Source organism: Silvanigrella paludirubra (assembly GCF_009208775.1).
GTDB classification, from domain to species: domain Bacteria; phylum Bdellovibrionota_B; class Oligoflexia; order Silvanigrellales; family Silvanigrellaceae; genus Silvanigrella; species Silvanigrella paludirubra.
Window position 1 is genome coordinate 1 of sequence record NZ_WFLM01000008.1, and the last position, 57,671, is coordinate 57,671.

The 57,671-nt window shown below is 28.9% G+C and carries 51 protein-coding genes (1 of these 51 running past the window's edge); 27 read left to right on the top strand and 24 right to left on the bottom strand.

Going from position 1 to position 57,671, the window contains the following annotated elements; genetic code table 11:
- Positions 1–240 precede the first annotated feature (240 nt).
- Positions 241–450, top strand: a complete 210-nt coding sequence (locus GCL60_RS16355; protein WP_153421752.1) for a hypothetical protein — start codon at positions 241–243, stop codon at positions 448–450.
- A 76-nt stretch (positions 451–526) separates the two neighbouring features.
- Here the strand turns inward: GCL60_RS16355 and GCL60_RS16360 are convergent, their stop codons facing one another.
- On the bottom strand, positions 527–1,078 hold the full coding sequence (locus GCL60_RS16360; protein ID WP_153421753.1) for a hypothetical protein: 552 nt from the start codon (positions 1,076–1,078) through the stop codon (positions 527–529).
- Positions 1,079–1,239: 161 nt separating this feature from the next.
- Here GCL60_RS16360 and GCL60_RS16365 point away from each other — a divergent pair, with 161 nt between their 5' ends.
- Positions 1,240–2,226 (top strand): 2-hydroxyacid dehydrogenase, encoded by a 987-nt coding sequence (locus tag GCL60_RS16365; RefSeq protein WP_153421754.1) that lies wholly within the window; start codon positions 1,240–1,242, stop codon positions 2,224–2,226.
- A 360-nt stretch (positions 2,227–2,586) separates the two neighbouring features.
- Here GCL60_RS16365 and GCL60_RS16370 read toward each other — a convergent pair whose 3' ends face one another.
- Positions 2,587–3,849, bottom strand: coding sequence for a Ppx/GppA phosphatase family protein (locus GCL60_RS16370; protein ID WP_161998261.1), 1,263 nt, complete (start codon positions 3,847–3,849; stop codon positions 2,587–2,589).
- Between the two features lie 608 nt (positions 3,850–4,457).
- Between GCL60_RS16370 and GCL60_RS16375 the strand changes: the two genes are divergently transcribed.
- The 8 genes from GCL60_RS16375 (at position 4,458) to GCL60_RS16410 (ending at position 14,392) form a co-directional block, all read left to right on the top strand.
- Positions 4,458–5,888 carry a glucose-6-phosphate isomerase gene (locus tag GCL60_RS16375; RefSeq protein WP_153421756.1) on the top strand — a complete coding sequence of 477 codons (1,431 nt, stop codon included), beginning with the start codon at positions 4,458–4,460 and terminating at the stop codon, positions 5,886–5,888.
- A 30-nt stretch (positions 5,889–5,918) separates the two neighbouring features.
- Positions 5,919–6,830, top strand: a complete 912-nt coding sequence (locus GCL60_RS16380; protein WP_153421757.1) for an AAA family ATPase — start codon at positions 5,919–5,921, stop codon at positions 6,828–6,830.
- A gap of 17 nt (positions 6,831–6,847) precedes the next feature.
- The gene (locus tag GCL60_RS16385) at positions 6,848–9,007 is read left to right on the top strand and encodes a hypothetical protein (protein WP_153421758.1); all 2,160 of its coding nucleotides are present in this window, start codon (positions 6,848–6,850) and stop codon (positions 9,005–9,007) included.
- Positions 9,008–9,011: 4 nt separating this feature from the next.
- Positions 9,012–10,493, top strand: a complete 1,482-nt coding sequence (locus tag GCL60_RS16390; protein ID WP_161998262.1) for a M16 family metallopeptidase — start codon at positions 9,012–9,014, stop codon at positions 10,491–10,493.
- Positions 10,477–12,066 carry a M16 family metallopeptidase gene (locus GCL60_RS16395; protein WP_161998263.1) on the top strand — a complete coding sequence of 530 codons (1,590 nt, stop codon included), beginning with the start codon at positions 10,477–10,479 and terminating at the stop codon, positions 12,064–12,066. The genes GCL60_RS16390 and GCL60_RS16395 overlap by 17 nt, the downstream gene beginning before the upstream one ends.
- Before the next feature lie 19 nt (positions 12,067–12,085).
- Positions 12,086–12,391 (top strand): hypothetical protein, encoded by a 306-nt coding sequence (locus GCL60_RS16400; RefSeq protein ID WP_153421761.1) that lies wholly within the window; start codon positions 12,086–12,088, stop codon positions 12,389–12,391.
- Between the two features lie 201 nt (positions 12,392–12,592).
- The gene (locus GCL60_RS16405; RefSeq protein ID WP_153421762.1) at positions 12,593–13,408 is read left to right on the top strand and encodes a hypothetical protein; all 816 of its coding nucleotides are present in this window, start codon (positions 12,593–12,595) and stop codon (positions 13,406–13,408) included.
- An 87-nt stretch (positions 13,409–13,495) separates the two neighbouring features.
- Complete coding sequence (locus GCL60_RS16410) at positions 13,496–14,392, top strand: hypothetical protein (protein WP_153421763.1); 897 nt, start codon at positions 13,496–13,498, stop codon at positions 14,390–14,392.
- A gap of 17 nt (positions 14,393–14,409) precedes the next feature.
- On the opposite strand, the gene GCL60_RS16415 is transcribed toward GCL60_RS16410, so the two are convergent.
- Positions 14,410–16,008, bottom strand: a complete 1,599-nt coding sequence (locus GCL60_RS16415; protein ID WP_153421764.1) for a peptide ABC transporter substrate-binding protein — start codon at positions 16,006–16,008, stop codon at positions 14,410–14,412.
- A gap of 155 nt (positions 16,009–16,163) precedes the next feature.
- On the opposite strand from GCL60_RS16415, the gene GCL60_RS16420 reads away from it, so the two are divergent.
- The 3 genes from GCL60_RS16420 (at position 16,164) to GCL60_RS16430 (ending at position 18,784) form a co-directional block, all read left to right on the top strand.
- Complete coding sequence (locus GCL60_RS16420) at positions 16,164–16,415, top strand: hypothetical protein (protein ID WP_153421765.1); 252 nt, start codon at positions 16,164–16,166, stop codon at positions 16,413–16,415.
- A 74-nt stretch (positions 16,416–16,489) separates the two neighbouring features.
- Positions 16,490–17,470, top strand: coding sequence for an oxygen-dependent tRNA uridine(34) hydroxylase TrhO (trhO, locus tag GCL60_RS16425; protein ID WP_153421766.1), 981 nt, complete (start codon positions 16,490–16,492; stop codon positions 17,468–17,470).
- A 159-nt stretch (positions 17,471–17,629) separates the two neighbouring features.
- Entirely contained in the window at positions 17,630–18,784 is a 1,155-nt protein-coding gene (locus GCL60_RS16430) for an RNA-guided endonuclease InsQ/TnpB family protein (protein ID WP_153421767.1), read from the top strand.
- Positions 18,785–18,892: 108 nt separating this feature from the next.
- On the opposite strand, the gene GCL60_RS16435 is transcribed toward GCL60_RS16430, so the two are convergent.
- A complete protein-coding gene (locus GCL60_RS16435) occupies positions 18,893–20,503 on the bottom strand; it encodes a peptide ABC transporter substrate-binding protein (RefSeq protein WP_153421768.1) in 1,611 nt (536 codons plus the stop codon).
- Positions 20,504–20,852: 349 nt separating this feature from the next.
- Here GCL60_RS16435 and GCL60_RS16440 point away from each other — a divergent pair, with 349 nt between their 5' ends.
- From GCL60_RS16440 to GCL60_RS16450, 3 genes are read left to right on the top strand one after another with little or no spacing between them, the layout of a single operon-like run.
- The gene (locus tag GCL60_RS16440; RefSeq protein WP_153421769.1) at positions 20,853–21,623 is read left to right on the top strand and encodes an ABC transporter ATP-binding protein; all 771 of its coding nucleotides are present in this window, start codon (positions 20,853–20,855) and stop codon (positions 21,621–21,623) included.
- The gene (locus tag GCL60_RS16445; RefSeq protein WP_153421770.1) at positions 21,617–22,393 is read left to right on the top strand and encodes an ABC-2 family transporter protein; all 777 of its coding nucleotides are present in this window, start codon (positions 21,617–21,619) and stop codon (positions 22,391–22,393) included. The genes GCL60_RS16440 and GCL60_RS16445 overlap by 7 nt, the downstream gene beginning before the upstream one ends.
- A 4-nt stretch (positions 22,394–22,397) precedes the next feature.
- Complete coding sequence (locus GCL60_RS16450; protein ID WP_161998264.1) at positions 22,398–23,177, top strand: ABC-2 family transporter protein; 780 nt, start codon at positions 22,398–22,400, stop codon at positions 23,175–23,177.
- Positions 23,178–23,212: 35 nt separating this feature from the next.
- On the opposite strand, the gene GCL60_RS16455 is transcribed toward GCL60_RS16450, so the two are convergent.
- A complete protein-coding gene (locus GCL60_RS16455; protein ID WP_153421772.1) occupies positions 23,213–24,700 on the bottom strand; it encodes an NAD(P)-binding protein in 1,488 nt (495 codons plus the stop codon).
- Between the two features lie 14 nt (positions 24,701–24,714).
- A complete protein-coding gene (gene rsgA, locus GCL60_RS16460; RefSeq protein ID WP_153421773.1) occupies positions 24,715–26,019 on the bottom strand; it encodes a ribosome small subunit-dependent GTPase A in 1,305 nt (434 codons plus the stop codon).
- Positions 26,020–26,109: 90 nt separating this feature from the next.
- On the opposite strand from rsgA, the gene GCL60_RS16465 reads away from it, so the two are divergent.
- Together GCL60_RS16465 and infA are read left to right on the top strand one after the other, a co-directional pair.
- A complete protein-coding gene (locus GCL60_RS16465) occupies positions 26,110–28,962 on the top strand; it encodes an endonuclease MutS2 (RefSeq protein WP_153421774.1) in 2,853 nt (950 codons plus the stop codon).
- A gap of 98 nt (positions 28,963–29,060) precedes the next feature.
- Positions 29,061–29,297, top strand: a complete 237-nt coding sequence (infA, locus tag GCL60_RS16470; protein WP_153421775.1) for a translation initiation factor IF-1 — start codon at positions 29,061–29,063, stop codon at positions 29,295–29,297.
- A gap of 1 nt (position 29,298) precedes the next feature.
- Here infA and GCL60_RS16475 read toward each other — a convergent pair whose 3' ends face one another.
- Positions 29,299–29,799 carry a hypothetical protein gene (locus GCL60_RS16475; RefSeq protein WP_153421776.1) on the bottom strand — a complete coding sequence of 167 codons (501 nt, stop codon included), beginning with the start codon at positions 29,797–29,799 and terminating at the stop codon, positions 29,299–29,301.
- Between the two features lie 176 nt (positions 29,800–29,975).
- On the opposite strand from GCL60_RS16475, the gene GCL60_RS16480 reads away from it, so the two are divergent.
- On the top strand, positions 29,976–30,734 hold the full coding sequence (locus tag GCL60_RS16480; RefSeq protein ID WP_153421777.1) for a DUF1028 domain-containing protein: 759 nt from the start codon (positions 29,976–29,978) through the stop codon (positions 30,732–30,734).
- A 4-nt stretch (positions 30,735–30,738) separates the two neighbouring features.
- Here GCL60_RS16480 and GCL60_RS16485 read toward each other — a convergent pair whose 3' ends face one another.
- A complete protein-coding gene (locus tag GCL60_RS16485; protein ID WP_153421778.1) occupies positions 30,739–31,356 on the bottom strand; it encodes a phosphatase PAP2 family protein in 618 nt (205 codons plus the stop codon).
- A gap of 247 nt (positions 31,357–31,603) precedes the next feature.
- Here GCL60_RS16485 and GCL60_RS16490 point away from each other — a divergent pair, with 247 nt between their 5' ends.
- Positions 31,604–32,374 carry a type 2 periplasmic-binding domain-containing protein gene (locus GCL60_RS16490; protein ID WP_153421779.1) on the top strand — a complete coding sequence of 257 codons (771 nt, stop codon included), beginning with the start codon at positions 31,604–31,606 and terminating at the stop codon, positions 32,372–32,374.
- A gap of 16 nt (positions 32,375–32,390) precedes the next feature.
- Here GCL60_RS16490 and GCL60_RS16495 read toward each other — a convergent pair whose 3' ends face one another.
- Both GCL60_RS16495 and GCL60_RS16500 read right to left on the bottom strand, forming a co-directional pair.
- Positions 32,391–33,173, bottom strand: a complete 783-nt coding sequence (locus GCL60_RS16495) for a substrate-binding periplasmic protein (RefSeq protein WP_153421780.1) — start codon at positions 33,171–33,173, stop codon at positions 32,391–32,393.
- 15 nt (positions 33,174–33,188) lie between these two features.
- Entirely contained in the window at positions 33,189–33,968 is a 780-nt protein-coding gene (locus tag GCL60_RS16500; protein WP_153421781.1) for a transporter substrate-binding domain-containing protein, read from the bottom strand.
- Positions 33,969–34,176: 208 nt separating this feature from the next.
- On the opposite strand from GCL60_RS16500, the gene GCL60_RS16505 reads away from it, so the two are divergent.
- Positions 34,177–35,088: a sterol desaturase family protein gene (locus GCL60_RS16505; protein ID WP_153421782.1), complete on the top strand. Its 912-nt coding sequence runs from the start codon at positions 34,177–34,179 to the stop codon at positions 35,086–35,088.
- On the opposite strand, the gene GCL60_RS16510 is transcribed toward GCL60_RS16505, so the two are convergent.
- Positions 35,071–35,550, bottom strand: a complete 480-nt coding sequence (locus tag GCL60_RS16510) for a hypothetical protein (RefSeq protein ID WP_153421783.1) — start codon at positions 35,548–35,550, stop codon at positions 35,071–35,073. The genes GCL60_RS16505 and GCL60_RS16510 overlap by 18 nt on opposite strands.
- A gap of 211 nt (positions 35,551–35,761) precedes the next feature.
- Between GCL60_RS16510 and speA the strand changes: the two genes are divergently transcribed.
- The 3 genes from speA to GCL60_RS16525 all read left to right on the top strand — a co-directional run bounded on the left by speA (position 35,762) and on the right by GCL60_RS16525 (position 39,196).
- Positions 35,762–37,684, top strand: a complete 1,923-nt coding sequence (speA, locus tag GCL60_RS16515) for a biosynthetic arginine decarboxylase (protein WP_161998265.1) — start codon at positions 35,762–35,764, stop codon at positions 37,682–37,684.
- Positions 37,685–37,743: 59 nt separating this feature from the next.
- Positions 37,744–38,658 carry a bifunctional 5,10-methylenetetrahydrofolate dehydrogenase/5,10-methenyltetrahydrofolate cyclohydrolase gene (locus GCL60_RS16520; RefSeq protein WP_153421785.1) on the top strand — a complete coding sequence of 305 codons (915 nt, stop codon included), beginning with the start codon at positions 37,744–37,746 and terminating at the stop codon, positions 38,656–38,658.
- Between the two features lie 187 nt (positions 38,659–38,845).
- A complete protein-coding gene (locus GCL60_RS16525; RefSeq protein WP_153421786.1) occupies positions 38,846–39,196 on the top strand; it encodes a hypothetical protein in 351 nt (116 codons plus the stop codon).
- A gap of 36 nt (positions 39,197–39,232) precedes the next feature.
- Here the strand turns inward: GCL60_RS16525 and GCL60_RS16530 are convergent, their stop codons facing one another.
- The 3 genes from GCL60_RS16530 to lepB form a co-directional block, all read right to left on the bottom strand.
- Positions 39,233–40,105 carry a phenylalanine 4-monooxygenase gene (locus GCL60_RS16530; RefSeq protein WP_153421787.1) on the bottom strand — a complete coding sequence of 291 codons (873 nt, stop codon included), beginning with the start codon at positions 40,103–40,105 and terminating at the stop codon, positions 39,233–39,235.
- 303 nt (positions 40,106–40,408) lie between these two features.
- On the bottom strand, positions 40,409–41,017 hold the full coding sequence (gene rpsD / locus GCL60_RS16535) for a 30S ribosomal protein S4 (RefSeq protein ID WP_153421788.1): 609 nt from the start codon (positions 41,015–41,017) through the stop codon (positions 40,409–40,411).
- A gap of 164 nt (positions 41,018–41,181) precedes the next feature.
- Entirely contained in the window at positions 41,182–41,856 is a 675-nt protein-coding gene (gene lepB / locus GCL60_RS16540; protein ID WP_161998266.1) for a signal peptidase I, read from the bottom strand.
- 184 nt (positions 41,857–42,040) lie between these two features.
- On the opposite strand from lepB, the gene ileS reads away from it, so the two are divergent.
- Positions 42,041–45,175 (top strand): isoleucine--tRNA ligase, encoded by a 3,135-nt coding sequence (gene ileS, locus GCL60_RS16545; RefSeq protein ID WP_153421790.1) that lies wholly within the window; start codon positions 42,041–42,043, stop codon positions 45,173–45,175.
- Positions 45,176–45,258: 83 nt separating this feature from the next.
- On the opposite strand, the gene GCL60_RS16550 is transcribed toward ileS, so the two are convergent.
- The 8 genes from GCL60_RS16550 to rdgC form a co-directional block, all read right to left on the bottom strand.
- Entirely contained in the window at positions 45,259–45,648 is a 390-nt protein-coding gene (locus GCL60_RS16550; RefSeq protein ID WP_153421791.1) for a hypothetical protein, read from the bottom strand.
- Positions 45,649–45,851: 203 nt separating this feature from the next.
- Complete coding sequence (locus tag GCL60_RS16555; protein ID WP_153421792.1) at positions 45,852–46,115, bottom strand: hypothetical protein; 264 nt, start codon at positions 46,113–46,115, stop codon at positions 45,852–45,854.
- A gap of 388 nt (positions 46,116–46,503) precedes the next feature.
- A complete protein-coding gene (locus GCL60_RS16560; RefSeq protein ID WP_202614058.1) occupies positions 46,504–46,824 on the bottom strand; it encodes a hypothetical protein in 321 nt (106 codons plus the stop codon).
- Positions 46,825–46,946: 122 nt separating this feature from the next.
- The gene (gene tig / locus GCL60_RS16565; protein ID WP_153421794.1) at positions 46,947–48,233 is read right to left on the bottom strand and encodes a trigger factor; all 1,287 of its coding nucleotides are present in this window, start codon (positions 48,231–48,233) and stop codon (positions 46,947–46,949) included.
- A 185-nt stretch (positions 48,234–48,418) separates the two neighbouring features.
- Positions 48,419–49,108, bottom strand: coding sequence for a uracil-DNA glycosylase family protein (locus GCL60_RS16570; protein WP_153421795.1), 690 nt, complete (start codon positions 49,106–49,108; stop codon positions 48,419–48,421).
- Positions 49,109–49,199: 91 nt separating this feature from the next.
- The gene (locus GCL60_RS16575; protein WP_153421796.1) at positions 49,200–49,961 is read right to left on the bottom strand and encodes a fatty acid desaturase family protein; all 762 of its coding nucleotides are present in this window, start codon (positions 49,959–49,961) and stop codon (positions 49,200–49,202) included.
- Positions 49,962–50,072: 111 nt separating this feature from the next.
- Positions 50,073–50,579 (bottom strand): peroxiredoxin, encoded by a 507-nt coding sequence (locus tag GCL60_RS16580; RefSeq protein WP_153421797.1) that lies wholly within the window; start codon positions 50,577–50,579, stop codon positions 50,073–50,075.
- 11 nt (positions 50,580–50,590) lie between these two features.
- Positions 50,591–51,292, bottom strand: a complete 702-nt coding sequence (rdgC, locus tag GCL60_RS16585) for a recombination-associated protein RdgC (RefSeq protein ID WP_153421798.1) — start codon at positions 51,290–51,292, stop codon at positions 50,591–50,593.
- 460 nt (positions 51,293–51,752) lie between these two features.
- Between rdgC and GCL60_RS16590 the strand changes: the two genes are divergently transcribed.
- The gene (locus GCL60_RS16590; protein WP_153421799.1) at positions 51,753–54,950 is read left to right on the top strand and encodes a collagenase; all 3,198 of its coding nucleotides are present in this window, start codon (positions 51,753–51,755) and stop codon (positions 54,948–54,950) included.
- Here GCL60_RS16590 and GCL60_RS16595 read toward each other — a convergent pair.
- Complete coding sequence (locus tag GCL60_RS16595; RefSeq protein WP_153421800.1) at positions 54,940–55,827, bottom strand: LysR family transcriptional regulator; 888 nt, start codon at positions 55,825–55,827, stop codon at positions 54,940–54,942. The two genes, GCL60_RS16590 and GCL60_RS16595, sit on opposite strands and share 11 nt — an antisense overlap.
- Before the next feature lie 138 nt (positions 55,828–55,965).
- On the opposite strand from GCL60_RS16595, the gene GCL60_RS16600 reads away from it, so the two are divergent.
- Positions 55,966–56,982: a zinc-binding alcohol dehydrogenase family protein gene (locus GCL60_RS16600; protein WP_153421801.1), complete on the top strand. Its 1,017-nt coding sequence runs from the start codon at positions 55,966–55,968 to the stop codon at positions 56,980–56,982.
- Between the two features lie 5 nt (positions 56,983–56,987).
- On the opposite strand, the gene GCL60_RS16605 is transcribed toward GCL60_RS16600, so the two are convergent.
- Positions 56,988–57,671: the 3' portion of a hypothetical protein gene (locus GCL60_RS16605; protein ID WP_153421802.1), read on the bottom strand. Its footprint extends 540 nt past the window's final position; the window shows 684 of its 1,224 coding nt (coding positions 541–1,224); its start codon lies off the right edge, out of view; it ends in the stop codon at positions 56,988–56,990.

The following is a 57,671-nucleotide window of genomic DNA, read 5'->3' on the forward strand; positions in this document are numbered from 1 at the left end:
TTTTTAAAATTAATTATTTATATATAAAAAATTATTTTTTTAATTTTAAAAAAAACATTAAAATTATTATTTTTTTTTTTTTTTTAATAAAAAATAAAAAAAAAAACCCCCCCCCAAAAAAAAAAAAAAAAAAAAAAAAAAAAAAAAAAAAAAAATAACTAAATAATATTATTTTAATACATTGACTTGTTGTTTATTTAAAGATAATAAAATATGATCTTCTCAAGAAAGAAAAAACAAATGAAAGTCATTTCTGTTTCTTTATTATGTTTATCATTTATACAATTTTCAAATGCGAATACAAATAATAACTCTGAAAATTTTGCTAATAAAAAGCTAACATGTGTAAGTATTGAATCTCGTACTCAACCACAAATATTTAAGTTTGGTCTCGTTATTCAGACAACATCAGACAGAACACATCCTCTCGTCAAATATACTTGCCTATAAGCAAAATAAACTCATCCTAGTTTAAAGACACATCTAAAGTTAGATTGAATCAGAAATTATAAAAAAGAATTTAAAATTACTTTTTTTCTAAATAAATATTACCCTTAGGATAATAAGCATATTGATTTTCTGCAGCATCGGGAATCATAAATGTTAAAATAAAGTTGTCTGATACTTTAAAAGGTGGTTTCCAGTCAATGTTGGTCGATGAATCAATAATTACTTTATTTAAAGAACCATTTGTGGCGAAGTTATTGGCAACATTTGTAGCTACAAATGTTGGTTTAGCTAAGTTTTCTGTTTGTATGGATAAAAACACTAATGAATCACCCAAACCTATTTTATTTATTGTCGATTTTAAATTTAAACTTACTGCAAGATTGTTATTCGATGAAAAAAATTCTGAACAATTTTTTATTGGAGCCTTAACAGAATAATATATTTTATTTGGCGGAAAAATACTTAAATTAGGCGAACTAGATTTAAACCAAGAATTATCATCAATATTTAAAGTGCATCCATTTGAATTTTTATTTAAATCGGCAAATTTAGCTCCACAAGAAACAAAGAGAAATCCTCCAATAGTCATTAATATTTTTAGAATATAATTAAAAAAAACTTGTTTCATAAAGAGCCCTTAATTTAATTTAAAAAAAACCATACTTCATCTTCAGTATGAGGGGCAATTATGCAGATTTCAAAGATTTTTTCAACACTATTTTTGAAAGCTTGTGATATTTATTTGAATGTGAGAGATTAAATTGGATAACTTTGAATAAGGAAAACATTATGAATATTATAGTATTTAGTTGTCTTAATTACGAAAAAGATTATTTTAATGAAATTAATAAATCATTTCATAATAAAATTGAATTTGTAGAAAGTCATTTAAATCCACAAACTGCTGTTTTAGCAAAGGGTTACGAGTGTGTTTGTGCTTTTGTAAATGATACATTAAATGAAAAAACTCTAAATATTTTAAAAGAAAATGGAGTAAAATTAATCGCTCTTCGAAGTGCTGGTTTTAATCATGTAGATTTATCTGCTGCAAGTAAGTTAAATATTCCAATCGTTCGTGTTCCGGCCTACTCCCCTCACGCCATTGCCGAACATGCAGTTGCTTTATTACTAACTCTAAATAGAAAAACACATAAAGCTTACAACCGATCTCGTGAGTTCAATTTTTCTTTAGAAGGACTAATTGGTTTTGATCTCTATAAAAAAACGGTTGGCATTGTAGGTACTGGAAAAATAGGTATAGAAATGGCGCGTATTATGCTTGGCTTTGGCTGTGAAGTATTAGCATATGATAAATTTCCTGATGCTTCTTTAAAAAATGTTAAATACGTATCTTTAAAAGAAATTTATACAAATTCTGATATTATTTCACTTCATATCCCTCTCAATAAAGAAACTTTTCACATTATTAATAAAAACTCATTTGAACAAATGAAAAAAAATGTAATTTTAATTAATACAAGTAGAGGTGCTATAATCGATACAAAATCTCTCATTTTTGCTTTAAAAAATAATCAAATAAAAGGCGCTGCTCTTGATGTTTATGAAGAAGAAGAAAATTATTTTTTCTCTGATTTTTCAGAGCATGGAATTAATGACGATATTTTAGCAAGGCTTCTATCTTTTCCAAATGTTATAATCACTGGACATCAAGGCTTTTTAACAAATGAAGCAATTACGAATATTATAGAAACAACTTTACAAAATATTAAGGATTTTGAAACGAATAAAGAATTAAAAAACCTTGTAAAAAATTAAGGTTTTTTTAAATATATTTGAACACTTGACATCCTAAAATAAATTAAAATTATAAATATATCACAATAAAAAATTATAGATCCAGAATAAATTCTGCTACAACAGATAAATTCAAAGCAATAAATTTTTAATCATTATTTAAAATAATTCATATTTTATAAAGAAATATATAACATTAATAAAAAGATAAATATTTAAAAATTAACGGATACCAAATCAATGTTTTTATTAGAAAAACTACAATTTAATCAATTAAGTCAAAATTTAATAAAAAAATTTAAATTAAATCAAAAAAAAGGTTAATTCTATTTAATTAGATTAACCCTTGTTTATTTATTATTGAACAAGAAATTATTGGAATTATTTTTTTTCAATATTGTCATAATTCCAGTACTTAACATCTTCAAATTTAGGACTAATCATTAAAGTATCAGAACCATCAATCACAATTGGATAGATATTTTCAATTTTAAGATTTTTATTTTCCATATATAATTTTGTCAATAATAAATTAGATGATGTAGCAATCATTCTGTCTAATGTATCTTTATCTTTAACATCTTCTGAACTATAAATTTTCTTATCAACTAAAAATTTAGCTATTTTATTATCATCTAAATTTTTCACATCGTTAAAATAAGTATCAATATTTGTTAATGAAAGTGGTTTAATAATTGATGCATTCTGAATCTGATCATAGTTAAACACTTTGAAATCAGGAGAGTACCCATCTCCCTTTGCAATAGCAGGAATTGCCCTGGATAAAATTCCACCAATAACATAATATTTTTTGCCATTTAAGAAGAAATCTTTAAATTTAAGTTCATCTTTTTTAATTTCAGCTTCTATAGCATCATTAACAATATTAGAAGCCTGAGTTTCGTGAGTTATAATTGGATTAAAAGTAGAATCAGAACCTTTTAAATCTTTTGAATATGATGAACCTATACTTGTTTTAATGCTGTAAGAACCCGTTGGAACAAAATCGTCACTCATTTTAAAATCTTTATCAAAAGCTGTAATTTGAGTAGAACCACCGCCCATATCCCAAATCACTGAATTTTGAGGTTCAATCCCTTTGAGTTTAATTACAGGATAAAATCCATAAAGAGCTTCTTCATCTTGATCAAGTCTTTTAATTACAAGACCGTCTGATACTTTTGATAATTCTTTTTTAGCATCTCTCCAGTTTGTAGTAGCATCTCTAAAAGCAGCAGTCATAATTCCGCGCCAAGAAGTTACAGAACAAGAAGCACCACATTCTTTCGCTAATTTTGCTAAACCATCTTCCTTTAGTTTAGTCATTGCTTCTACACCTTTTTTAATTATCTCATCAGATAATTTAGTAGATTTTGAATCTTTTAAATCTTGTGCATATTGAACATTTGCATTTTTTTTGAAATAAGATTTTTCAATTGTAATGTCACCATTTTTACAAACTTTAACAGAAGCTATTTGTAACTTTGTAGAACCAGAACCAATATCAAATCCACCACGAATTTCATTTTTACAGTCGCTAGCAACTTCATCTTTTTGATTTGATGCGTTATTGCTCGCTTTATTATTACATGAAACTAAAATTACTGAAAAAATAGAACCTAATAATACACTTCTTAAAATCATATAAAATTTCCTTATAATAATTATTAAATTAGCCAATAAAAATAAATTAAATATATTAATTAAATAGAATACAGTCTCCATTTAAATAAGATTTGGTTGTTTATTTTATAAAAAATATTATGTCAACTTAAATTCAATTAAATATTTAATGAAAAATTCATATAAAATACATGTATTTTGAATTATTTAATTAATATTGATATTGTAAATATATTTTATTGTTTTAATAATAATATGAATTCAAAAAATATAAATTTATAATATTATTATTAAATAAATTTATAATATTATTATTAAATAAATATATAAGAATTAGTAAATTAATCATTTTTTATGTAACATATTTTTTTATAAAATATGTTGTTATAATCTTTTAAAAATAAGGTTTTTTAAGATTAAAAGAAAAAGCAATTGAAAATCATTATCTTTTAAACTTAAGAAACAGCTAGGTTAGTTATACATGAAGAAAGAAAATTCTTTTTTTAAATTATTTTCAAATAAATTCGTTGCGTTATTTATAAGTCGTATGATTGCAAATTCGAATTCTCTGTGTGAATTATAACTTGGCTAGTTATAGACTAAAAAATGGCCTCATAGGAGTTTTAAAAATGTCACAAGAAAAAAGACTTATTTTAGATTGGACAAAAGCCCACGATGTTTTTCCTATAGAAAAACATCTTTCCAATGAAACAAATAATTTAATTTCTGCAAAAAAATCATTACTTTCTGGAAAAGGCAAAAGCCCTGAATTCACAGGTTGGGTAAATTATGTAAAAGAAGAATGCCCTAACATCTTGTCATCTATCAAAAAAACAGTAGACACCATAAGCAACCACTCTGATGCCGTTGTTATAGTTGGGATTGGTGGCAGCTTATTAGGTACAAAAGCGGTTTATGAAGCCCTTACTCACACCTACGCCTCTATTAACCAAGAATCCTTTCATCGCAAACCGATTTTATTTTGGGCAGGACATCATATTGCTCTAGATGAATTATCAGAACTCCTCGATGCTCTTGATAACTATACCCCAAGTATTATTGTGGTATCGAAGTCGGGAGGCACAACAGAACCCGCATTGGCCTTCCGCATCTTAAAACAATATTTAGAAGATAGATTTGGATGTGACGAGGCGTCTCATCGCATATTTGCAATAACGGACCCACAAGATGGTACTTTATTAAAGATTGCAAAAGAAAATAATTACCCCTATTTTCCAATTCCAAAAAATGTTGGTGGCCGTTATTCTGTTTTCACACCAGTGGGTTTATTACCTCTGGCGATTGCAGGAATTAACGTAACAGAATTTGTTGCTGGTGCCGTCCAAGCATTTGATGATTGTACTTCAGAAAAAAATCATTCCATTGAAACAAATCCCGCTCTTTGTTATGCAGGAATCCGAAACGTTTTATATGCAAATAAATATAAAATTGAATCCCTTTGCACTTGGACACCTAAGGCAAGAGGAATTGCTGAATGGTGGAAACAGCTTTTTGGTGAAAGCGACGGCAAAGAAAACACGGGTATATTTCCAGCAAGCGCTAACTTCACAACCGATCTTCATTCATTAGGACAATATTTCCAAGATGGAGAAAGACATTTATTTGCTACACATATCAAAATTCAAGATGAATATTCTTTATTAAAAGGTTCTATTAAAAGAAAAATAAAAATTCCTGAGTCTAATTTAAAAGATGGTTTTGAATTTTTAGCAGGTAAAGATCTTTCGTATGTTCAAAATGAAGCGCAACAAGGAACGTTTCTTGCTCATTCAGACGGCAAAGTACCAACATTAGTTTGGGAACTTCCTGAATTAAATGCTTGGTGGCTTGGATATTGGATGTACGTAAATATGCTTGCTTGTGGAATTGGCGGATATGCGCGAGGAATTAATCCATTTGATCAACCTGGAGTTGAAGATTATAAAAACAACATGTTTGCGCTTATGGGCAAACCTAGTTATGCTGACAAGGCTGCCCAGATTAAAAGCAGACTTAATACAGGAAATCGTTTACGCTCTTTAGGTTTAACAAGTAAGTAAATGTTTTTAGGCCTTTGAGAAGGGATAATAATGAGCTCAAATATCATTGTTGATAAAGAAAAAGAATCTGCCCAAATTGGCAATATTAACGTAAAACTTGCAAAAGAATATGAAGTAAATGCAAATTGGATGGGAAATGATTTAGCTTCACATCAATTAAGAGCTGCATGGCTAAAATTATCCGAAGATGATCTTCCGATGAATCCTAGGTTAGTTGGAAAACCGGGGGTTGGTAAAACAACTCTTGCTGTTGCTGTTGCAAAAGAACTTCACTCTTCTGTTTACTTAATGCAGGGCACAAGCGATACAAGACCAGATGACCTCATTATTACTCCCGTTATCACTGAAGGAAAACAAATTAGTTATGTAGCAAGCCCTATCGTAACAGCTATGCTTGTAGGAGGCGTTTGTATTCTAGATGAAGGAAACAGAATGTCCGAAAAAAGCTGGGCTAGTTTGGCTTCCTTATTGGATCATCGCCGTTACGTTGACTCTGTTATTGCAGGCTTGCGCATTCATGCGCATAAAGAGTTTCGTTTTGTTACGACTATGAACGACGATTCCAGTGTCTATGATTTACCAGAATATATTCAAAGCCGCTTAAATCCACAAATTTTTCTTGATTTTGCCGATATTGAAACCGAGGCTCGTATCATTCGCTACGCGGTACCTTATTTAGAAGAAAATCTTCTCACTTTACTAGTTAGTTTTTTAGCAATTTCACATAAATATGAAGAGAATTATTCTGTAAGAGATGGCATTCAAATTGCAAAGTATGCACAAAGACTTAAATCATTAAATAAAGATTTAACTTTACCTAAAGCATTAAAAGCAAGTGTATTCTCTATTCTCGGAGAAGACGCATTAAAATATTTTCCACCTGATGAACAAATGCAAAACGATCCGCAATCTTCAACGAGACCAAATTTAAGGCCTGTTTAAGTAAAAAAGCGAAAAAAATGACAAATAAAATTCGTATTAATAAAAATTCAATTAAACTTTCAAAAAATTTTTTATTTGAATTTGATGAATCACAAATAAATAATTTCAGTTTGAACGAAAATTTTTTGGGCTGGGAATATTCAGTTGGCAATATACGATCGGTTGTAATTCAAAAATATTTCCCAAATAGTAATATTATTTTTTATCCCATTACAAAAACATGTCTTCAAGAAAGTGCCATTGTAAAAAATATTGAGTTAGGATCAGACTATTTTTCACATTTTAAAAATGCTCATATTTTAATTGATTTCCCTGAGGAAGTAACACCAATTCTTAGTAGTGTAATAAAAAGCTTTCCTCATTGTGTAACATTATCAACAAAGGAACATCTTGAAAATAAAATCTCATCAAATGAGAATGACACTTTATTAAATAAACTAATTGATGATCCTATTTTATTTATTGAACCACTAGATACAAGAAGATATTTATTAAAATTATTACAAAAGACTTGCCTAAGTGTTCATTGCATTGGCGGAATAGAAAATATTTTACAATGGAGACTTCATAACAATCATTATAATTTAGCAGAATCTCCCCAAACAGAACTCATGATATCTGGAGCGTTAACGACATGGATTCAAAATAATTTAGAAATAGATGAATCTAATTTAATAAAACAAAATCCAAATATTAAAAGTGAATTCGAATTAGCATCAAAAAATATTATTCAATTTATTCAAAAACATCAAAACGAAAAAATCATAATTATTTGTGGATATGAATTGCTGAAATTTTTAGGAAAAAAATTAGGAAAAATAAAAAACAAATCCGAATTTGAAACTATTTTTAATAATAACATATCCTCATTTGTAGATGCAAAAGTAAAACACAATCATAAACAGTTTTTAATATCACAACCTTCCTATGAAACTTTTTCAGAATACATATCATTAACAGGATTTTTTGCTCGTGATATTATTAAAGAAGATCAATTTATTTTAAACTGGATAGATTTTGCTAGAAAAAGTTATTCATCTGCTTTTATCAGAACTTGTGAAAAATATGCGGATTGGACTAAACTAAAAATAAACGCTTCTCAAGAAAGAGATTATTTTCGATTTTCTTATCGTTTAGCATTAGACAGAAATATGCTTTTTCCAAGTATATTTGATATTTTATTAGCAGCAACTTCAGTCATTGATTCAAACTTTGCTTATGAGCTTTTAAAAGAATGCAAAGATATTCCAAAAAATTTACTTTTTGAAAGTACTTTACATCAATTAGATTTACCATTAAATCTTTTTTTCAACCAAACATCCAAAATTAGTATTCAAAAATTTGAAACAATACAAAGTAACAAAAAATTTAATAAAGCTAAAATAAAATCGGTAGATAAATTGAATCAAAACAAATCGACCGATCCCGTTAGTGAAGAAAAATATGCTGATAATCATTGGGTGCATGAAGATCATCCCTATTCTTGCTCGTTTCCAAGTGAAGATATTTTTATGGAAAAACTTGCTCTGAATATTAAAAAAAATATGAGTGATAAATTAAAATCTCAAGAGATTACTTTTCATGAATTACAAACAGATTTTTGTGAAGGTATTGATTTAAGAGAAACAATACGAAATTGGCATAAAGAAAAAATTATTATTAAAGATTTACACAACACGGGAAAACCAGATATCGGAACGGTTGTCTTTAGTTTTGTTGATACATCTCAGGATAATAATTATTCATGGCGATCTTTTTGGCTTGCTGAACAACATGATGATAGTAATTTAATGTTTTATGCAACTCCATTTAAAGATAATTTAATTGGACCTGGAATTGCTAAAAGTGAATTTGGTGGTTTTGCCGTAATTCCGCTTCCAAGTGCTATTGAAAATCCATGGGGAAATCCATTTATTCAACATTATGCTAAAAACGCAACAGAGTATTTAATTCTTGCTGGAGCACTTTCAACAAACCATAAAAGTATTTTATTTATTTCTAATCATCCTCCTTCACAACACATCTCAAAAATTTTAAAACAAAGTAGGAAAAATATCATCTACGCAAAGTTAGATGAATTTCCTCAAGAAGATATTAGAATGGTTCGCACATTTCATATTCTAGCAGAAGCTGGCGTAAGAAGTTATGCTCAAAAGTACATTAGAAAGGACTCCTAAAAATATGTGTCTTCAGGATAAATATAAATTATTTAAGCATTATTATTATTTTTTTAAGATGTTTTGCTTTTCAACAATTTTAATAATAACCTCTTTATCTAAATATACCCTAGCTGCAGAAATTCCAAAATTAACTCAAACTGCAATAATAATACCAGGATCAAATATACAAGCTTATAAATACGATTTATCGAATGGCCTAAAACTTATTGTTGTTCCAGACAAAAGAAACCCAATTGCTACAATCCATTTTATATTAGATGCGGGAAGCAATCGTGAAAGTAAAGGAACAACGGGTTTAGCTCATTTTTTTGAACATATGATGTTTCGAAAAACCATTGGTACACCTGAAGGAAATTACGATAAAGTATTAAATTCTGTTGGTGGAAGCGGAAATGCGGGGACAAATGATTCCTTTGTTACCTTTTATTCTAGTTTTCCAGGCCCTGCATTAGAAACTATGCTAAAATTAGAGGCTGCTCGTTTTCAAAATTTAGATATTACAGAACCTTATTATTCCATTGAAAAAGGCGCTGTTATATCTGAAAGAAAGCTTAGAGTTGAAAATGATCCTATGACACGTAGTAATGAACTCATAAGAGCAATTACAGAACGAGACACACCTATGGAATGGATGACCATCGGTTCAAAAAAAGATGTTGAAAACATGAGTATTGATGCTGCTAAAATATTTTATAAAAATTTTTATACTCCAGATAATACATTAATGATTGTTGGTGGGCCTTTTGATCCCAAAAATGTTGCTACTTTAGTTCAAAAATATTTTGGTGATTGGAAAGGAAAACTAAATATTCAGCATAACAAACTTCCTAGTGATTATTTTACAAGAGATCTTGGTAAAAGATTTATTTGTAGTGCTCCTGTATTTACAAAAAAATATAAAATTGTTTATCCATCTAATACCTCTAATATAAAATCCATAATTTATTCTTTAATTTTTCAATCACTTTTAGATGATAATATAAATGGAACTTTTGAAAGAAGATTATTAAAAGAAAAACTAACTACAGACTTTAATTTTTATAAAGTTTACTGGCAAAATCAAAACAATCCACTAATCGTAAATTTTTCATTATCCAAAGATCAAAAATTAGATCCAGTTTTAAAATTTTGGGAAAAAGGAATTGAAGAAGTTTTAAATAAACCAATTAGTGATAAAATAAGAAGACAAATTTTAAAACAATTAGCAGTGTCTAATGCAGAAACGGCAGAAAAAATGACTGGACTTGTAAATACAATTCTTGATAATACTTTTTTCTTAAATGACTTTAACTCGGCAGGACAAGCTGAAAAAATTGTGAAATCAATTACAAATGAAGCTTTTAGACAATGGGTAAAAGAAAATTTAGGTTTAAATAAATTTTATATAACTGGAGTTGTAACACCGAATGAAGCTCCTTCTTGTAATGATTTTTATGCTGAATATCAAAAAAATAAGGAAGCAAAAAATGTTCCCGCTAAATAAAAAATATTTTTTTAACACATTACTTATAAGCAAATTGTTTTTATTAACCTCAATTTTATTTAACAGTGCTTATGGTCAAGAAGCACTTCAATCAACAAGACCAATTGTTTTTTCTAAACCAACAGAATTAAATTGGAGATCCATTACTTGGCCTAGTATAAATTACTCAAGAATACCTGTTGATGGTGGCGCAGCTATTTACACACTGCCTAGTGAGTCCGCACTTAAATTTAAAATAAATATTATATTACCTGGCGGTGTTTATTCATTACCCAAAGAAGATCGTCCCTCTTATGGGGCAATGGTTGACCTACTTGCTTATGGAGGAATAGGTAATTTAAATTTTGACGAATTGCAAAATTATACAACAGAATATGGTATTAATTTAAAAACATCATTACTTGCAAATGGCCAAATTATTATTTCTACAGATGCACTTACTCAAGACTTTTCTCGAGTTATTGATTTATTGACAGACATTATTTTAAAACCTCGTTTTGATAAAGCAGCACTCCCGCTTTGGAAACAGCAATCAAATGATGCTTTTAAAAATCTTCTTGACTCTAATACATCAGAAAAACAATTTCGTTTTATAGATCAACAAGCTAATTCAATGATATTTGGCAAGGATCATTATTTTGCAACAACAATTGATCGCTCCTCACCAAAATCAATTGATAAAATTAATTATGATAAAATAAAAGAACTTTATAAAAAAACAATTAGTAGAAATGGTTTAAATGCTTTTATTTCTGGATCTTATTCTCAAAAAGATTTAGACAAATTAAAAAATTTAATTTCAAAAATTCCTTATTTAGAACCTTCTATTAGAACTTGGTTACCATCAAGAAATATAGAAAATACAAATTTAAAATCAATTCGTACCGAAATTATTACTAAACCTGATATGAGCCAGTGCAATATTTCTTTAAGATATTATTTTCCTAAAATTGGAAAATTAAATTCTATCGAATCAATACAATTCGATATATTAGAAGATATATTTTCTTCTAGTGGAGGAATTGTTGGAAATGATAGATTTTCAAAAGCACTAAGAGCGGATTCCGGCATAAGTTATTCACCACATGCCTATTTCAACGAAACCGTTCTTTATCCAAATACAGATATTGGAATGTTTAGCATGACTTTTCAAAGCCCAAACGAAAGAATTGCAGAAGCAATCCAACTGGCAACAAAAACCTGGGATGAATTTTTAAAAAATGGAATCACTCAAGAAGAACTTGATAATTCAAGAACCTCTCTAATAAATAGAATGCTTGCAAGCGAATTAACCGTATTTAATCGTTCCGATGAACTTATGGGACAAATATTAAGAGGTCTTTTGCCAAGTATTAATCCTATTGAATTTAATCTTGCAAAGCTAGATAAACAAAGAAACTTAGCAAATATAAATGATACTTTAAAAAAGCTTTCAAAAGATTCCATTTACCCAGTTCTTGTTATTATGGGAAATCCTAACGCAGAACAAATTAGTCAAATTAAGAAAATAAATAATATAGAAATTGTTAATTTAACTGATTTAACAACATTAACAAAACAATATTTAAATTAATGAAAGTGGAGAAATAAGTATGATTAAATCATTTTCTGTTTCATCTGGTTCTGCAAACGATTTCATTCAAAAAGTAACTGAATCTCTTTCTGGGAGAGAGCTTGGAAAAATTGCAAGTGTTACATTATCTGGTGAAAATGTAATTATTACATTTTCTAAATTAGGTAAAAGTGAAGTTATTTTTAATTTGAATAAAGAAACAAATGGTTTTAAATGCACCCATTTTTCTGAAAAAATATCATTCACCCATAAAGCCTTCCGATCAGATATTGAAGGAAAGCTATCAAAAGTATTAGAATCAAATGGCGCTAAAGTAGAAATATAAGTAAAAAAAAAGAGTGAACATCTTAGCTTTCCATTAGAATATCAAAAATTATCAAAATTAGAATAAATAAACAAAATTAATTTTAAATAAACATTAAAATACATAACCATTAATAAATATTAGATAAAATTTGCAAAATGAAAAAATTTATTGTTAATATCCAATCGGATTTACTTTTTTATAGATAAAGGATTTTGTTTTATGAAAAAAGTTTTTTTACCGATTGTCGTTTCGTTATCATTTTTAAGTTGTAAAAACGACTCAAGCGAAGAAAATTTAATAAAAGAGAATTATATTTCAAATAGAGCAATTTTAAGATACTCAGCCGTAGGATCGATGAATGTTGATATTCTATGCCCTAAAGTATTAAAAGGCAATAAGGATTGGAGCAGCAAAAATGTTACTTTTAGACAAAATTCACCCATTTATTTAATATCAAATGTAAAATGCTCAATAACAATTAATACATATACAACTGCTAATGGCGTTACCTTGACACCTGATAACACTCCCGCTGTCTTAAGTTTAAATTCATCTGGTTCAGGAAGTTTTGATCATGTTTATTATCATGATGGATCTGGAAATCATGAATACTTATCAGCAAGCGCATTAAATTATGAAATTTATGTGTATGAAAACTCTAGTTTTCCAGTTAAGGAAATTGATGGATTATTTGTAGATGCAAATGCAAATTTGAAAGACATTTCTGTTCCACTTCATAGTTCATTCGTAATCCCATTTAAATTTTCTTCTTTTGCAAATTTAACAATAAATTCCTTAACAGTAAAAACAGATGGATTAAATACTACAATTGGAGCAGGAGTAAATGACTGGACAGTTTCAAATATTAATAATTGTACAAACTTTACAAGCAATTGTTCACTTAGTTTAAAATATTCTCCAACAAAAGAAGTCAAAGAATTTGATGATGATAGTGAACTTAATATTGAATATAAAGTAGCTGGCACAGCAGACATTATATCTACTTCTGTTCCTATTCGTTTTAAAACTAAATAAAATATAAAATATCTGATTCTCTTGTCTGCCCCATTGATTGTTCGCTCAAAAACATAAGCATTAAATTTGCTAAAAGGAGACATTTGTATGAAAAAACTCATTGCACTTGCATCTATTGTTGTTTTTATTTCTGGTTGTGGAAGAAAATATAGCAGAGATTCTTCATCTGCTTCTTCTGAATCGGGCTCTGGAGATTTAGATCCAAGCAAATTAACAACAGTAAACATTAAAAATTTTAATTCAAGCACTTCAGACTTTACTCAATTGATTTTGGATTTAAAGTGCCCTAATGCCCTTCCTGGAAACAATGATTGGAAAGAAAACGGCGTTACCGTTACAAATGCAAATCCTTCATTTAACCTTGTAAAGGGAGTTGCTTGTACAATAACACTTCAAAATTATACGGATTCGACTCAATCATTTACCCCAAAAGCGGCTCCGCTCATTTTAAATATTTCAGAGGTTGGCATAGGAACTTTAACAGATCCTGCTGTGGAATATTCAAAAAATCCCTCTGATAGTAAAACATGGTACTTTGCTGCAAATACAACAACTGCCTATGCTGTGGTTTTAAATTTTGGAAAAGATCCAGACAATGTGATATCAGAAATTGTAAATAAAGAAATGAAACCTATTTCAGTGACTGCGGGACATGGAGAGATGCCTCCTACTGTAACTGGACTTCAATTAACTAAAACCCTAAAAAGCAACGGTATAGATCCAGAATATTCTTTATTTGGTAATGCAACAAACTATGATTCTTGTAAAGTATTTAAGTTATCAGACTTAACAAATTATGATTATAAATCTATAAATACGGTATTTAACGGATCAGCAGGAAAAAATTGTCCTGGAAATCTTCTAGATGGGACTCAAGGAAATTGGAGTCTAACCGCTAGCAATGAAGGAGGTATCATTATTTGGGCTAAAACGGGATCACAATTTATTGGTTACACCTATGTAAAAATCAATGCAAATCTATAAATAAATAGTTAAAATGTTTAGTTATTCTTTAATTTAATTTCAGAAACTAAAAAGCTTTCAATTCTATTTACCTTAAAGTCATATACATAAGGCTTCACTAGATAATGATTTACAAGACTGAATATTGGAATAATAGGTAAATCTTCCATTAAAATTAGTGAAGCCTGGTGATTTAGTTCTTTTCTTTTAACAGGATCAATTTCATTCATAATTTCACTTACAACATAATCATATTTTGGATTTTCATAATTAGAAATATTTAATTTATTTGAACTAGTGTGATTATTAAAAAAATCGTAGATATCATTTATATTTGCAACTGTCTCAATCTTAATCACTTGAAAATTTTCTGTCTTAGGGTTTTCTATAATCTTAAACCAATTTTTAAATTCAAATTCAGTTTGTACTCCTAAAATATTCCGCCAACAATTTGAAATATAATTTGCAACATTTCTATCTAATTCTGATTTATAATAACTTACTTTTATTTTTAAGGGAGTTTCTTTAGAAAATCCAGCTTCAAGATAAAGTTTTTTCGCCTCTTCAATTTGTTTTTCTCTAGTCCAATGATACCAATATGGATATGCTGGAAAGTCATTTTTTAATCCATTAGGTAAAAAATGATAGAGAGGAATTTGTAAATTTTTATAAACAGTTCTATTTAATTCCTCTCTATCTATAGCAATACTTAAAGCCTGTCTCAATTTTTTATTATTAAAAGGTGCTAAAGAAGTATTAATATAATAAAAATAGCCTCCTAATATAGGAACTTTAATAATTTCGGATGAATGAATATTTATGACTTCTTTAAATCCTTCTATTTTTGCATCACTAATGATATCTATTTTTCCATTTATATATAATTTATATAGCTTATGAAAATCTGAAAAATAATAAAAATTTACTTTATTTATAATATTTTTACTTTCATTCCAATAATATTTATTCTTAATTAAAGTTATTTTTTTTCCGTTTTTAAATTTTTTTAAGACATAACTTCCATTACTAACAATATTTTGAGGTAAAATAAATTTTTCTCCATATTTTTCTACATTTTTTTTCTGAACAGGAAAGGTTACGGGTTCAGATAAACTTTCAAGTAAAATAGGAGTAGGTTTGGTTAAATATATTTCTAGTATGTTATTATTTATTGCTTTAACTCCGAGAGAAGAAGCTGGTTTTTTTCCCAATAATATTTCTTTTCCATTTTCAATAAATTCTGATAAATACGTATTTCTATGAAAAACATTTGCACTAAATATTCTTTGAATAGAATATACAAAATCATGTGCTGTTAGGTCAGAACCGTCTGACCATTTCATATTTTTTCTCAAATAAAAAGTGTAAGTTTTTCCATCTGAACTTAAATTCCACTTTTCAGCTGCTCCAGGAACTATTTTACCGGCACCATTTAAAGTAACAAGACCTTCAAATATTTGTCTATTAATTAAAGAACATATTATTATTTGACATTTTTGAGGGTCTCCTATTTTTAAACTATAAAAAAAACCAATATTTAATTCAGATTTATTGTTATTTAAATTATTTGAATTTATTATTGCATATGATGACATGTGAATAAGAAAAAATAAAAATAAGATAATTTTAAATTTCATAAATGCAATTCACTCCTGAATAAATATACTTTCATTTGATAATTCTTTTTTTTCTAAAATCTCCATAAGGTTAAATTTTAAACTTGAGTCTCTTACTTCCTTGAGTTATGAGGAATTCTTGATTTCTTGTTTTGCCCACTTAAGGAGAAAAACCAATGGTATTCGCATCTTCTGCAATTACAATCGAATGGAACCGCAATAACCTCATCTTACGCAGAGGCGCTAGTCAAATATTAATAAACGCTGAAAATGTTCAAAGCTTACGCACTCAAGAGTCTGAAAATTCATTTTATGAGTTTTTCCGTTCTAAAGCCCTTGAAAATAGAGAAGCTCGTCGCGTATTTACATCTTGGGAACGTAAAGACACAGAACTTTTAAATAAAATTTATAAAGAAATGATGTCCTAACTAAAAATCATTGTTATTTTATAAAATCAAAATATTCTATATAAATAATTTCAATACTTTACAAGGTGAAATTGATGACTCTAGAAACACCACAAACCACTAATGAATATGTAAACATAGCCTATTATAAATTCGTTGCAATAGATGATCCAAACCAACTTCGCAATGAGCTACTAACATGCTGTAATAATTTAAATATTAAAGGAACAATCTTACTTGCAAAAGAAGGAATAAACTCTTGTTTAGTAGGATCTGCCGAATCCATAGACTCTTTTATACAATTTATGCATAACAAGCCCTTTTTTGCTGATATTGAATTCAAAAAAAGCTTCAGTTCCCATATACCATTCCGTAGAATGCTCGTAAAAGTAAAAAACGAAATCATTCCTATGGGTATGGACTCCATCCAACCAGCACATTTTACAGGAAAATATGTAGAAGCACTCGAGTTAAAAAAATGGCTTGATGATGGTGAAGATGTTGTTATCCTTGATACAAGAAACGATTATGAAGTAGAATTAGGTACATTTAAAAATGCTATCGATCCTAAATTAACTAAATTTCGTGACTTTCCTAAGTGGATTGAAGATAATTTTAACAATTATAAAAATAAAAAAGTTGTCACATTTTGTACCGGCGGTATTCGTTGTGAAAAAGCAACCGCATTTATGCGCCAAGAAGGCTTTGAAGAAGTTTATCAGCTACAAGGTGGTATCCTAAAGTATTTTGAAGAAACTCATAAAAAAGCGCCTCATGAAGACAATCACTATAATGGAGATTGTTTTGTATTTGACTATAGAGTTGCAGTAGATAAAGCATTAAATGAAACAAAATATGAAATTTGCTATTCTTGTTGGACTCCTTTAAATGAAAATGATTTAAAAAGCCCATTGTATAAAAAAGATATTTATTGCCCTCGTTGCTATGAAAGGCACAATCAAAAAGAGGCTCAACGCCAAAATTTAATTCGTGAAAACAATATGAAAGCTTTACAAGTTAGACAAGAAAGAGCCAAAAAAGTCAAAGAACAATGGGAAAAAGGTTTATTAAAATAACTTTTTTTAATAATATTTTGCACTTATAAAATATTGTTTTTCTTACAATACTTTAATAATATTTTCATGATTTTTTCATCCCTTTTTAGCTATTTTACAACTGAAGTTTAATTATTATTTTGATTATTTTTAGTTAAATTAGCTTAAAAGGGTATTTCGTTGATAACAACCTATCATTACAGAATTAAAGATTCAGGAAAATCGGGAAGGGCTTTAAAAAAAATGTCCTCTTCTGTTAATTTTGTATGGAATTATTGCAAAAATACTCAAAAAGAAGCTTTAAAAAATAGAACAGTAAAAAAAATAATAGATCCTTTAAGTGGGAAAACAATTTTTGTTCCTTATTTTTTCACAAAGTTTGAAATGAACTCTCTTGTTTCTGGAAGCTCCAAAGAACTTGGAATTCATTCTCAGACAATTCAGGCAATATCAGAAGAATATACTACAAGAAGAAAACAATTTAAAAATATTCTTCGCTGGCGTGGAAAAAATTCTTTAGGTTGGATTCCATTTAAAGCAACAGCGATAAAAATAAATCAGGATAAAGTATCATACCATAAAAACACATTTCGATTTTGGAATACAAGAGAAATTCCAGATGATGCAATTATAAAATCTGGTTCTTTTGCGCAAGATAGCAGAGGAAGATGGTATTTAAATATCACTTTTGAAACTAAAACTAGTCAATACTCTAATGAAAATTTAATTGAAAATGGTGTTTTCATAGATTCAAATCATTTAGCAAAATGTTCTAATGGAATTAAATTTGATAGGCCTAAAATATCAATTAAGTATGTTAGAAAAATTAAAATTTCTAACAAAATAAAAAAGAATATTTTAATGAAAAAGTCAAAATTGAAACTAATAAAAAGAAAAGCTCCAAAAATTAAGCAAGAAAAAAATTTAAGAGCCAAATTAGAAAATATTAAGTTAGATCATTTTCATAAACAATCTACTAAAATAATCAATTTCTCTTCTGCTATTATAACGAATCAGATTACAGCAAAAAGAAAAAAAAGTTATAAAAATAATCATTTTATATCATTTGGAGCTATTTCTAAACCTTTTCAAAACATGCTTTGCTACAAAGCCATAAGAGCTGGCAGAACATTTAAAGTAATTCCTGAAAAAGATCTTATTTGGGCGTTTTCAAAGTGTTGTTCATCACAACCACGGACCAATTTAAGGATAAGAGTGTGGAAATGCAGGGAATGTGGAAAAATAAATCATTTTTCCACAAAGGCAGATAAAAATTTATTATCTGTTTACAAAAACCCACTCCGTATCGGGCATGATACGCCAAGAAGCATTTAAGTTACCTTAAATGAGATGGAAACCATTTTATTTATATATTTTTAATATTTAAATAAAAAAGGGGATGTCAAGTAACATAAAGAAAGTTAAATTGAAGTAACATAATTTTTAATTTATTTTTCTCTCTTCTAAGTAAACACCTTTGAGTGAATATTTATCCATTGAATTTTTTTGAAACCCCACTACATATGGTTTTTTTAAAAAAGCAGAGGTATAACTATAAATAGGTGCAATCGGAGCATCTTCAGTTATTATTTTGGAAGCATTTTCTAATAATTCTTTCCTTTTTTGAGGATTCATTTCTTGGAGAGCTTGGTTTACTATATTATCGTATTCAGGATTTTTATATTTGGGATCATTTGACGGATCAAACGAACGATAAGGAGCTAAAAAATCTGTAGCATCATTAATATTTGCTATATTTCCAAGACGTAAAACTTCAAAATCTCCGTTCGTTCTTTTATCTAACATTGTTTTCCACTCTTCATTTACCGTAACAACATTAACTCCTAAATTATTTTTCCACATGGATGCAATAGAAGAAGCAATTTTTTTGTGAGCTTCATTTGTATTATATAATATATGAATGGTTAAGATATTTGAAGGAGAATACCCAGCTTCCCTATATAATTTTTTTGCTTCTTCAATTTGTTTTGCTCTAGGCCAATCTTGCCAATATAATTTATTTTGGGAATAATTTTTTAAACCGTAAGGAATGAGATCATAAAGAGCTCTTTGTCCTTGGCCCATAACAGAGTTTGCAATGATTTCTCTATCTATTGCTATGCTTAATGCTTGACGCAATTTTTTATTATTTAAGGGTGCTTTTTGAGTATTAAAAATATAAACATAACTTGCTAAATAGGGATGATTGCTTAATTCTGAACCATATTTCGCTTTAATTTGCTTAAATTTATTTATAGGTATTGTGCCAGTTATATCAAGTTGGCCTGTTTCATACATTGAAAATTCAGAGTTTTGATCGGTTATTGAATGAAAATTTACTTTATCAATTAATATTTCTTTATTATTCCAATAAAGTGGATTTTTTTCTACTGTTACTTTATCTCCAAATTTTCGATAAATTAATTTATAGGGTCCATTTGAAACCAAATTATTTACTTGAGTAAATGAATCTTTATATTTCTCTAAATTTGATATTTGAACAGGAGAAGTATTAGGAACTGTTAAATTTTCTAAAAAAGATGGAATTGGTTTAATTAATTCAATTTCTAAAGTAACATCATTAATAGCTTTCACACCAAGTGTTTGAGGTGTTTTTTTTCCTTCTGTAATTTCTTTTCCATTTATAACAAACTCTAAAAGTGATGCTTGATCCGATGCGATTTTGGGATCCACTAACCTTTGAAAAGCAAAAACAAAATCTTTTGCCGTTAATTTTGTGCCATCAGACCACTTCAAATCTTTTTTTAAAGTAAAAACATATTTTTTTCCATCCGCACTAATTTTCCAGCTTTCAGCTGCGGCAGGAATAATGTTTTCTTTTAAATCTGTCGTTACTAAGCCTTCAAAAAGCTGTCTAACAATAGCAGAACAAGTGGATTCATTACATTTTTGGGGGTCTAGAGTTTTCGGATCATCCAAATTTCCAATATTTAGAACTTGGTTTTTGGCTAATTTTATATCTTTTGATGCCGCAAAAATTGAATTTGCCAAAAAGACGCTTGCCATAGATATAGCTATATTTCGAAGTATCATAGATCCTCCTTAGGTAAAATCATTCATCTGTAAACCTGGATAAAAATTATATCAAAAGGAGTAATTACTATCTAGTTCATTTAAATATTTTATGTATATTATTGTATCCTATTTTTGATAATTTTCTTATCAATAAATATAAAAATTAACAACAAACAATTTTTCTATTTTAATTTTAGCATGATCCTCGAAATTTAGGGTATGAAATTTAAGAATTCAAATTTATAGTTTAATATTTTTGTTGCAAAAGAAAATAGACAAATCATTGAATAGATATTAACATTGAATTCAGCCAGACTCAGAGTTTTATCATAAATTACAATTAAAAATTGATGGATTAATAATAAATATGATTGATTTTATTTGCATAAAAAATTTAGAAGTTGTATACCAAGTCAGAAAAATAACAAATCACACTAATTTTAAACAAAAATTAATTCATATTTTTAAATCAGAATATGAATACAGAACAATTTTAAATAATGTTAATTTAAATTTAAATAAGCCAGGAATTACTTCAATAGTTGGAAAAAATGGATCAGGTAAAACAACTCTAATAAAGTCAATAGTTGGAATTATTTCTGCAAAAAATGGAGTCATTTCTATTTTTGGAGAAAACATTTCAAAAAAACACTTTTTAAATAACATTGGAGTTATATTTAGTCAAAAAAGTTCATTATTTATGGAAAACTCGTTAATTGAAAATTTACAAATGACTCTTTCTATATATAGAAAGAGTCATTCTATAAATAAAGAAATAAATGATTATATAAGTATCTTTGATTTAAATAAAATTAAAGATAAAGCTATAAAAACTTATTCTTTAGGCGAAAGAATGAAAGCTGAAATTGTAAATTTATTTTCATATAAACCTAAGCTTTTATTTTTAGATGAACCAACAATTGGATTAGATCTTCAATCTCAAAAATATGTAAGGGATATGCTAAAAAAATATATCAATGAAAATCAAGCTCATGTTCTTTTAACTTCTCATAACTTAAAAGACATTCTAGAATTATCTGATGAAATATATTTATTAAATGATGGATTATTATCTAAAACCTCAATAATGAATTATAATAATGAAAATTTGGAATATTTAGAGAGAATTTTATGCTAAGTTACATCTTTTTTATAAAAAATTCTTTTATTAATTTTTATCGTAATAAATGGTCTTTTTTAGGTATAATTACATTCTTAGTAATTATGTATTCCATTGAAGGATTTTTTTGGTATGGATTTTATAATAACAGCATAAACAAATTATATTCTAAAAATAGCATTATATTATATATTATGATTGCCTTAACCATGCACCAAATTGTTTCTTGTGTGGGTAAGCCCGATCAACTTTCCGAAGATATAGAAACAGGATCAATTGATTATTTTATTCTAAAACCATTAAATTATATAAATATATTAGTTTCTATTCATATAGGTTATGTAATAGCTAGATTTTTAGCATTATCTCCAATCATCTTATTTATTTTATGTTTAAATTCAATTACTCATATATTCATAAAAGTAACTCTACTTTTTATATTTTCAGTATTATGCGGCATTTTAAATTGCGTTATAAATATATTTTTATCTTCATTCACCTTTTTTTATAAGGATAGTTATGGTTTTGTCGCTTTAAAAGAAACATTATTTTGGATTTTATCAGGCTCATTAATTCCGCTCGATATTCTTCCTTCATATATCCAGAATATAAATAAATATTTGCCTTTTGGATATATTATATTTTACCCTATTCAATATATTTTGAATAATAATGAAAACATATCATTCTTATTATCTATGATACTTATTTGGATCCTATTTTTTCATTTTTTAATTAGCAAAATTTGGAGAATAGGTATAAAAAAATATCTTGCTTATGGTGGTTAAGAAAATGGGAAATATTTTTCATATATTTTTAAATTCATTAAAATTGAATATTTCATTTTTAATGAAAAGTAAAAGCAACTTCTATTTTATGTTTTTTTTGCAAATTTTTTATTATGTTGTTCAAGTTATATTTTGGTCAGGAATTTTTAATATAAGCAATTCCGATTTTATTAAAGAGCCTATTAAAATATACGGATTTTTAGTAACTCTAGCATTCATTGATAATTTTTATCTTACTTTTTTTGGTTCTGGAAGTTTAAATATGCAAAATGAAATATTTAAACTTTCTTTAGATAATTATCTTATAAAGCCGATACATCCATTAATTTATTTTATTTTTTTCAAACCAAATTTAGGATATTTTCCAGGTTTTATTTTAAGTATCATATTTTTAATTTCATATTACTATTACTTTAATATCAATTTATTTCAAATTTTTATTCATATTTTAAGTATGTTGACTGGGGTTTTTATATTAAATGCAATTTCATTTATTTATAGAATTTCATGTTTTTGGACAAATTGTTTAGTGATGATCAAAAATAGCAATCCCAGTTTTAAAATTATGGTAAGACCTCTTGAATCTTTTGAAGGAAAATTAAGGTTATTTTTATTATTTGTCTTTCCTGCACTATTTATAACTGGAGTTCCATCCTCTATTTTATACAATGATATTATGAAGTATTGGCTATTAATTGGATTCATAATGAATATTTGGATTTGGATTTTGGTATATTTTTTATGGAAAAAAGGTGTAAAAAGGTATCTAATTATCTCTGTATAAATAGATTATATTATGAAAAAAAGTTTGAAAATTAATTAACTTAACTGCATAGCAACATCATAAACACTATTTACAACCATTTTCCAAGGTTCTTCTGCAAATCCAGGAAAACTATCTCCACAACAATAGAGACCATCTATTCCCATTTTTGTTTCTTTTACTTCAATATTAGATGGCATATCTGAAGGGATAGTATATGCAACAGGCAAAAGAACTATTCTTTCACTAATTTTATTTTGAGGAATTCGTGCACCCTTTTTTAATTCTTCTGCATATTCCGATTTTAAGACACGAGCAGCTGCTCGTCTCAAACGAGATACTGCTTCACGAACAGCAGGAGCCTGCAAGGACTCCTCATAATCCAGTTTTGTTGAAAATAACATGCGACCATCTTGAGTAAGGAAACATTGAGCTCTTTCAACAGGAAATAAAAATTGATCTCCAGAACTCACATTTTCAGGCCAATTTTCAGACTTTATGGAATGAAAATGTGAAATTTCAGAAACAACTAATGAAACAGGTCTTACTTTTGAAACAAAACGAGATTGACTAGGAGTGAAGTGTTCTTTTGCTATTAATCCTAAACATTTTGTAAGAGGTATTGCAAAAATTAATTTTTTACAATGGATAGAATTATTTAAAGGCATAACTTCATCTGATAATATAAGCTGAAAAAGGGATTCTTTTGTATGGTTAACTCGAATCACTTCACATAATGTCCTAATAACCACGCCACGTTTTTTTAGTATTTTTGCAATACCAAATTCAAGACACATGCCTCGATAAAAATAACCTGGAATTTCCTTTTTTTGTAAATGAAAAAAGGACCACAAAGATTTACATACATTTAAAAATAAGGATTTTTCCCAATTTGGTCCTACTATAGCAGTAAAAATAGGAGATAATGTTTCTTTTGTTGCTTTTGAAAGTTCTGTCCATTGTTGAGATTTTTCAAATATAATATTTTCATTTAATACAGAATTATTATTTTCTTTATTATTTTTTTCTTGATAAAAATCTTCTACAAAGGAGCGAAAAATTTCAGATTCTTTTTTTGTTAAAATTTCGGAAGAACCTGAAAAAAGTTCTCTATCAGAAACAAACTCTTTTTTAATAAAATAACTTTTATGTGTGTTTGTATTTGAATTTTCATTCTCATTTTTAAAAAACTCTTCAAACTCGTTTTTTTCTTCTTCGCTTAAATGGGATTCAAAATGACGAAAGAGCGCTTCTAAAGTAACAGATGGCATAGATTCAAAACCGGGGCCACTTAAATTTATTTTTTTGGATGAGTTTTCAAATAATTCATTTGTAATTTCTTCATAATTTTTACCAGAAAAATTTGCGGATGATGAGAAAAAAAAACGTCCACCTAATTGTGGTTGTTTTTCAATAAGAACAATACCATTTGCTAGTTTTTTAGGGTCTTTGGAAATTTTTAACGCTAAAAGCAATCCTGATATGCCACCACCAACAATAACAATTTCTGGTTTTGTTACTTCAAAGTTTAAGTGGTTATCCATTTTTAAATCCTTTTTTACTTTATTTCATTATTTAAAAACTCTTCTTTTGCTAAATCTTCATCACGCTTTTGCTCACGAGCCTTCAGATCGGCAATCATAGTCGCATCGGTGGAATCTCCCTCACCTTCTCTAAAACTCACTCCTTTTAATATTCCCATATAACTGCGATAACGTTCCTTTGAAATTTTACCATCAGCAACAGCTTGTTTGATTCCACATTGTGGTTCGTGGTCATGCGCACATTCTCTGTATTTACACTTAAATGGGCGGAACTCTGGAAAGCAATAACTTAACGTAATGGGATCATAATTGTTAATATCAAAAGAACGAATTCCTGGAGTATCTATTGCGTAGGCACCAATATCTAATTGCAGCAAACTATTGTAGGTAGTTGTATGGCGTCCTTTATAAAAAATATCAGGATTTTCATCTACAATTTGTTCAAATTCAGGTTTCATTAAATTTAAAAGGCTGCTTTTCCCAACTCCCGAATGCCCTGCAAATCCAATTAATTTCCCTTTAAATAGTTTCCGTAAATATTTTACGTTATCCATATTTTTTTTAGGTTTTAAAGCACATATTTCAACAATTTCATACCCAATGCTTTTATATATTGCAATTCGTTTTTTATACGTTTCAAGAAAATCTTTACTAGCAAGTTTTTCATTTTCCAATAAATCTACTTTATTTAAGATAATAACAGCTGGTATTTTTTCAATTTCAGCTTGTACTAAAAAACGATCAATTAGTCCCCAACGAACTTCTGGATTTAATACAGATGCGACAATGGCAACAAGATCAATATTAGCAAGCATCACATGTTCCCATTCAGGATGCATAGGATCTTTTCTGGATATTTTACTTGTCCTTAAAAAAGAATGTTGAACAACGCCATGAGGAAGATCGGTATCAATTGGCTGCCCATCAGAATCAAATTGCAATTCTGCATTTGGTTCAAACAATATTCGATCGCCAACAACAACAAAGTTACGTTCTTTATGTGCTCTTTGAAAATGTCTCTTTGCTACCGAACATAGCCATAAATTTTCAGTTTCAGGGAGTCCTTTTTCATTTTCTTCTGCAATAAAAACATTTCTTTTTTGAACTTCTATTACACGGCCACGGCGTAAACCTTTTTTATAAAGTTCATCAAGTTTTTCTTGCATTTCTTTTTTAGTAAGATCTGAATTAGGGGAATCAATAATCCAATCGTCAATTATTCGTCCACGAACAGATCTTTTTTCTTTTTTTATTTTTTCAATTTTTTTAAAATTGTTACGTCGTTCATCTTGATCGACAAAGTTTTTTAGGCGAGCCAAGTCTTTACTCCTATTGATGTTTGCCTACAATACGTTTATACATCATTCCGCAAAGCTTGGAAACCAACCTTAAACCGGTGTGTAATTCTTATGGAACATGAAAACAACATTGACAACAGTCCCAAAACATTTCTTCGTAATGACGCTCTCATGCGTCTTGAATGGAATAAAATAACGAGCTATTTAGCTGGTTTTTCAATATTTCCTCATTCAAAAAAGCTATTATCCAATTTAGAACCTTGGTTAGATTTTGAAGAAAGAGATTTTTATTTTACTTCAACCTCTGAAATGCTTGATTTAAATACCTTAGGGAATGGAATTTCACTAGAGACTTTTGATTTCAGTCTTTTTGAAAATCTTCTTCGCAGAGGAGCAATTTTATCCCCACAAGCTTTATTCCAAATTTTAATTACACTCAAGCTTTGTCATTCTATTCAAAATTATTTTAAAAATGAAAAAGCCAGAACAATAAAATACCCTACTTTATTTCAGCTTGCTTGTGAGCTCAAACCTCAAATGGATTTACTCGCAAAATTGAATAAGAGCGTTGATATAAATGGTGCTATTTTATCTTCCGCTTCTCCTGAACTTTACTCTGCTCGTAGCCGCTTAGAAAATGCCAAACGTAAGATAGTGGAACATTTAGAAGAAATATTAAAAAAACAAGATGTTCGGAATTCACTTCAAGACAATGTCTGGATGTTAAGAGAGGGTCGGTATGTTCTTCCCGTGCGATCGGATCGCAAAACAGGGATAGATGGAATACCAAGAGGAGTGAGTCAATCTGGTTCTACCGTTTTTATTGAGCCCCATGCTCTTGCCATGCAGCATTCCAATTTAGAAAAAGCGCAATCCGATGTCGAAATAGAAGAGAATCGAATTTTACGAGAGCTTTCTAAAGAATGTTACCTTGTCCATGAAGATATTTTAAATTCATCTGAAGTTTTAACTAAGTTTGATATTATTTCTGCTAGAACCAAATTTGCGGGTGCTATTGAAGGCATACGACCTCGTTTCTTAGAACCAAAAGAACATAATGCTCGTTTTTCCTTAATTAATGCAAAACATCCTCTTTTTCTCCTCGAAAAAAAGTCTTGTGTTGCAAATGATCTTCAACTTATGCCTCAAAGACATGATGAAAGATCACCTAAAATATGGGTATTAAGCGGTCCAAATGCAGGTGGTAAAACAGTTGCTATGAAAACAGTAGGGGTTACTGCGCTTATGGCAAAAGCGGGATTATTTGTTTCCTGTGAAAAAGCAGAAATATTAGACTATGAAAATATTTTTGTTGAACTGGGAGATAGACAAAACAGAGAAGAAGATCTCTCTACGTTTTCAGGACATTTATCTCAATTAAAAAAAATCGCTGAAGAAGCAAATGAATTAACTCTTATATTGCTTGATGAAGGGTTTGTTGGAACCGATCCCGCGATTGGTGTTGCTATGGCACGAGCTACTTTAGAATATTTTTCTAATAAAAAAGCAACAGTAATTATAACAACTCACTTCTCTAATTTAAAAACTTTAGCAGATGGTGATCATCGCTTTTTTAATGGAAGTATGGAATTTGAACCTCATAAATTATTGCCAACTTATAAATTATTAAATGGAATTCCCGGGCAAAGTTACGCAATAGAACTCGCAGAGCGTATGGGATTAAATAATGAAATCATACAAAAAGCGAGAGGTTATTATGGTAATGAATCTCAAAGAATGGAGAATATTCTAAAAGACCTTCAATTAAAAAGGATTGAAGTAACAGAGGAATTAAAGCAGCAAAGTAACTTAACAAAAAAACTTGAGCACGAATTAAAATCCTTGCATCATGAAAAAGAAAAATTATCTGAACTGAGAAACTCTCTTGTTGAAAATTATAGAAATAAATTACAAAAGAGATTAAATGCTTTTGAAAATCGTTTAGAAATTAGAGAACGTCAATTTGAAAAACAAAAAGAAAGCATTTTACGTGATTTAAACGATCAATCAATTACAAATCAAATCACAAGTAATCTTGAAATATCAACGCTTGAAAATCAAAATAAAGAAACAGATAAAAAAATTGAAAAAATAGATATTTCAAATTCTAAAAATCAGCTAAAACCTAAAAAACTTTTAGGTTTAGATGCTCTCTCCGAATTAAAGCTTCCTAAAAAACAATACTCCGAATCTACTATTGACTACGACTCTTTAGATGAAAAAGCAGCTAAATTCAGAGCTCCTAAACATATGTCAAGTAGAGCTTTATTAGACGAAGCGCGCATGAGCTTAAACGCTATGAAAAATTCATTTGATGATATTGAAGAGAATCTTCATGATGATCTTGACACGCTTCAAGAGCTTGAAAAATCTACAAAAGAAAAAGCAAAATCAGCAAAACAAACAGCAATTGAAACAATTGCTCAAGGAAGGCCACCTGAATATTGGAAACCAGGTATGATAGTAAAATCGGCAAAATTTAGAGAAAAAGGAAATGTGTTAAAAAGCGCCGATTCAAAAGGAAACATTGAGTGCCAATTTGGAATTATGAAGGTTAAAATATCTTATCATGAATTAATACCAGTGAATGAAAATCAAAATTCTCTAAAAAATGAATCCTTTTCAAAAACAAAATTATTTTCAAAACAAAAACAAAATTCTAAAACAAAAAAAATCCAAAATCTTCAAGATAGCGAAATTCCACCTACTCTTCAGCATTCTGGGAATACTATAAATTTACGTGGAAATACGGTGGATGAATCTCTTGATAAACTTGATATTGAGTTAGATAAAATGAATCGTATGCATGTAGATAGGGTTGTTATCATCCATGGCCATGGAATGGGAAAAATTAAAGAATCTGTTCGCAAACATTTAGAAGAATCATCTTATAAATTAAGATTTCGAAGTGGCCGCCAAGGTGAAGGCGGAGATGGAGTAACAATTGTAGCATTTGACGATTAACAAATAGATTATTTTTTTTAAAAAGGCTTGATTTTATCTTTCCTAATATGAAATACTATTTAATGTAGCAACTTAAAATTAAATAGGAGGCTTCTTTTATGAGCCGATCAGACCTTTTAAATGTTGAAGGTATTGTTACGAATGTTTTTGCAGGCGGAAAATATTCAGTAAGCCTAAATACAGGACAAATTATTTCAGCAAAAATATCGGGAAGAATGCGTAAATATCAAATTAGTGTAATTATAGGTGATAAAGTGACAGTAGGTTTGTCACCTTATGACGTAAGCCACGGACTCATTATCTCACGAGAAAAACTCAATTCAAAAGGAAAATAATTTATTCTAATTTTATATTTAAGCTATTTTGATAAGTTTTACTATTTTGCCACCATCCATTATTGTAAATTTTTAAATATGTTTTTTTATCATCACCTTGATAGTATTCTAAAATAGCCCGAGCCTTTGTATCAATAATAAATTTTTTATTAATACAAATTGTTCCTACTTCTCTTTCATTTAAGATCACTGTTAATGCCCAACCATGCTCATAATTTACACCATATAAATTCACCCAAGAACAGAGGATATTTGTGTCTTCAAATTTAATGGTATAACTAAAATGTATAATAAAATATTCATTCTTATTTAATTGAACTTTATCACCTTTATTAACTAAAAAAACCTCACTTACAGGAACATCTCTATTCGAATAAACTTTTTGAATAAAAAGCTGAGAATTTTCATAATTATTGTAAAATTCTATATTAAAAGAGCCATAACAATTTAATGAGAAAAATAAAATATTAGTGTAAATCATATATAAGATATGTTTTTTCATAAAACACCTAAATTTATTAAGTTTTTTTAAAATTGTCATCATGATTGAAGATATTACTTAATAGTATAATAAATTTAAATAATATGCAACGTACGGTTTTAATTTTAAAGAATCATATTTTAATTTTTTTTTAAAAATAAATAATATACAAATTTTATTTTTAGGAAGGACTTAAAATGAAACTCACTTTATTTATTTTAATTTTATTTATAAATATAAATGCATACGCAACATTTTCCATCATTGCCATGGATAAGGAAACAAATGAATCGGGAGCTGTAATGGGAACCTGCCTTCCTACATTAAGGATTGGAAAAATTGCCGACGATCTCGTTAACTATACAGATGGATTTGGAATTATGATTTTTCAAGCTAAAGTTAATGATTTTTCTGACACTTGGTTTAATACAGCTGTTGGATTTATGGATCAAGACGAGCCTTATTATACTGCTACAGTAATAAATAATCACCTTAGTAATAAAATATTTGATCCCCTCTATCAAACAAGACAAATTTTGACTGTAAAAAAAGATAAATATTCAAACATAACTTCAAATGTTTACACAGGTGATGATGTTGGCAAGGAGTCCTTTGGAGTTACTGGGACATCAAATAATGGTAGATTTACTTATGCCATAGCTGGAAATTTATTAACCCATAAAAACACATTATTAATTATGAAAAATACATTTAAAAATTCGAAGGGATCATTATCTGATAAACTAGTTTTAGCATTAAGTAAAATTGGAAAAATTAAAAATTATGGTGATATAAGATGTAAAGAAAATTTGATATCATCCAATCATGCTTTTTTAAGAACATTTAAAGGATCAGAGTTGGAATATGATATTCAAGTTTCAACATTTTTAAATCAAAAAGAAGATGCTGCTGAACTATTGGAAGAAGAATATGAATTAAATAAGATACGCCACTAAAAGATTATTTAATTAATTTTTTATCGTTATTAATCATATAATATTTGCATATTGTTGTCGCCACTACCCAACCCAGAAAACCACCAGCAACAACATCGCTTAAAAAGTGATAATGTTTTAAAACTTGGCCTATACCCAAAAGAAACATGGGAATATAAAAGTAGTTTTTAAATTTAGGATAGAAATATACAAAAACACAAAAAAATGCAAATGTAACTGTTGTATGACCAGACGGAAAAGAGGAATATTCAGAACCTTTTTGAAAAAAATGAAATCCATATGCGTTATGCACAATTAATGATGGATTTCCGTTAATCCAAGTATCAGGCCAATATCTACCAAAAACATATTTTAAAAGATCTTTTACTTGCACACTAATTGCAACAGAAATCATAGCAAGAAAAAAAATATTAAAACATTTATACTTCTGCCATTTTCTGTATAGAAAAATAAATAAAACAAAATAAATAACAAGTATACCTATAATTAAATCAGGTATATGGGTAAATATCTCTAAAACAAAATTCTTATTTATACCATTTTTATTTAAAAATAATACAAGAGGAGAATCTATAAAAAAATAGGATATAAACAAAAAAGGAATGACTAAATATTTAAGCAAAATAAACCTCAACAGAATTGAATGGAAAAAAAGAAAATAAAGAAACGCTAGCAACTATATAGCTTTTATCGCATTCCTAATTTTTTTCTTTTCTCTTCATTTCAATCCTTAGTCAAGTAACTTTTGTCCTGCTTTATTCTAATTTTTATTCTCCGATAAAGGACACGATGTTTTTGAATGATTATAAAATGAAAGGATAAAAATAATTTCTTTTTATATATATGAAATTATTATATTAATTTAAATAATGTATTTTAAAATATACAAATTACTTATTTTACAACTATTCCTTTTTACTTTTCCTCCTATTTTTGCTCAAAATGAGAGAAAAGTTATTAAGATAGGGTATTTTATAGCTCCTCCTTTTACATTTGAATCAAGCGATCACATAAGCGGGGGTGCTATTATTGATTTTTATAAAAATCATATTATGCTCAATACTCCCTATGAGTTTCATTTTGAAGCTTTTCCCTTAACAAGGCTTTATATTGATTTAAAAAAGGGCGATATAGACATGATTGCCATGTCCTCAAAAAATAAAACCGACTTTGGAATTATAATTGGTGCGAATGCCTTATATAGTTCAAAAAGCTTTTTAATTACTAAAAAAAATTTTAAATACGAAAAAATAACCTCAGCAAGTCAATTAAAAGATGTCATCATTGGGTCTAATAAAGATGGCGCAAGAAATTCTTTCTTAATTCAAAATAAAAATGCCTTAAAATTTGAAGAATCTTCTAGCCAAGATTCAGTTCATTTTTTATTAAAAAAGCTTTTAGCCGGAAGAGTTGATGCCGTTTATGGTTATTTATATTATGCTTATATTTATTTAGCAAAAAAAGAGAACGTTTATGATAAAATTAAAATTGTAGAAATACCTGGTGATCCTGTTTTAGTTTATGCTGGCTATAGTCCAAAATTAGACCCAAAAATTCGTGAAAAAATTGAAAAGCAAATTTCAATACAGATAAATGAGAAAAATATTAGTTTAGATCAAATGGTTAAAAATATTAAATAAGAAAAATTAAAAATTTTTATTTTATAATTTTATCAATTGCATTATTTATTTTATCTATTGTTTCTTTTCCGACTATTTTTGAACACATAATATATCTTTTTTCACCTTCTGGTATATCATTTAAATCTTTAATTTCAAGGTTATTTTTAAATAATGAATTTTCATTTAAAAGATATTCAGCTTCATTTCTTCCCATAAACATATAATCCGCATTTCCAGTCATAATATCTTGAAGCATCATATTATTATCATTCGAAGTAAAAATAACATTTTTAGACTGTTGTGGATTTTTTTCTGCTAAAACAATTTTTTTGTAAAAAAGAACTTTTTCATCAATATATTTTCCATAACTAAATCCTATTTTTACTAACATTTTTAAACTATCATTAGCCAATACATCTTGAGAATTTTTTAATTTTTTTATTTCTTTATTCCGACTTGATAAAATTATAACTGTTTTTTTGTCTTGAAAAATGGATTTTGAAAAAATAGCGTTTTCTTCTCTTTCTTTTGTTTTAAAAGATGAAGGAGAACATACTTTTTTCTTATTTTCTTTAATAGAGTCATATGTCCTGATTACAGGAACATTTTTAAACTCAAAAGGAATATTGGCTTCATTAAAAATTTTTAAAATTAATTTATAAATCACTCCATCAATCACTTTTGAATCATCTTTAGAAGAAATAAAATAAGGCGGCCTTGTAATATATTCAATAGAAATTTTTTCAATATCTTGCGCAAAAGACTTAATTGAAATAAAACAAAAAATTAATAAAATGTAAATAAACGTTTTTTTCATAAAATATCCTTAATATTATTTATATATTTTCATAATTTCACTATCTATTTTTTTTATTAATTCTGCACCTACTTTTTTAGAACACATTAAATACCTTTTTTCCCCATCGGGTAAATCTTTTAATTCTTTCATCTCTAAATAATTTTTTAATACAGGATCTTTTTCAAAAAAATATTCCGCTTCATTTTTTCCTAAAATCATATAGTCTGCAATATTATCTTTAATTTCAAATAGCATTTTTTCATGGTCTTTAGTTGATAAAACAATTCCTTGTGGTAAGTGATTTTCTATTAATGAATTATTATATTTTTTAATTAAAAATATTTGTTTTTTAATAAAATCTCCATAACTATATCCAAGCTTTAATAATAAGATAATATTGTTATCTTTTAAAATCTCAACAAAGTTTTTGTACTCTTTAAATTTCTGATTATTTTTTTTTATAATAATAATTGATTTTTTATCTTTATAAAATGGTTTTGTAAAATAAGAAATATCTTCTCTTTCCTTATTTTTTAAAGCATTTGGATAACATATTTTAAATTTATTTTCTTTTATGGCTGGAATTACTCGTACTAAGGGTATTTTATTATATTCATATAATATATTTGCAGATTTAAAAATATTGTTTACAATTTTATAAGTAATTCCATCTATCGGCATTTCATTATTTTTATCAAAGATAAAATAAGGTGGTCGTTCCTGAACATAAAGATATATTTTTTCATCTTCTAGTGAAAAAGATTTATGAATAAGTATAATTTGTAAAAATATAAGCAATATTACTTTTGACATAAAATTTATTATCTCTTAACCATAAGACACCAATACTAATTAATATTATATTAATTAGTATAAAAAAAAATGACATTAAGTTGACATTTTATAAATTTATTTAATTTTTATTTAAATAAATTACCTAAAATTTAGCCTCTAACTTATTTGATTTTCTAGGACAAACAAGTTATATCCTTCTTTAAGCATTGTCTGAAATAGGTGAGTTATGCAATACATTTTAATTTTTACTGTTCCTATTTATTTAATAGCTATTTTACTAGAAATTTTAAGATTTAAGCCTAAATTAAGTCAAACTTACAAACTAAAAGACACCTTAGCTAGTTTGTCTATGGGATTAGGCTATTTGTTTGTTTCTTCTATTTGTGGTTTATATATATATTATATTTTCTCTTTTTTATATAAACATCGGTTATTTGAAATTCCTAACGTTTGGCTAGCTTTATTTAATGGTGATAAAATTTATATTTGGGCTTTTATTATACTCTTGTTTTTAGAAGATTTTTGTTATTATTGGTTTCATAGAATTAGCCATATTTGCCGATTTTTATGGTGTGCTCACGAAACTCATCATTCATCTGAATTTTATAATTTTGGAACTGCATTAAGACAATCATGGATTGGCGCTCCTTTTACCTGGATATTTTGGGCTCCACTCGCTTTTATTGGATTCAAACCAGAAGATATTATTTTTCAATCATCTTTAAATTTATTTTATCAATTTTGGGTGCACACAAAATTAACAAAATCTTTTGGAGTATTTGATAATATACTTAATACACCGAGTCATCATAGAGTTCATCATGGCACAAATATTCCCTATTTAGATAAAAATTATGCTGGTATTTTTATCATTTGGGATAAATTATTTAAAACATTTATTCCTGAAACATTAGAACCAAAATATGGTGTACTTCATCCGGTTAATTCATTTAATCCATTCAAAATTGCTTTTCATATGCTTGAAGAACTTTATCAAGATATAAAAAATACAAAAAAAATGAAAGACAAAATTTGTTACTTTATTTACCCTCCGGGCTGGAAACCAAATCAAGAAGGATTTACTTCAAAACAAATGCAAGAAGAATATAATAAAAATAAATCACTCGGAAAAACCTGATATTCTAGCCGATCTTATTTTGTCTATTAATTTTTTAGATTTCAATTCTAAGCTGTACTTTTTTTTAATTAATCCAATCCATTTTTCTGTAATTATCTTTGCTTCTTGTTCAATTTTAGCAAATTCACAGATGATTTCACAAGTGTATTTTTCTTCTAAATAGTTCCATGATGATACATTCATAGAGTCTAATCTATCACTTGATATACCAATTTGTTTTAAATTTACTTTAGAAACTTGACTTTCTGCAATCATAAATAGAGAGGCTTTTACTTTATTTTTATTTTTATCAGGAGAAATACCTAAACAAGAAAATTCATAATGCCATTCGTCATTCACATAATCTAAAAAAATGGCGTAACCCAAAAGCCAAGGAAATTCTTTATGAGGCAAACCTCTCATAGGGTCACCCGTGGAAGACTTCTCTACATCTTCGTAGCGACTATTATGCCAAAATGCCATATGGGATTCCTTTTAATAAAACATAAATATTGTTTATTTATAAATGCTTATATAAAAATACTACAAAATGGATTTGTAAATTGCCTTTGTAAAATAAATTTTTCAGAAAATTCTTGACATGGCGTACATCTATTATATGTGAAAGCGTGTTTCCTCTCCCGCAAATATTTGCGGAAATTCTTTCAACTCCTTTTTTGTGTGGGGTATGACGATGAAGAAAAACGTCATTCAAGAGTCTCGTGACCTTTATGGTATCGATGATTGGGGTTCCGGTTATTTTGGCATTTCTGATAAAGGAACAGTCGAAGTTTATCCGTTTGGCGACAACAAAGTTTCAGTTGAATTGTCTCAAATTCTAGCGATAGCGGCTGATAAAAAGGTAAAAACACCTTTAATCATTCGATTTCCGCAAATACTCGACACACAACTAACTAGGCTTCAAAATGCTTTTAAAAGCGCTATGGAAGAATTTAAATATGAAGGGGATCTTCGGGCTGTATTTCCTTTTAAAGTAAATCAACGAAAAGAATTTATAGATGATCTTGTTAGCAGCGGCAAAAAACATGTTTATGGCTTAGAAGTAGGCACAAAACCTGAACTTTTTGCTGCCCTTGCCTATGATATTCACCCAGAAGCTCTTTTTGTATGTAATGGATTTAAAGACTCTCATTTTATTGAACTTGCTTTTGATGCTAAAAAAATGGGTAAAAATGTTGTTCTTGTTATTGAAGGAACAGATGAGCTTAAATTCATTATAAATCACGCTAAAAAAGTAGGATTTTGTGTAGATATTGGCCTACGCGCTAAGCTTTATGCAAAAGGCTCGGGTATGTGGGAAAAATCAGGAGGTATTGGGAGTAAATTTGGATTAAATAGTGTTGAAATGATGGAAGCTCTTTACCTTCTTGAAGAAGCAGGCTTAAAAGATCAACTTGCTATGATTCACTACCATATTGGCTCACAAATAACAGAAATTAAACGCGTTAAAGCTGCTATGAAAGAAGCAGCGCGAGTTTATGCAAAAATACTAAAGACCGGATTTAACCTTCGTTACTTAAATATTGGTGGCGGTATTGGCGTTGATTATGATGGAAGTAAAACAAGTTTTTATGTCAGCCATAATTATACTATGCAAGAATTTGCAAACGATGTTATTTACATAATTCAAGATGTCTGTAAGTCAGAGCAATGCAAAACACCACATATTGTCAGTGAAAGCGGTAGAGCTGTTGCCGCCTATCATGCTGTGCTCATCACAGACGTTCGTGAAGTTGAAAAAACGGGTGGTGATCTTGAAGAATGGAAAATATCACCAAACGATCATAAACTTTTATCTGATATGGTTAATTCCGTTTCTTATATGAATGGAAAAAACTTTGTTGAATATTTTCACGATGCCCTTCAATATCGAGATGAACTCTTCACCTTATTTAATTTAGGTTACCTTGAAATAGAAGAGCGCGCTAAAGCTGAAGTTATTTATTATGAATTATGTAATAAAGCCCTTAGTTTTTATCGTAACTCAGGAATGCAGCTAGAAGAATTTGATGAGCTTGAAAAAAATCAATTTGGAAAATACATGGCTAATTTTTCCATGTTTCAATCCATTCCAGATACATTAGGTATTGATCAACTTTTTCCCGTTATGCCAATCACTCGTTTAAATGAAAAAACAGAACATCATGGCGTAATTATGGATCTCACTTGTGATAGTGATGGTTGTTTAGATAAATTTGTAGATAAAAGAGACATTAAACACTCTTTAGCTCTTCATATTCCTAAATCAAATGAGCCTTATTTTATTGGATTCTTTTTAGTTGGCGCTTACCAAGAAGCATTAGGTAACAATCATAATCTTTTTGGTGCAGTTAATGAGCTAATTGTTCGCATTTCGGATAAGGGAACAATTTCTTCTGTTGATGAAGTTAAAGGTGAAGATGTAGGTGAAATTCTTCGCATTATGAACTATAAAGATGAAGAAATCATTGAAGGTTATAATCTTCAACTGAAAAGAAATGTAGCAGCAGGTGTCATTGACAAACAAGAAAGCGAACGTATTCTTCAAAAAGTGAAAAACTTTTTTAATGAATACCCTTACCTTGTAAGAAAAAACTCATTAGAAATAATTGAGTAATTGAACTTACCAAACATCCCCTTGATTCTCTCAAGGGGTTTTTTATTTTAGGGGATTTTATGAAATTTTTTAAACGAGCTCGAAACTCAGGATTTATAATTCCTGATTTTTCTAATTCTGTTAAATATTTTGATAATACAAAGTGTAAAATTCTTGATGGAAAATTGTTAAGTAGTCATTTTGTTACTCAAGCTCAAAATTTAAGATCAGGTAGAAAAATACCTTGCTTAGCTGTTATTTTAGCCGGCGATAACCCAGCTTCACAAGTATATGTCAATAATAAAATAAAAATATTTAAAGAAGCAGGTTTTGAATCACAAAGTTTTTTTATTTCGAAAGAGGAAAGTACTGAAAAAAAACTTTTTCAAACAATAGATATGTTAAATAAAGATGATAATGTCGATGGTATTTTAGTACAATTACCTCTTCCAAATGGATTAAATACTGAAAATATTTTAAATAGAATATTACCTCAAAAAGATGTTGATGGATTTCTTGCCCATAACTTAGGAACATTAGCGACAGGTGAGTTAAATAGTGCTATCGCCTGCACCCCATTTGGTGTCATGGCATTATTATATGCTTATGGCATTGATCCTTCTGGAAAAAATACAGTTGTAATAGGAAGAAGCAATATTGTTGGAAAACCAATGAGTTTACTTTTATTAAGCGCTGACGCTACAGTGACAATTGCACATTCTAAAACACAAAATTTAATTCAAATTTGTCAAAATGCAGATATTTTAGTTGCTGCTGCAGGGCAACCAGAAATGGTAACAAAAGATTTTATTAAAAAAGATGCTATCGTAATTGATGTTGGTATACATAGAAAAGAAAATAGAAAACTTTGTGGTGATACTCATCAAAATGTAAAAGAAATAGCAAGCGCTCTCACTCCTGTTCCTGGTGGAGTTGGACCAATGACAATTGCAATGCTTATGTTAAATACAGCATTAGCCGCATGGAATAAATAATATTTTCTAAAATATTTAATATTGGTAATCTAATTCATATTTGGTAAGCTTCTTTTTAATTTATTAAAAAAAATAATATTGACAACATCATAGTTCATTGATATTAGAAAATTAAGATTCTAATTTTTAAAACACAAATATTTAAAAATGAATAATAATTTAATTACAAATATAGGAGCATATTTCTATGAAAAAAAGCTATATCATTTCTGCATTAATTTCTATATTACCCATTTTTTCCTATGCAATTGAATATAAATGCCCTCTTATTAAAAAAGGGGACTATAGTTCAATGTTTAATTCAGTAGATAATTGGTATATATATGCTATAAAGACGAATGGAAAACCAATATATAATTTTGAAATTACAAAACAACCATTATGGGATGATTTTAATATTGAAACAACAGAAGATAATAAATCTTCACTTCTTTTTTGCAGTGCAATGTACCCGCACGGATTTGTTAATACATTAAGATCTGTAAATAACTCTAATTGCAGAATAGACTCAATAAATAAATCTTTTCATTGTCCGTAATTATTTTTTCTTTTCATAAAAAAAAAGATTTTATACTTAAATAAAATCTTTTTTTCTTGCCCAATTTCTAAATTCAGTTTCAAGCTCTTCAAAGGAAGAGATTTCAAACAATTGATCTTGCATATGATGAATATCAAAATCTGTTTCAATAATTTTATCTATATTAAATGGATGTTTCTTTACTTTATCTGATAAACTATAAAGAATTTCACCGCATGAAGAAGCAATTCCCGCTCCATAAATTCTTGTTAACTTAGGATCACGATTGTTACCTTTGTGTGCCGTCTCATTAATAAGACCAAACTCAACAGTAAACCAATAAATGCGATTGAACCACATGAGTTCTTCTTCATTCTTGGCTGCCGATCCTGCAATTCCAAATAAATGAAAAAATTCTGCAAAACGATTGTGCGTGATCATTGGCAAATGGCCTATTTGATCATGGAAGGTATCTGGTGCTGGGGTGTAGTCAATTTCATCCGCATGTCTTATAAAATCAGTACATGGAAAAACTTTATTTGCTAGCAATGCAAAGAAGTTAACAGGAGAAACAAGTCCTTCTGCTCTTATGACTTGCCATTCTGTACATTTTTTTAAGGCTTCACTTGAATCCGCTAATTTAGGAATTTTATCCAAAGGAAATTTTAAGTGATGAATTCCATTTATATATTCTTCACATAAATGATCTTGAACTAAAACTCTTTGCTTTTCATACATTTTATTCCAAGTTTCATTTTGTTCTTGTGAATACTTTGGAGCAATAATTTTAGACCCTATCGTGCCTTCAACAGAGGGACTCGGAACAACGGGATATGAAGATTTTGCTTTATATTCAACCTCTATAGATAAAGCACCTTCGGGAATGGGTATGTAGTGATTTTTGAGATTGGGACGAAATTCAGAATTCATATATATGCCTATTAAAAAAAGGGTTTTATTTTTTTGCACTTCCCTCAATCAATCAGAATTGATTCAAAAACATTTGATAATCGTATCGCAGAAATTAAGCAAAGACATTACCTATTTTTATGGATCAGCTTTATATTTAAGCTAGATCACTTTCTTTTTTATAGGTTCAGACTATCTTAAAAGAGTAAATTTTTAAATAAAAAAAACTCACTATTCAAGCTAATATTTTTCTCCATTATTCTAAGGGAATAACACAGAAAAAAGTTAGCAGAAAAAGTGAGTCTTTTTCAAAAAAACGATGAATTAACCGCGTTGAGCGTAATATTCAACCACTAGACGCTCATTCACATTAAGAAGAACTTCTTCACGTGAACATACACTAACAACAGACGCTTGAAGCTTATCAGAGCTGAGGCTTAAAAACGCTGGTGGTTGTGCATTAGAACGGTGAACAATATTATTCTTAACAAGGGCTAAAGTAGCTTCTTTGTTAGTTGGAACAATAACTTCACCTGGTTTACATTGGTAACCCGGCATATTTACTCTACGGCCGTTTACATGAACATGTCCGTGACGAACAAGCTGACGTGCAGCTGGAATCGTTGGGGCAAATCCAAGACGGAAAACAATGCTGTCAAGACGCATTTCGCAGATGCGAAGAAGAGCTTCACCAGTAAGAGTTTTAGCCTTACGAGCTGCTTTCACATAACGTTGCATTTGTCTTTCAGTAAGACCATAGTTAAAGCGAATTTTTTGCTTTTCCTCAAGAGCAAGAGCAAATTCTGACTTCTTTTGCGGAGCCGCGCCGTGTTGTCCAGGGCGTGATTTCCTTTTGATTTCTTTATTTGTAAGCCCTGGCAAAGTTCCGAGGCGACGAGCGATGCGCATGCGTGGGCCAGTGTAACGAGACATATGTACTAAGTACCTCCATAAAATGTTCAAAACACAGGCGCACTATATGTTTTTTATTTTCATAAGGAAAGCCCTTATTGAAAATCTTTTCATGTTTTTTCTTACGCCTATGCCTGCATAATAACTAACTAAAACTATTAAATAAATTCTCCATACGCCCCGAACTAGTTTATTTGTTTGAAAAAACGGTCGGTACGGAACTCCGGAAATAAGCCAGTATCTCCAGTAGTTGAGAACAAGACAAAGATGGCTTTACCATACAGAGCATCTTCATCTACAAAACCAAAAACGCGGCTGTCAACAGAACTATCACGGTTATCGCCAAGTACAAATACTTTCTTGGGGGGAACGAGAAATGTTCCTGACTCAAAGTAAGTCTTACCAGGCTCATCCGACATCAGTATTAGATGTGGCTCCAAATGTAAATCCTTATTTTCTTCAATAATTAGAGAATTTTGATAGTATCGATAGGGGCTATTGCCAAGGTAACTTTGTGAAACCTGTTCCCCATTGATTGTAACGATCCCTTTGTGAAAAGAAACAGTATCCCCAGGGATACCAATAACTCTCTTTACAAATGTTTCATTACTATTAGGCGAATTAAAAAAAAGAACGTCTCCACGATCTGGACTTTTCCATCTTATAAGAGGAGATTTTACAAACGGAAGCCATAATCCATAACTCAATTTATTAAGCATTACCCTGTCACCAGGAATAATATTGGGCAACATAGATGTTGATGGGATTAAGAAAAATCCAAGAAAAGAGGTTTTAATTAAAATAAAAACGAGAATAAATCCGACTACCCACAAAAATTCTGTAAAATAATTTTTTTTCAAAAAAGGCCTCTCAGACATTTGAATTAAGAAAGTCCAACAAACAAGCCAAATTGTGATATACTCATACACTTTTTTATATCATTTTCCACCTAAAAAACTATACGTATACCCTGATTATTTGATATACCCACCATAATACCGGAGTATTCGGTTTAACTTATCAACAAATAATTGGGAGCCTTCCATGCAAGTCGAAAAACCAGCCAAAGGAATAGATTTTCCTTCGGTAGAAAAGGAAATGTTAAACAAATGGGAAAGCGAAAACATTTTCCAACGAAGCATATCTGAACGCCCTCAAAACAAAAAATATAATTTCTATGATGGCCCCCCCTTTGCAACAGGATTACCACATTTTGGCCATTTTGTTCCAAGTTCTGTTAAAGACGCCTTCCCTCGTTACTTTACCATGAAAGGATTTCGGGTAGAAAGACGTTTTGGCTGGGATTGTCATGGCGTTCCGGTAGAATTACTTGTTCAAAAAGAGCTTGGCTTAAATGGAAAACTGGACATAGAAAAATTTGGTATCCCAAAATTTAATAAAGCATGTAGAGAATCTGTTGTACGCTATACAAAAGAATGGCGAAATTATATCAAACGTCTCGGCCGTTGGGTTGATATGGATGACGAATACCGCACCATGGATCCTGAATTTATGGAAAGCGTATGGAATATTATACATAAATTGTGGGAAAAAGGTTTAATTTACGAAGGTAAATTTGTTGTAAGTTATTCTTCTGCCCTAGGAACAACTTTATCAAATTTTGAAGCAAGTCAAGACTACCGTGATGTTCAAGATCCCTCTTTAACGATTAAAGCAAAATTACAAGGGAAACATGAAGGAAAAAGCCTTCTTGTTTGGACAACGACACCATGGACACTACCTGCTAACTTTGCTGTCGCTATTGATGCAAAAGCAACTTATGCCGAAGTTCACGATTCAAATTCAAATGAAAATTATTATATTTTAAAAGATCGTATTTCTTCCTACTGGCCTAAAGAAAACTCATACCAAATCATTCGCGAGTTTGTTGGTGAAGAATTAGTAAATGTATCTTATGAACCTTTTTTTAACTCATGGGTTGAAAAAGGTGGTAAAAACTCTTTTAAAATTTATGGCACAAACTACGTCTTGCACGATACAGGAACAGGGGCTGTTCATACCGCTCCCGCTTTTGGTGAAGATGACTTTAACGCAGCAAAAGAATACGGACTTCCTATATTTGACCATTTAGATTCAAACGGAAAATTTATTGAAGGAAATATCCCAGAAGTCGTAGGGCTTGACTTTAAAGCGGGTGATAAAGTCATTATTGCAGATCTTAAAAAACGTGGATTTATTTTCAAACACGAAACTTTTGTACATAGTTACCCTCATTGTTACCGTTCTGGTGTTCCTTTAATGTACAGAGCCGTTCCTTCTTGGTTTGTTAAAATTCAAGAAAATCGTGATTTGTTACTTAAAATGAACGACCAAATAAATTGGGTTCCCGATCACATTAAAACAGGCCGTTTTGGCAAATGGCTTGAAAATGCAAGAGACTGGAATATAGGACGCTCCCGTTATTGGGGTAATCCTATTCCAATATGGAAAAATGAAGTAACAGGAGAAGAGTTATGCATTGGCTCTATTGCTGAACTTCAAAAATATACTGATAAAAAAATAACAGATCTCCATATGGAATTTATAGATGATATTTTAATACCATCTACCAAAAATCCAGGAACCTTTCTGAAAAGAATTCCCTTTGTACTAGATTGCTGGTTTGAATCAGGCTCTATGCCTTACGCGCAACACCATTATCCTTTTAAGCGAGCTGAAGAATTTGAATCGCTATTTCCAGCAGATTTTATTTGTGAAGGAATAGACCAAACAAGAGGCTGGTTTTACACCTTAACCTTACTTTCTAGCTTATTATTTGAAAAACCAGCATTTAAAAATGTTGTCGTAAACGGCTTAATTCTTGCAGAAGATGGCCGTAAAATGAGTAAAAGTTTAAAGAACTATCCAGATCCAATGGCAACACTGGAAGATTATGGAGCAGATTCCATTCGTTTATTTTTACTATCTTCCCCAGCAACAGTGGCAGAAGAAGTTCGATTTAGCATTGAGGGTGTAAAAGAAAGCACACGCCGTGTTTTGTTACCTTTATGGAATGCATATTCCTTTTTTGCAACTTATGCTTCCATTGATAAATGGTGTCCTGAAAAAGATTTAGTTGAAAGTAACAACCAATTAGATAAATGGATCCAGTTACGTTTAAATGATCTCATAAAAAACATTGATGAGTCTATGAACACGTACCAAATTGCAAAAGTTGCACCATCTATTATTGAGTTTTTTGATGATTTAAATAACTGGTACATAAGAAGAAGTCGACGTCGTTTTTGGGAGAGTAACAAAGAAGCTTATTCAACTCTTTATAAAGTTCTTTTACAAGCAACTCAAGTTTTGGCTCCTTTTGCACCTTTTACAGCTGAGTATTTCTTTGGAAAATTAGCTCTTACTAAAGAATTAAAACAAATAGGAAGTGTCCATTTATCTATTTTGCCAGAGCACAGAGAAATATCGATTGAAGAGCAAAATCTATTAAAAGAAGTTTCAATTTCACGGAGAGTTGTAGAGCTGGGTAGAACAATTCGAGTTACTCATAAACTTAAAAACCGCCAACCACTTCAAAAATTAACAGTGGGTGTTCTTTCAAAAGACATGGGCGCACAAATTTTAAAACACAAAGATGTTATTTGTGAAGAATTAAATGTTAAAGATGTCGCTATCACATTTGATCCATCTGAACTTGCAAAAATTCTTGTAAAGCCAAACTTTAAAGTTCTTGGGAAATCTTTGGGTGATAAAATCAAAGAGCTACAATCTTTGTTAAATGATTTATCTCAAGAAAATGCGGTAAAAGCTCTACGCAAAGAAACTATTCAAATAAAAGATTATACTTTAACACCGGAAACCATTCTTGTTGAATTAAGACCAAGTGGAAGTAACTTGGTAGCGACAGATTCAGAAATTGTTGCCGCTCTAGATCCCGTTATTTCTGAAGAATTAAGACTTGAAGGCATTGCGCGTGAACTTGTCAGTTTAATTCAAAAAGCGCGTAAGTCAGCTGATTTTAATGTGGAAGATAAAATGTGTCTAAAGCTTTCTGCTAGCAGCAATCTAACAAAAGCTATAAATAGCAATCGAAATTACATTGAAGAAGAAACACTATCTCAAATTGTGGAAAATCTTCCTTCAGAATCTCAATTTAATACAGATTTTGATTGTGAAGGAGAAAAAATATCTGCCTCAATGTGTCTTTATAAAAAATAAAATCGAAATTTTATAAATAAAAAACCCCTAATTTTTTAGGGGTTCAAAAGAAATTATAATTTATCATTAAAATATTTAATTTATCATAAGAATATTGCTTTTAACTCAATAGAAACTTTAAAAGAGGATGCCATATCTGTTAATAAAACATGTGGAATAAAACTCATTTCCATATCTTTAATGATGTCTTTATTTTTAACTTCAACAGGGTTTTCTATTTTATCTTTAATATATGATGCAGAATCATATAAATGCTTAAACTCGTTTATATCATAGAAATTTGGAGTATATAAAGCACTTGGTTCAAGAAAAACAAGATTTGAAGGAGTATTCTTTTTCTCTTTAGCTGTTAAACTCAATTGAATTAATGATGGTGAAAATACCTCAAGCCCTTTATTATTGATGGCAAAAACATTTGTACTCATCACAAAACAAAAAATTAAAAATAAAAACTTGTTCATTTTTACTGTCATGGAACCTCTATTAAGTTTAATCAAATCAGCAAAATACTTGAATGATTATAAAAAGATAGGAAAGATTACATCTAACTTGTTACATTATAACAAAGTTACATAATAAAATAAATATAAATTTTGTTATTTTAAAAATAAAGATAAATAATTAATAATATCAGTGTTTTAAATATATAATAAATTAAAGTGGGTGTATGCTTTTACTAGTTTGTATAACTTTTTTCCCTTTTTTTAAACAAACTATAGGAGTTGTATTTTTTTATAGATTCACCATGAAAAACGACCGAAGCTAAGCATTTTTCCTCACACCCATGCTTTTCAGCAAGCAGCCCTCTTAATTTACCTAAAGCAAATGGCTTAGAAGTCGTTATTGCTTTGCCGCATTTTTCACATCGAATTGTTTTTATCTCAATATCATATCTTTTTGCCCATATTTGATAATCTTCTAAAGGATATAAAATCCCCATGAATAATCCTCCTTCAATTATATTGAAATTAAAATAATTAATATAAATATTGAATTAAAATATTTTACAAGAGAATGAATAATAACGAGATTTTCAAACAAATGACGAAAAAATTTTTAAATAAATATTCAATAAATAAATTCTTATTAAAATATTAAATAAATTGAATTCAAATTTTATAGATATAAGTTAATATCATAAAATTCTTTAAAAACCGCCATTGTCTTTAAGTATCTTATATCAATAAGAAATAATTGTCAACTAACTTGACAAAATGATTTTAATTTGAAGAATTTAACCAATAAAATAAATAAAATAGATTAAAAAAACCAATATAAAAAAAAACCACTCTTAAAGAGTGGTTTTAAAGCATTAAACTAATTTAAAATTAGTTAGAAGCAGGAGCTGCTGGAGCTTCTGCTGCTGGAGCTGCGTCTGATTTAGCAGCTTCTTTGTTAGCTTTCTTTTTCTTATGAGCAGTTTTTTTGTGCTCTTTCTTTTTGTGCTCTGCTTTTTTCTTTTCAGCAGCTGGTTTAGCTTCTGGAGAAGTTTCGCTAGCAGCAGCTGTTGTAGCAGGTTTAGCAGCTTCAGCAGGAGCGGAAGCAGCTGTAGGAGCAGCAGCAGCAGGAGCTGCTGTTTCATCAGCAAATGCGGAAGTGAAAACGGAAAGAGCAGCAGCAGATGCAACTAATGTAGATAAAAGTTTCATAATAAAACCTCCAAAATGGCTACGAAAAATAATGTAAATAGAAGAGGAGCAAAATCATCCTCAAATTATACAAACGTACGCAAATCGAAATTTATTCCAACTTAAATTTTTTTTACTGAAAATTATTTTTCTTCAGTATATTCAATTTTTGCTGTTTCAAGAATTTTTGCGATAACTTTACGGATCATCACTTGTCCACGGAATTCATCATAAATTTGAGTTCCAGCACGTTTTACAAGTTCACGTGGATCCATTCTGTTTGCCATAGCATAAGCAGCTATATCTCTTAGCATTTCGTCATCACTTACAGAAATGCTTTCTTGGCGAGCAATATGACCAAGTGCTAAAATACCGCGAACTTGCTTATTCGCCCAATCACGATATTTTGCACGCACAGATTCATCATCGCTTTTAACTTGAGCTTCTTTAGAAGCATTCGCATTTGCATCTGAAATAGCTCTATCAATTGTGCTTTCAATTAAGCTTTCAGCAACATCAAAATTATTTTTTGCTAAAACGTGATCCACGATTTGAGCAAATGCAGCATTGGAACGCGCATCTTCATTTGATTTTTTGATAGTTTCTATAATGTTGTTTTTTGCTTCTTCCATAGTTTTATGGCCAAGGCGTTTAGCAAACTCTTCATCTAAAGGAGCAGGAACGATAGTTTCAACAGAATTTAATACCAATTGAAACTCAACAGTCTTTCCTTTTAATTCAGCGTCTTGGTAATTTTCAGGGTAAGTAACTGCAAAAGTTTTAGAGTCAGAAGCCTTTAAACCAATAATAGCTTCTTCAATTGCTGGAATATTAGAGCCATTTAATTCAATTAATTGAGTAACAGCTTCTTTTTCTTTTAATTCAATTCCGTCCTGAAATACTTTGTATGTTACATTAGCAACATCACCTTTAACAACAGGTCTTCCTGTTTCATCTTTTTCAGTTTTTCCAAGAACACGAGCATAACTAGTTAATAGTTTTTCAAGCTCATTTTCAGGATTAATGTTTAAATTAGAATTCATTTTTACAGTAATATCTGAGTAATCTTTTATATCAATTTTTGGGTTGATATCTACAGTTGCAGAAAATTCAAAATCTTTATTTTCATCAAATTGATTTTCTGGTTCAATGTGTGGATAGCTAACAATTTGAAAATCAACTTCTTTAGAAGCATCTGAATAGGCTGTATTGATCACTTTATCGGCAGCTTTTTTAACGATATCACCTAAATAAAATTTGCGAATAAGAGCTTGAGGTGCTTTTCCTTTACGAAAACCTCTTACTTCTGCAGTTTTTTGAATTTCTGAGGCGACTTCGGAAAAAGCGATTTTGATTGAAGCAGCTGGTACAGAGATTTTAAATTTACGGCGAGTGCTGTTAACTTCTTCAATAGTTGAGGAAAATGTCATTTTTTGTTCCTACTTACAGTGTAATCCTAGATAAGGATGTTGCTTTAAAAGTTGCCAAGTCCGAAAAAGAGAGCATAGCAAACACGATTTGATTAGCTACGAACAATTACTAAAGAGAGGCTAATAGGTCAATACTGAAGTGCATTTTGAAATAATAAAGAAGAAATTTTTACAAAATTTAAGGATTACAAGTTTGCTTTTAATGCCAAAGGCTGCAAAACATTCCAAACATCCCGTCGCCAATGAGGAAAGTCTCGTAAATCCCGAATACTAGGTAGAAAAAAGACTCTTATGGAAAGCCCGCGAATGGACATATTCGTGATTTCTGAATTTTCTAAGAAATCAGAACTATTCAGATTTTTATCTAAATGGACTAAAGAATGAAGGGCTCGGTAGCCAAAACAGAGGATAATTTTGGGCTCTACATGAAAAATTTCTTGTGACAAATTTTGAAGACTGCATGCTTTAATTGCATTTTCAGGCAATCCTCGCTCAGGAACACATTTTATTGCAAAAGAAAAGTGACAACCATTTAATATATTTAATTTATTCATCAAATTTAATACAATAGAGGAAATTGGAGAAAGAATTGAAAAAACCTCATTGCTTTCTTCATCAACTGTATCTGGAAAGTCAGATAAAACAAAAAAAGGTTTTGAATTCATTTTTGATTCAACAAGTACCCTTTTTCTTTTGTCAGAAAGAGAACATGCGGAGCATTTAGAAATATTTAAAAAGGGGCTTTCTTTTTCTTCAACTTGAGAATGAGTCTGAATAAAAGCGGGATCCAAAATTGGAAAACGAACCATTCCTTCATTGATGCCTAAAAGTAACTTATCTTTAATTTGATTTTGTATTTTTTGTAAGTCACTCACACTAAGACTCTCCTAAAAAAGCTAAGAGTATTGATTGGTATAAGCCGTAATTTAATTATATAATTTTGTAAAGTGATTCTAAATTAAAAATTTATATTAGTTTTTCTGCTGCTTTCTCACCAATATCTTCGCGACGAGGAAGAGCTTTTGTATATTTAATAATTAAACGTTCTAGTATTGGAAAGAATTGAAAATAAGTTAACACAGGATTCATCCAACCAGTAGTAATACAATAGTATTTATTAAAAGGAACTGTATGATGTATTTTATGATGTTCAGGATTTAATAAAATTCGTGTTTTTTGCAGAAAACGTAGAAATTTATTAGGATTTTTACTATGCGCCCATTTATGAATTTGATTTGTAAATAAAACAAAAAAAGTCATAAAAAAAACAACGTAAACAATAAAAGATGTTACTTTAAAATTATTGCCAATATTTAAAAAAAGACAAACAAACAAAACAGGTGTTCCGGCTAAAGCACAAGCTGCATTTGTTTCAACAAAATCATGTCGAGTAATAGCAAGTTCATCGACGTGGTGTTCGCGAAAAGGACGAATTAGAGCAGGTCCTAAAAGAGGAATATCTACAGACCCCCAAGTATCACCAGCCCAATGAACAACTCCCCCTAAAAAATCACTTAAAACCCAACCCAAGATGAGTGCAGGAATAGATAAGAACCATAAATCAGAAAATGAAAATATGATTCTCCAAATAATAATAGCTGAAAAGGTAAAAAATAAAAAAAGACCTAAATATTCAATAAAACGAAACCATTTAGGATAGCCATTTGCAAGTTCTTCATGATTTCTTTGCACAATATCAGATGAAGCGGTCTTTCTCTCATCTTCCATAATAAACACTCCATTTTTAGAAACTAAAAACACAAGATCCCATTATGTTATCATAATTTAAAATTTTTTAAAATAGAGTCGAAAATTTATAAAAACGGCAATAATTTATCTTTAATCTCTGTTTTTTATAATATCTTTTAAAACGGCAAAAACTTCATCAACATGGTTAGCTACTTTTACTTTTCGCCATTCGGCAATAATAAGCCCCTCAGGGTTGATTAAAAAAGTGGAACGTTCAATTCCCATATACTTTTTTCCATACATGCTTTTTTCTTTCCATACTCCAAATGATTCGCAGAGCTTTCCTTCTTCATCGGATAATAGCAAAAAACTCAAACCTTCTTTTTTCATAAATTTTTGGTGACTTAAACAAGAATCTTTACTAACTCCAATTACATTGCAATTAAGAGAATTAAATAATTTTAATTTTTTTTGAAAATCATTAGCTTCAATTGTGCATCCAGAAGTCATGTCTTTCGGATAAAAATAAATGATATTCCAATTACCTAAAATATCTTCATTTGTTACCTTATTAGACTCTGCATCTAAAACAGAAAATTTTTTAACCTTAATTGGCTTTAATAAAATTGGTGAAATTACTTTTTTCGCTACGGGCATTTTATTTACCTCTAAAACAAAGGAGCCTCAACTTCTCGTTTTTCAATTTGATGTGTATTTTTTCTATGATCTGCTGTTGCTAATGCAACAGGGGAAAGATCTAAATAAGGCTGTAAATTAGGATTAAGACCCAATTGTATACTTTCAAAATCTAGGGTCGCAGTACCAGAGTTAACAACAGCAATTGGCAATTCAAATGCGTCTGCAAATAACTTTTCAAATTCTAAAACAACAGAAGATGAAGCGGATGTTAACCAAATTTGATTTGATTTTAAATTCCATAAAATTTCAGTTAGCTTCACAGATGGTAAAGTATTTTTTAAAAGTTCCTCTTTTAGTCTATCTTTAACCGATTCGCGAATTTTTTTTCCCACTTTTTTAATTGAGCCTTGTGCATCTTCTTTTTCGTGCCCTAAAGCATCAAGAGCGGCTCGTAATTGTAATTTCATATAAGTCGCAGGAATTTTTTTCTTATCGGAACGCATTCCAAATAAAAATACGTTTTCATAAATCAAGGAATGAGGATTGTCTATTTTTGCTTCACCTGTAAATGGATGACAAAAACCAGATGCTTCTTCCCTTGTATCATCAAGATCTATTGGAGAAATGAAAGCTTTTTGCACACGCTCTAATATCCACTGAAAAGAAATATCTTTACTTGGGGATAATATTTGAAAGCGCTTAATCGCTAGAGATCCAGTTGCAATAGGCATAATCTGTCTTTCTTTTGAATAATTCTAAATTTATATCTTATCATAAATAATAAGATATCTTCTAACTTACATTTTATCAAAAAAATTACAAATAAAAAAATAAAAAAATGCTTACCATAATAAAAATTTTATTAGGATAATGAATCATTTTTATAATTTTAAAATTATGAGATATTTTTAATAAATTTTTTATTAAAAATTTTAAATTTATTTTTCATATTAATATAATTATATTTTATATAATAGATTACCAAAAAAATTATTATATATAAAATTTCTAGCATAAACTTACATTTCAATAAATTATTTATTATATATTACAAATAATTATAAGTTATAAATTATTTTTAAACTTTTCTATAATTTCACAAAATAAAATTTGATTTTTAATTGCATATAAAATAAACGTAAGAAACATTCAAAGGACTGAATGGGAATCTAAACATGGAGGTTTTTTTTTATGAAAAAGATCAATTATTTTAATATTAACAATTCGTTATTTAGTAAAATTGGATTTGTTGTTTTATCTGGTTTTCATATAATAACTTCAGCACAACAAAATAATTCTCATAATTATGATTTTGATAAATCAGTACAATCATGTAATGAAAATATCGGTAATATTAAAAATATAAATGATTTATTTAGTAATTTAGAACTTTTAGATTTAAAATGCTTTAATAAAGTTTCTAATTTTAATCCAAGCTTAGTTGAAGGATATCTCAATCAAGAGAATATGCTCAAAATAGCCCAAAAAGCAAAAGAATTATTAGAAAATCGTTATAGCACCATAAAAAATTCAATCCATGAAATAAGTATACAAAAACAAGTTTTAGAACAGAAACAAAGAGACCAGCTTTTAAAATTAGTAAGTATTCTTAATACAGCTTATTATTTACAATCTCTAAATAAAAATTTTGTTTCTAATCCACAAAACGAGAAGCAACTAAAAGAATTAATTGCTACAATCACTCATACATATGCAATTTTAATTCATTATCAAAAAATATATGAGCTTAAAGAAGAAGAGAAAAAATCAAAAGTACTTTCTGAAGAAGAGAAAAACTTAATTAAGTTAAATAATGAGTTTAAAAAATTATCTAAAGAAGTTTTTGGATTAATTGGTTCAGCAAAATCCTACGAAGAATCTTTAAATTTAATAGATTATGTTACAAGAAATTCTCGCTATATTACAGAAAATAATACTCTTCTAATATACTCAATTTTACCAATTCAACTTGCATTATCCGCTTCACACGATGCAAACGGAATTTATTTTAAATCTGAAGAAAATATAAATAATTTTAAGAATATTATTATTAATATTCAAAATATTTTAAAAAATGATAAAGGAATCATTAATGATTCCTTTTATGAAAATTATATTTTAGAAATTGGCAAATTTTTAAGATATAAAAGTGTTAAAGATGGAATTATTGAGACCCTTAGAGAAGTAATTAAAAAAACAACTGGTGGCGATTTAAATGATCCCAAAAACAAACCATCTACCTTTTGGCTAGAAGCAACTTCTGCATTAGAATATTATGAAATTTTAAATAGAGACACTTGTAAAACGTTTACTGATGCAAATGGAGCGGACGCTTGTAAAGTAAAATCCAAATTAAGCAAATCTTTATTCAAAAATAGATATATTTACGATGAAGGTAGTATTGTCATTTACACTTCTTTAAACAAAGATGAGGCAAATAAAATTTATTTTTCAATGAAACAAGTTGAAAATCAATATAAAAATGCTTTACAATTATTTGAACCCATTAAAAATGATAGAAATAATAGGCTATATGTTTATATTTATCCGACAAAAAAAGACTATCTTGATTATAAACCATACATAAGCGATCTTGATAAAGAAGAAGACGGTGGTGTTTATATAGATAGCAGGGGAGCGTTTTATACCTTTGCTGGGAATCAATTTTTAGAAGATTATGTAAAACATGAATATATTCACTATTTGAATAGTAGATATTTATATAAAAATTTTGCAAATGAAACAAATCAACTAAATCCTTGGAAACATATGGATTGGTTTATCGAAGGTTCTGCAGATTTTTTTGCTGGTAGTAAAAAAACTGGAATTGGAATTTCTGAGTTAAGATATAATTCTTTTGTAACTCATAAAAAAGTGATTCCTATTTATGAAATATTAGATTCAAAATATGAATCAGAATATTCTGATAGATTTTATTTTACTCATTTTCTATTTAATAAACATAGAAATATTTTTGATAATTTCATAAATTTTATTAAGAATAATGATACAAATAAATTTATAAATTTAATTCATGAATTATCAAGAAATGAAAAATTAAATTTAGAGTTTCAAAATTATGTAAATAATTTAAACTTTAAAACTGGCGATATTGCAAAAATAAACAACAATATTAGTGATTTTTTTGAAGATATAACTACGTTTAAAGAAAGCTTTCAATCTATTGATCAAAACAGCAAATGTGAACTTTTAGCAAGTAGCATAAATTCTGATAGTAAAAAAATAAATCAAAGTGCTCGTGTATCTTGCTCTATTAAAATAAATCTATCAGAAAAAAATAAATTAAATAAAATGCTAGAAATTCCTAAACACAGTCAAACAAACTGTTTATATGATAAAACAAATACAATGTTTATCTGCGAAGGGTCTGTAAAATTAGCAAATTTTTCTGATTTATCAAGCTCTCTTAAAACAAAAATTCAAAACCTTGAATCAGAACAATTTGATAGAACTTTCCCAATATATAATGAGAATTTTTTCTTTTTTAAAGGTGATATTTACTCTTCTACCCTTGCAAAAGGTAATAGAGACGAGGGTTGGTATTATGAATATGTTTTAAGAGATCAAAACACTTCGTTTGAAGTCGATCCCGATGGTGAATACTCATTTCGCAATAAAGAAAACTATGAAAAAGTTACAAAATCTGTAATCATTAATGGTAAAGAAGTTGAATTGACCTTTTTCAAATTTAAAGATTTCGATAAAAGAATTTTTGCTAATAAAGTGCCTACAAGAAAAGTAGAACAAAATAATGGCAGTTTTTATTTAATTTCTGATATTAGCTTATACAGAAATGAGGGAAGCATTGAAAATACAACCGATGGCTTTAGAGTTTTTGATGATAAATTTAGATACGATGAAGTTAATGATTATGACTTTAAAGTAATAAAACAGCCAATAGGTTCTATAGTAGAAATCAACAATCGTTATATGCTTCGCTATATAAATGAAAATCCTAAAGATAATGATTCAATCACTATTTCAGTAATAAGACATAATGAAAAAAAAGGTGAAATTACATTACCAATAGACAATAGTTTTAACAGTGATTATTTTGAAGATATTAAAAATGAAGAAATAATTATTGATGAAACAATTAATTATAAAGTCAAAGATAGCTATCTTGATAATTATCTTTATAATAATATGAATAAAGAAACATTTATGCCAGGAGCTAAATACAATTTTACAATACTTAAAGATTTAAAATGCAATATATCAGATTTAAGAGATGACGGTCATTTTAGATTCATCAAAAAACAAGGTTGTAATGATAAAACAGATGAAGCTATTGTAACTGTAACAAAGGTAACAAACAAAGGATTGTTTAAAGTTAGAACTGTGAAAGTCATTTTCTCTATTGATTAAGCCAGTTTTTAGATAAGAAGTTAAACAAAGTTTTAACTCGATTGTTTTGAAGTTTACCAGTTGGAGTTAATAACCAAACACTCCCATAGTCTTCCAACTGGTCTTCTAAATGAATTTCTATCAATTCCTTAGATAATAAATATTTTTTAAGGTCCCAATAAGAACGTATTGCTATTGCTTGCCCCTCAATTGCGTATTGATTTAAAACATTGGATTGATTTGAAATCAGACTTCGCTTTTCAGAATACTCGCCTAATTTTATTTTACTTTTTTTAAATAATATTTTCTCATGTATTTCAAGAAAAACCAAATTATGTTTCTTTAATTCTGTTAAGGTTTGAGGAGTTCCAAATTTATTTAAATATGATGGTGTTGCACAAAAAATTAATTTATTTGCACCCAATTTTTTTCCATGAAGAGATGTCGATTCTAAATTTCCAATTCTGATTGCTAAATCAATATTATTTTCAATTAAATCCAAATAACTATCTGTAACTGTTAGTTCAATTTTGATTTTTGGATAGAGTGATAAAAATTTTGTGATTTGTTCGCTAACAAAACTTGTAGCTATTGCAGTTGAACAAGTTAAGTGTATTTTACCCTGCATTTCTTGCGATTGATTTAAAGAAGATTCAAACTCTTTCAAAGAATCTATTAGTTTTTGAGCATATTGAAATAAAATTAGAGCATCTTGAGTGGGCGTTACATTTCTTGTACTTCTAATAAATAATGGAAACCCAACTTTTTCTTCTAAATTATTAATTTTATTAGATATAGCAGCTTTGGATATTTTTAACTTTTTAGCCGCTTCCGTAAAACTTCTTTCTTGGTAAACATATATAAATGCATAAATATCATCTAAATTACTAATTTTCATAGATTAATCCTCTATTGTCAATTATATATTAACAATGTTTTCAACTTTTAGTGTATTGATAATTATATTTCAAGTGGTATTTTTGACATACGGAAATCATAATTTTCCTACACTCTATTTTATTTAGGAGACATAAACATGTTCACATTTAAAGCTTTTTATAATGAAAATAAAAATCAAATTTCATTTAAAAAAACAGAAGAAGAATTACCAAAATTAAATTCCAAAGATTTATTAGTAAAAATAGAAGCTGTTAGCTTAAACCCAGTAGATTTTAAAGTTGCTAGTGGTTTATTAAATAAACCGAATGATCAAAAAACTTTAGGTTGGGATGCATCGGGAATTGTTGTTAAAGTTGGTAGTGAAGTGAAAAACTTCAAAATTGGAGATCATGTATATTATGCTGGAGCAATCGATCGTCCCGGTTCAAATTCTGAATATCAAGTAGTAGATGAAAGAATTGTAGGTCAAAAACCAAAAAGTTTAACATTTAAAGAAGCAGCTGCTCTACCTTTGACAGCAATAACAGCATATGAAGCTTTGTTTACACAACTACAAATTTCAAAAAACATTTCTGACAAACCAAAAAAAGTTTTACTTGTAGGTGCCGCTGGCGGTGTTGGATCTATTGCTATCCAACTTTTAAAATCATTAACTTCTTCTATCGTTATTGCTACAGCGTCTCGCAAAGAATCTGAAGATTGGGTAAAATCTTTAGGTGCAGATTATGTGATCAATCATAATAATGACTTTTTAAAGGAGTTAAATCGAATTGGTTTTCAAGATGTGGACTATATATTTTGTATAAATGGGCTTGAATCTCACTTTGAAAACATGGCAAATTCAATCAAAACATTTGGAAAAATTGTAACAATAGATGATCCTGTAAATCCATTGAATATGATGTTACTAAAAATGAAAAGCGTTTCTTTTTCATGGGAATTTATGTTTACTCATTCTTTATATCAAACGGAAGACATGATTTCACAACATAAATTATTGAATGAGGTTTCTCAACTAGTAGATTTAAATAAAATAAAAACTACTATAGGTTTAGATTTAGGAATAATGAATGAAGTAAATTTAGAAAAATCACATGAACTTTTAAAAACACAAAAAACAATTGGAAAGATTGTTTTAGGAGTAAATGAGTAAACTATTTAATCTTCAACAGAGTTTGAAACTGGTTTTTCCGGTACAGTTGCTTCTACAGGATTAACAGGCTCTGTTGGTTTTGTAACAGAATCATCTATTGGTGTAGGTTGCTCTACCGGTGTTTCTTTAACCGAATTTAACTCTTTTTCATCCGCAGGAGGAGGTGGAGTTAAAACTGGTTCTTGTTTAATGAAAGATTCTTCAATATTTACTGGAAAAGTTTTTGTTGAATCCCAAGTCCCACTTTGTAAGTTTAAAGCTGAAATTTTAATATACCACTTACCTTGTCCAATGTTTTGAACAGGAAAAGAATTTTTAACCGTACTGAATACTTTAACTCTATTTAAAAAATCATTATCTGTTGCTACTTCAATTCTATAAAAAGAAACCTTTCCTGTTGATGTCCAGCTTAAGGTGTCTTTTAGTTTCATTTTATCTGGAATTTCAGCTCTAATACCAGTTGATTCTGGAGGATTAATCTTAATTTTGTGAACTTCTTTTCCATCTTCTTTCCAATAAACATCTCCAGGTGGTGGTATAGATATTCTATATTTACCTGTTACATTAGAATTTCCATTTAGATAAATTTTTTGAAAATTAGGATCTCTTGAAACAATTATTTTTTTCTTAACAGGGACATCAAGAATAGGACCACCGTCTTGAATATCATAATTGTATGTATCTGGACC

What these genes read in the sequence shown, in the direction of transcription:
- GCL60_RS16355 (WP_153421752.1), top strand. Translation starts at nt 241, where the DNA reads ATGAAAGTCATTTCTGTTTCTTTATTATGTTTATCATTTATACAATTT.
- GCL60_RS16360 (WP_153421753.1), bottom strand. Translation starts at nt 1,078, where the DNA reads ATGAAACAAGTTTTTTTTAATTATATTCTAAAAATATTAATGACTATT.
- GCL60_RS16365 (WP_153421754.1), top strand. Translation starts at nt 1,240, where the DNA reads ATGAATATTATAGTATTTAGTTGTCTTAATTACGAAAAAGATTATTTT.
- GCL60_RS16370 (WP_161998261.1), bottom strand. Translation starts at nt 3,849, where the DNA reads ATGATTTTAAGAAGTGTATTATTAGGTTCTATTTTTTCAGTAATTTTA.
- GCL60_RS16375 (WP_153421756.1), top strand. Translation starts at nt 4,458, where the DNA reads ATGTCACAAGAAAAAAGACTTATTTTAGATTGGACAAAAGCCCACGAT.
- GCL60_RS16380 (WP_153421757.1), top strand. Translation starts at nt 5,919, where the DNA reads ATGAGCTCAAATATCATTGTTGATAAAGAAAAAGAATCTGCCCAAATT.
- GCL60_RS16385 (WP_153421758.1), top strand. Translation starts at nt 6,848, where the DNA reads ATGACAAATAAAATTCGTATTAATAAAAATTCAATTAAACTTTCAAAA.
- GCL60_RS16390 (WP_161998262.1), top strand. Translation starts at nt 9,012, where the DNA reads ATGTGTCTTCAGGATAAATATAAATTATTTAAGCATTATTATTATTTT.
- GCL60_RS16395 (WP_161998263.1), top strand. Translation starts at nt 10,477, where the DNA reads ATGTTCCCGCTAAATAAAAAATATTTTTTTAACACATTACTTATAAGC.
- GCL60_RS16400 (WP_153421761.1), top strand. Translation starts at nt 12,086, where the DNA reads ATGATTAAATCATTTTCTGTTTCATCTGGTTCTGCAAACGATTTCATT.
- GCL60_RS16405 (WP_153421762.1), top strand. Translation starts at nt 12,593, where the DNA reads ATGAAAAAAGTTTTTTTACCGATTGTCGTTTCGTTATCATTTTTAAGT.
- GCL60_RS16410 (WP_153421763.1), top strand. Translation starts at nt 13,496, where the DNA reads ATGAAAAAACTCATTGCACTTGCATCTATTGTTGTTTTTATTTCTGGT.
- GCL60_RS16415 (WP_153421764.1), bottom strand. Translation starts at nt 16,008, where the DNA reads ATGAAATTTAAAATTATCTTATTTTTATTTTTTCTTATTCACATGTCA.
- GCL60_RS16420 (WP_153421765.1), top strand. Translation starts at nt 16,164, where the DNA reads ATGGTATTCGCATCTTCTGCAATTACAATCGAATGGAACCGCAATAAC.
- trhO (WP_153421766.1), top strand. Translation starts at nt 16,490, where the DNA reads ATGACTCTAGAAACACCACAAACCACTAATGAATATGTAAACATAGCC.
- GCL60_RS16435 (WP_153421768.1), bottom strand. Translation starts at nt 20,503, where the DNA reads ATGATACTTCGAAATATAGCTATATCTATGGCAAGCGTCTTTTTGGCA.
- GCL60_RS16440 (WP_153421769.1), top strand. Translation starts at nt 20,853, where the DNA reads ATGATTGATTTTATTTGCATAAAAAATTTAGAAGTTGTATACCAAGTC.
- GCL60_RS16445 (WP_153421770.1), top strand. Translation starts at nt 21,617, where the DNA reads ATGCTAAGTTACATCTTTTTTATAAAAAATTCTTTTATTAATTTTTAT.
- GCL60_RS16450 (WP_161998264.1), top strand. Translation starts at nt 22,398, where the DNA reads ATGGGAAATATTTTTCATATATTTTTAAATTCATTAAAATTGAATATT.
- GCL60_RS16455 (WP_153421772.1), bottom strand. Translation starts at nt 24,700, where the DNA reads ATGGATAACCACTTAAACTTTGAAGTAACAAAACCAGAAATTGTTATT.
- GCL60_RS16465 (WP_153421774.1), top strand. Translation starts at nt 26,110, where the DNA reads ATGGAACATGAAAACAACATTGACAACAGTCCCAAAACATTTCTTCGT.
- infA (WP_153421775.1), top strand. Translation starts at nt 29,061, where the DNA reads ATGAGCCGATCAGACCTTTTAAATGTTGAAGGTATTGTTACGAATGTT.
- GCL60_RS16475 (WP_153421776.1), bottom strand. Translation starts at nt 29,799, where the DNA reads ATGAAAAAACATATCTTATATATGATTTACACTAATATTTTATTTTTC.
- GCL60_RS16480 (WP_153421777.1), top strand. Translation starts at nt 29,976, where the DNA reads ATGAAACTCACTTTATTTATTTTAATTTTATTTATAAATATAAATGCA.
- GCL60_RS16490 (WP_153421779.1), top strand. Translation starts at nt 31,604, where the DNA reads ATGTATTTTAAAATATACAAATTACTTATTTTACAACTATTCCTTTTT.
- GCL60_RS16495 (WP_153421780.1), bottom strand. Translation starts at nt 33,173, where the DNA reads ATGAAAAAAACGTTTATTTACATTTTATTAATTTTTTGTTTTATTTCA.
- GCL60_RS16500 (WP_153421781.1), bottom strand. Translation starts at nt 33,968, where the DNA reads ATGTCAAAAGTAATATTGCTTATATTTTTACAAATTATACTTATTCAT.
- GCL60_RS16505 (WP_153421782.1), top strand. Translation starts at nt 34,177, where the DNA reads ATGCAATACATTTTAATTTTTACTGTTCCTATTTATTTAATAGCTATT.
- GCL60_RS16510 (WP_153421783.1), bottom strand. Translation starts at nt 35,550, where the DNA reads ATGGCATTTTGGCATAATAGTCGCTACGAAGATGTAGAGAAGTCTTCC.
- speA (WP_161998265.1), top strand. Translation starts at nt 35,762, where the DNA reads ATGAAGAAAAACGTCATTCAAGAGTCTCGTGACCTTTATGGTATCGAT.
- GCL60_RS16520 (WP_153421785.1), top strand. Translation starts at nt 37,744, where the DNA reads ATGAAATTTTTTAAACGAGCTCGAAACTCAGGATTTATAATTCCTGAT.
- GCL60_RS16525 (WP_153421786.1), top strand. Translation starts at nt 38,846, where the DNA reads ATGAAAAAAAGCTATATCATTTCTGCATTAATTTCTATATTACCCATT.
- GCL60_RS16530 (WP_153421787.1), bottom strand. Translation starts at nt 40,105, where the DNA reads ATGAATTCTGAATTTCGTCCCAATCTCAAAAATCACTACATACCCATT.
- rpsD (WP_153421788.1), bottom strand. Translation starts at nt 41,017, where the DNA reads ATGTCTCGTTACACTGGCCCACGCATGCGCATCGCTCGTCGCCTCGGA.
- ileS (WP_153421790.1), top strand. Translation starts at nt 42,041, where the DNA reads ATGCAAGTCGAAAAACCAGCCAAAGGAATAGATTTTCCTTCGGTAGAA.
- GCL60_RS16550 (WP_153421791.1), bottom strand. Translation starts at nt 45,648, where the DNA reads ATGACAGTAAAAATGAACAAGTTTTTATTTTTAATTTTTTGTTTTGTG.
- GCL60_RS16555 (WP_153421792.1), bottom strand. Translation starts at nt 46,115, where the DNA reads ATGGGGATTTTATATCCTTTAGAAGATTATCAAATATGGGCAAAAAGA.
- GCL60_RS16560 (WP_202614058.1), bottom strand. Translation starts at nt 46,824, where the DNA reads ATGAAACTTTTATCTACATTAGTTGCATCTGCTGCTGCTCTTTCCGTT.
- tig (WP_153421794.1), bottom strand. Translation starts at nt 48,233, where the DNA reads ATGACATTTTCCTCAACTATTGAAGAAGTTAACAGCACTCGCCGTAAA.
- GCL60_RS16575 (WP_153421796.1), bottom strand. Translation starts at nt 49,961, where the DNA reads ATGGAAGATGAGAGAAAGACCGCTTCATCTGATATTGTGCAAAGAAAT.
- GCL60_RS16580 (WP_153421797.1), bottom strand. Translation starts at nt 50,579, where the DNA reads ATGCCCGTAGCGAAAAAAGTAATTTCACCAATTTTATTAAAGCCAATT.
- rdgC (WP_153421798.1), bottom strand. Translation starts at nt 51,292, where the DNA reads ATGCCTATTGCAACTGGATCTCTAGCGATTAAGCGCTTTCAAATATTA.
- GCL60_RS16590 (WP_153421799.1), top strand. Translation starts at nt 51,753, where the DNA reads ATGAAAAAGATCAATTATTTTAATATTAACAATTCGTTATTTAGTAAA.
- GCL60_RS16595 (WP_153421800.1), bottom strand. Translation starts at nt 55,827, where the DNA reads ATGAAAATTAGTAATTTAGATGATATTTATGCATTTATATATGTTTAC.
- GCL60_RS16600 (WP_153421801.1), top strand. Translation starts at nt 55,966, where the DNA reads ATGTTCACATTTAAAGCTTTTTATAATGAAAATAAAAATCAAATTTCA.